This window comes from Quadrisphaera granulorum (genome assembly GCF_003149145.1).
In the GTDB taxonomy this organism is placed as follows: domain Bacteria; phylum Actinomycetota; class Actinomycetes; order Actinomycetales; family Quadrisphaeraceae; genus Quadrisphaera; species Quadrisphaera granulorum.
Map to the genome: position 1 here is coordinate 1 of NZ_QGDQ01000017.1, position 56622 is coordinate 56622.

Sequence of the window (56622 nt, forward strand, 5' to 3'; positions counted from 1 at the left end):
TCCAGGCCGGCTTCTTCGGCGTGGATGGCGTAGTCGGCTAGCTGGGCGGGGTCGAACTGCTCGGCGGAGGCCTTGTAGCCCAGCTTCAGCTCACGGCTCGGAGTGCTCATGCGCCCGTCTCCGCTTCGCCTAGGTCCGTCGGTTCCTGGCGCTGGGCAGGGCCCAGCAGACGGTCGAGCAGGCTGGTACTCGTGACCTCGCCCAGGGAGAGGAAGGTCTCGATGCGCTGCAGACCGTCGATCGGCCACAGGTCCTCCAGCAGCAGCTGCTGGAGGTGGGCGTGGTCGCGCAGGCGGAACCTGGCGATGAGGTCGTAGGTGCCGGTCACGGCGATGAGTTCGTCGAGCTCGGGGATGTCGTGCAGGTCGGTGAGAATCTGGGTGAGGTCTGCGCCCGGCGCGACGATCATGGGGATGTGCACCAGCACCGGGAAGCCGAGCGCTGCCCAGTCCACGGAGACGGTGTAGCCGCGGATGACTCCGGACCTCTCCAACCGCGCGATGCGCTCACCGACGGCTGGACCGGACATGTTGATCTCGCGGGCCAGCTGCCGCTGGGATGCCCGCGGGTCTGCAGCGAGCCTGCGCACCAGCTCGCGGTCGATGTCGTCGAGGGGGACGGGAGGCCCCTGCCGCTCGATGAACCCGGCCAGACCTGCCATCGAGCCCCGGCGGCCCGGAGGGGCTGCGTCGTGGCGACGCGAGCGACCACCCCGACGCGAGGGCGGTGGAGGCGTGCTCATCGACGTGCTCCTCGCAGGATGGCAGGCAGTGCGGACTCAGCCATGATCCTCGGGAATGCGGGCATCGAGACCTCTGGCTGGAGATGGCGAGCGATGTAGCCGGTGAAGAAGCCCCGCTCGAACGTCGGACGGCTTTGAGGCGTCGGCACTTTCAGTAGCAGGTGCGTGGCACCGGCGTCCGCCCAGGAGCGTACGAGCTCGCGGTCCTGCTCTAGGTTGCCGGTCACTTCGGCGACACCCACCGCCACCTGCGCCCTGGCGTCGACCTCCTCGATCCTCTCGGCGAGCACGGGGGCGTCGCTGCCATCGACCGCGCGGCTCGTCCACACCGGCAGGTCGACCTGGGCTGGGCAAGGGGTCACCGCGAGCGTCTTGGGGGCAGCCGGCCCGAGGGCTTCGGCCATGATCCCGCTCGGCACTGTCCAACGGGCGCCGGTGTGGCGTACAGGGCGCCCTGACCAGCACGCCCGTAGCAAACCGATGTCCTCCGCGGCGGCGGCGTCGTCGAGCTCACCAGGATCGACGAGGACGACCACCCGCCCCTTGGAGAGGTGGTCCAGCACGGCGACCTCCTCAGCGAGGGTGACGGGATGCTCGGTGCCCAGCAGGAGCCGGACCACGACGCGGCAGTCGCGAGTGCGGGAGGCCACCTCGGCGGCAGCGATGCACCCCGTATCAGCGGGATCAGGTCGCGCTGGCGGCTCGAGCAGCAGGGCGAAGAGACCGGCGTCAGCGGCCGCCTGCACGTCAGTAGGTTCGTGCAGGATCGCGCCGATTCTCATGGGGTCACCTCCGCGGCAGACGGCATCAGGGGCGACGACGAAGGGCTGTGTTCGAGGGGGGCCAGCTCCGGCATGACCTCTGCGGCGAAGCGTTGCAGCATCCTGTGCACCGCGTCCCTCGGGGCGCCTTCGACGATGACGCGGAGCACGACGTCGTCGACGCCTGACTCGTGTACCTCGCGCAGGCCGTCGAGGACTACTTCCGCGGGCCCCACGATCGAGGTGTCGACGGCCTGGGCGACGGCCTTGTCGAGGTTCGTGCGGAAGTCCATCGCCTCGGTGGAGCCCTGCTCCGCCACGCTCCAGCCCAGGCCCGCGTAGAGCACGTAGCTCGCCCGCTGCCAGTCCAATACCGCGAGGCGCTCCGACGGTGAGTCCGTCAGCCAGACGTTACGGAGTGCGGACACTCGTGGCCTGGCGCCTGATGGTGGAACGGGCCTTCCGGCATCCTCCCAGCCCTGGCGGTGGGCGGCAGCGAGGTCCGTGACCAGGCTCAGGGGGTTGGCTCCCGAGAGCAGCACGCCCTGACCTCGAGCAGCTGCACGTGCGACGCCCTTGGAGGTCGCGGAGCCGTTCCACACCGTCGCGCCGGCGGGCACCGCCCAGCGCTCCAACTCGACAAGCCCGTCGCGGTGGCGGGCGACGCGGTCCTGGCGCCGGATCCCCTTGCCGTCGAACTCGACGTCGCGGTAGCCGAGGCCCACGCCTACGTCGAGGCGTCCGCCAGAGCGCGCCGCCACATCAGCGGCGAGCCGGGCGACCCGAGCCGGCTCTTGCAGGGGGAGGAGCATCATCCCGGTGCCGACGCGCAGTCGCGTGGTGACGGCGAGCGCGGCCGCCGCCACCGGCAGCAGCGCCGGGCAGTAGCCGTCGTAAAAGAAATGGTGCTCGGAGAGCCACAGCCCGTCGTAGCCCCACGCCTCCAGTGAGGGGGCGTCCTCCAGGAGCTCCCGGTAGGGCACGGAGGGGTGCCGGGGGGTGCTCGCCGTGGACTGCAGGCAGTAGAGCCCGACACCGAACCTCATGAAGGCACCGTAGGATCTCCGTGTTTCATTTGTGAGTCATGTACAGCTGTTGACTTTACATTTGCGTAGTGCAGGCGGGGTTCTATGAGCACGTGCACGATTCAGAACAGTCTGGCGTGGCGATCGTCACCGGCGCCGCGAGTGGCCTTGGGCGTGCGGTGTGCCTGCGCCTCGCCGCTCGCGGTGACATGGTTGTCGCCGCCGATCGCGACGGCGTCGGACTTGCCGAGACTGTGCGGCTTGTTGAAATGCACGCAGGCTCGGCAGTGGCAGTCGAGCTTGACGTCACCGACGCTGCCGCCGTGCGTGCCGCCGTCACCGCGGCCGACACCTGCTCGGCGGCACGCCGGCTCACCACCGCCGTTGCCTGCGCCGGCGTGGCCCGCCGAACGGCCGCCCTTACCCTCGACGCTCGCGACGCTGACGCCGCGCTGGCCGACCTTGACCTGACGCTGGCCGTCAACGTGCGCGGCACGTTCCTGCTGCTCCAGGCAGCCGCAGCCGTCATGGCTCCACGCGGTGAGGGCAGCATCGTCACCGTGGCGTCCACATCTGCCTTCACCGCCTCCTCGACGCCGATGCTGGCTTACGACGCGTCCAAAGGTGCCGTGAAGATGCTCACCCAGGCCGCTGCGCGCGAGCTCGGACCTCACGGGGTGCGGGTGAATGGGGTCGCTCCCGGCACGATGGACACCCCTTTGATGCGAGCGCTCGGCGCCGACGATGCAGCACTCTCGAGGATGGTTCAGTCGCGCATCCCCCTCGGTCGACTGGGCGGGGTCTCGGAGGTGGCGGAGGTGGTGGCGTGGCTCAGCTCGCCCCAGGCCTCCTACGTCACCGGACAGCTGGTCGTCGCCGACGGGGGGTGGTTGGCGTGAGGGTGTCTCTGGTCACCGGCGCCGGAGCGGGCATCGGCGCCGCCGTCGCCCGCCGTCTGTCGGTGCGGGGCGATCGCATCATGTGCGCTGATCGCGACGGCAGTGCGGCCGCCGCCGTTGCCGAGGAGCTCGGCGGTCCAGGACGTGCGATCGCCGTCGCCGTCGACGTCGCCACCGAGGGGGCGGGCGAGGCCGCTGTCGGTGCGGCGCTGGCAGCCTTCGGCCGACTCGACGCGGTGGTCGCCTGCGCCGGTGTCGAGCGCACCGCGCCCGCGCACGAGATGCCCACCGGGACCGTGCGCGACGTCCTGGCCGTCAACGTGCTGGGTTCCTTCGATGTGGCCACTGCGGCGGCGCGGGCCATGCGCGCCCAGGAGGGTGGTGGCAGCGTCGTCCTCGTCGGTTCGGTCACCTCCTTCCGTGCGCTGCCGGGAGGAGCTGCCTATGCCACGTCCAAGGGCGCGGTCCTCATGCTCGCCAAAGCGCTCGCCGTGGACTGGGCCCCCGATGGCATCACGGTCAACGTCGTCGCTCCAGGTGTGACGGACACCGCGATGTCGGCGGCCTCGCTGGGCGATCCCGAGCGCAGGGAGGCGCTCCTCGCCAGGGTGCCCATGCGGCGTCCTGGGCGCCCTGAGGACATCGCTGCGGCGGTTGCCTTCCTGACCTCTCCAGAGGCCGGGTACATCACGGGCGCCTGTCTGCCAGTCGACGGCGGATGGTTGGCGGCGGGATGAGCCTGCGCATCGGTGCGAAGCTTCCGCACACCGGCAGCAGCGCCAACGGGGCAGCCGTCCGCTCCGCCGCCATAGCTCTGGAAGAGGCCGGTTTCGACTCGCTGTGGGTGAGTGACCATGTTGTCCTGCCGGAGCGGGTCGCCTCGACGTATCCATTCTCCAGCGATGGGGTGGCCCGCTGGTCGACCGACCTCGACTACCTGGAGGCGCTCCTCACCTTGACTGCTGCGGCGGCCGTGACCTCGCGCGTCGCACTGGGCACGGCTGTGCTCGTGCTTCCGCAGCGTCAGCCTGTGCTCCTTGCCAAGCAGGCGGCCACGCTGGATGCCCTGTCGGGAGGCAGGCTCGTGCTGGGTGTCGGTGCCGGCTGGCTGGCCGAGGAGTTCGCGGCGCTGGGCGCCTCCTTCGAGGACCGCGGCCCGCGGATGGCGGAGGTCATCGGGGTGTTGCGGTCTTGCTGGAGCGGCCGCCATGAAGGGCTTCTGGTTCTTCCTCGTCCCGTGGGTGGGGCTTGTGGGCTTCCCGTGCTGGTCGGTGGCCACTCGCCTGCCGCCCTGCGGCGCGCGGGTGTCATCGGCGACGGGTGGCTGGCGCAGCAGGCTGCGGCTGACCTGGATCCCGATGCCATCGCTCACGACGCGGCGAGGATGCGCAGTGCCGCGCAGGCTGCGGGGCGCGACGCCAGCTCCCTGCGCGTCGTACTGCGCGTCGCCGACTCCCTGGGGCGACTGGAGCAGGTGGCGGCCCACCTGTCCGATCTGGTGGCGGCGGGCGTCGACGAGGTCGTGGTCGACGTCAACCCCGCGGGCGATCCCGCGGGCGACTACGGGCTGCTGCGCTCTGCCTGACAAGGCCGACGTGCGCCCTGGGCAGCCTCAGTAGCCGTCGATAGCCCGGTCCGGCGCCGGAGCCCTGGTGAACGCGTCGAGTGCTGCCTCGGCTCCACCGGAGAGAAGGCCGGCATCCGTGGCCACCACCACGTCGGTGAAGCCGAGCTCGACCATCCGGCGAGCCCTGGCCGGCGTCCCCGCAAAGCCGCCGGCCCGGACGTCGGCCCTGCGGCAGGCGCGCACCACCGAGGGCAGAGGAGCGAGATCGTCCCCGTCGGTCAGCAGGTCGTCCACGCTGCGGTTCAGGGCCAGGCCGAGGTCGAAGGGCCCCAGGAAGACCATGTCCACGCCGGGTGCCGCCGCGATGTCGTCGACGCGCTCCAGCGCGGCGGCGGTCTCCACCATCACCGCACAGCGCACGGCGTCGTCGGCATCAGCGGGCATCGGGGCGGTTCGGCCGACCAGTGGCAGCATCGGCCCGAAGCTTCGCCGGCCCCGCGGCGGGTAGCGGCAGGCCGCTGCCGCTGCTGCGGCCTGCTCGGGAGTGTCGATCATGGGCACGATCACGCCAGCTGCGCCAGCGTCCAGGGCGCGGCCAATCGTGGCGGGCCGGTCATCCGGCACTCGCACCCACACCGGAACATCGCCGGTCGAGGCCGCCGCTAAAGCCGGCAGCACGTCGCTCACCGACGCCGCGGTCCAGGCGCCGTGCTGGGCGTCCAGGGTGACCCAGTCGGGTCGGACCGACACCAGTAACCGTGCGGTGGCCGCCGAGGCCAGGCTGCTCCACAGGCCGATGTTCGGGGAGGAGGGATGCAAAGCCATGCTTCGAAGATACTGCTCAATCGAAAGGCCACTTAGCGCTTCAGGCTTGCGTGTAGCCATCTTGTAACGCGTAGAACCTTCCAGGAAACAAGGCTCTCCTAGCGTCACCGACATGTCCGCACCAGCTCCGAGCGCGTCACCGCCCCGGATCGCCGCAGGCGCAGCCTCGGTGCCAGGGTCGGGGATCCGAGAGATCGTGATGCTCGCCTACGGACGCGAGGACGTGGTGCACCTCGAGATCGGGGAACCCGACTTCGCCACTCCACGTCATGTCGTGGCAGCTGGTGATCTGACGCTCGCCACGCACAACCGCTACACCCCGAGCGCGGGGATCCCCGCGCTGCGTACAGCCGTCGCGGGGCGCCTACATCAGCACTACGGGCTCAATGACGACCCCGACTCCGTCGTCATCAGCCAGGGGGCGGTCCAGGGGCTCGCCGCGGTGATGACGGTGCTGCTGGAGCCAGGCGACGAGGTCCTCGTCCCTGATCCCGCCTGGCCCAACTACGAGATGCAGGCTCTGCTGCTCGGCGCCCGCCCGGTGCGATACCCGCTGCGTCCCGAGCGCAGCTTCCGCCCGGACCCGCTTGAGGTGGCCTCGCTGGTCACGGACCGGACCAGGGTGCTCGTCATCAACTCCCCCTCCAACCCCACGGGAGCGGTCCTGGAGCCTGGCCTGGTACGTGCGCTGGTGGAGATCGCCGTCGAGCGCGACCTCGTGGTGATCGCTGACGAGGTCTACGACCAGATCATCTTCGATGGTGTGCACGCCAACGCGGCTGCGATGGCCCCGGAGTCGGTGGTCAGCGTCTTCAGCTTCTCCAAGACGTACGCGATGACCGGGTCCCGGGTCGGGTACCTCACTGGCCCGTCGTGGCTGGTCCCCACCGTCGCGCGGGTCCAGGAGCCACTCCTGTCGTCGATCTCCGCAGCCGCTCAGGCTTCGGCTCTCGCAGCGCTCGAAGGGCCGCAGGACGTCGTCGGACGCATGGTGAGCACCTATCGGGAGCGCCGCGATCTCGTCGTCGACCGTCTGCGCTCCGCGGGGCTGACCGTGGAGGCACCAGCCGGTGCCTTCTATCTCATGCTCCCCCTGGTCGCGGGTGCAGACTCTCGCCTCGCTGCTCTCGACCTGGTTCACCGAGGGGTGGCGCTGGCCCCGGGAACCGCCTTCGGAGACACGGCGCGGAGCCACCTGCGGCTCTCCCTCGCCTCCTCCGCCCAGCAGCTGTCCACAGGCCTGGACCGGTTCCTCGACTGGTACGAGGCCACCTCCGGAGGGAACCGGTGACCACCGTGACAGAGCCCGAGTCAGTTGCCGCACCATTTGCGGCCTCCGGGGTGGGGCGGCGAGTGCCCATCGTTTCCATCGAGGGTCTGCGCAAGTCGTTCGGCTCGGTCGAGGTGCTCTCGGGAATCGACCTGGATGTCCACCCCGGCGAGCACGTTGTTCTCCTGGGCCCGTCTGGGTCCGGCAAGTCGACGGTCCTGCGCAGCATCAACCTCCTCGAGCGCCCCAGCGCTGGGTCCCTGGTGGTGGACGGTCGCGAGCACGCGACGCCGCGATCCTCGGGGCTGTTCGCAGGAGCCCCCCGGGGCACCGCCTTGCAGCTGCGTCGCACCGTCGGCATGGTCTTCCAGCAGTTCAACCTCTTCGGGCACTTGAGCGCGCTGGACAACATCGTGCTGCCGCTGCGTTCGGTGCGCAGGATGAGCCGCCGCGACGCGGAGGAGCGCGCGGCCGTCGAGCTGCGTCGCGTCGGCCTGATCGCACGGGCAGGTCACTACCCCAACCAGCTGTCGGGAGGGCAGCAGCAGCGGGTCGCCATCGCCCGTGCCCTCGCACTGGACCCGCAAGTGATGCTCTTCGACGAGCCGACGTCAGCCCTCGACCCAGAGCTGGTGGGGGAGGTGCTCCGCACGATGCGCCTCGTCGCCGAGACCGGCATGACCATGATCGTCGTTACTCATGAGATCGGCTTCGCCCGAGAGGTCGGTGACCTCAACGTCTTCCTCGAGCACGGGAAGGTCGTCGAGACCGGTGGCCGAGAGTTCTACGACGAGTGTCGTAGTCAGCGCGCTCGCGACTTCCTCCAGGCGGTGAGGTGATGGACGGCCCCACCCTCGACTGGTCTCTCGTCTGGGACAGCAGGCAGCTTCTCCTGGACGGCTTGGTGGTGGCCGTCCAGGTCTCCGCTACTGCACTGGCGCTGTCCGTGGCTCTCGGTCTGGTGCTCGCACTACTACGAACTTCCAGCACACCGCTGAGCTGGATCGCCGCCGGCTACATCAACATCTTTCGAGGCGTTCCCGCGCTGGTGAGCGTGATTTGGGTCTACTTCGGTGTTTCGCTCGCGTTCGGTTTGACCTTCACCGTGTTCCAGGCCGGTGTGATCGCCTTGACGCTGCTCTACAGCGCGTTCCTGGCCGAGATCTTCCGCTCGGCCCTCAGCGCGGTGCCACCGGGGCTCAAGGAGGCCGGCCAGGCTCTTGGCCTGCATCCGAGCCGGGTCTTCTTCTCCGTGACGCTGCCCCAGGCGGGCAAGATCGCACTGCCGAACATCGGCAGCATGTTCATCGGCATGGTCAAGGACACCTCTACCTTCACCGTGATCGGCCTGCTCGAAGTCGTGCGCGTCACGCAGAACCTCGTGAGCACCACGTTCCAGCCGTTCGTCCTCTACACCGCGGCTGCCGCGATCTACGTGCTCGCAGCCTTCGTCATCGACTTCGGCTTCCGGCTCGTCGAGAACCTCATGACCAGCCCACCGCAGGGACGGTTGGCACGGGCTCTGAGGGCCCGAAAGCGGGCCCGCGTCGAGCGGCTCATCGCTGCCCACTCCCGCGAGCCTGACGAGCCGCTCACTCCCGCCGCTGTCTGACTCCTGCCGCCCCGCCCTCCCCCCACCCCTCTCCCGAAAGGCACTCCCGTGCGCACTCTGAGCTCCCGCATGCCCCGGCGGACTGCTGTCGTCGGCACAGCCCTTGCCCTTGTAGCAGCGCTCGCTGGTTGCGGCGGGTCCACGAACTCTGCATCGACGACTGATGACACCTCGAGCGCCTCGACCGCCACCGGCGATGACCTGGGGCTGATGACCCCAGGCACCCTCGTCGTCGGCATGAACCTCCAGTTCCCGCCGGAGATGTATCTCGACAGCAACAACCAGCCCGCCGGCTACGACGTCGACCTCCTCAACGACCTCGCGAAGCAGATGGGCGTCAAGCTGGAGATCAAGAACCTCGACTTCAACGGACTGATCCCCGGCCTGCAGAGCAAGCAGTTCGACATGGTGTCCGTCGGTCTCACAGCTACCGACGAGCGCAAGCAGGTCATCGACTTCTCCCGCGCCTACGTGCCCTACACCTCCGTCCTCGCGGTGAAGGACGGTGACACCTCGGTGACCAGCATCGATTCGGTCAACGCAGCGGGCACCGTCATCACCGCGCTGCAGGGCAGCTCGGGCGAGAAGCTGGCGCAGACGACCTTCCCGAAGGCCACCGTCACCGGGTTCCCCGACCAGAACGCCGCACTGCTGCAGGTCGCCACCGGGCGCGCCCAGGGCTCGGTCGTCGAGGACTACATCCTCGCCCAGTACTCCAAGGCCAACCCGGGACAGATCATGAAGGCCGACCTGCCCGAGCCGCTCGACATCGGCTACGGCTCCTGGGGTGTGCAGAAGGGCAAGACCGCGCTGGTCACCGCACTCAACTCCTACCTCTGCGAGGCCCAGAGCAGCGGGAAGCTCGCTGAGCTGTACGAGAAGAACTTCGAGGTGCCCGCAGCTGACTTCCCGCAGATGCCTGCGGGCTGCTGACCAACGTCAGCCCAACTCGGCAGCGCTCGTGCCGGCGGGACGGTCCCGCCGGCACGAGCGCTGCCGCGACCCTTCAGGCGAGCGCGGCAGCTGCGGGCCGTGCGGTGTACCGGGGGGGCCAACCTTGACCCCGGCATCGCAGCAAGGCCCGCGCATGGCTGACCCACGTCACCGACTTAGCCTCGTGCGGTGAGCACCGCCCTCCCTGGCCCGACTTCACCGCCGAGCGGCCACGCCGTCGAGGCCGCCCTGCGGGTCGCCGAGGCTGGCGGTCCGCTCGACCCGCGTGAGGCCGAGGCGCTGCTGGCAGCCCGTGGGCTCTGCGACGGCGACCCGCTCGACAGGTTGCTGCGCGTCGCCTCCGCGGTGCGCGACGCAGGCCTGGCCGCCGCTGGTCGCCCCGGCGTCGTGACGTACTCGCGCAAGGTGTTCGTGCCGATCACCACGCTGTGCCGCGACCGGTGCCACTACTGCACCTTCGTCGACACGCCGCTCCAGCTGGCCCGCGCCGGCCGTACGCCTTTCATGACCGAGGACGAGGTGCTCGCGCTGACCCGCGACGGCGCCGCACTGGAGTGCAAGGAGGCGCTCTTCACCCTCGGCGACCGGCCCGAGGCTCGCTGGCCGGAGGCCCGGCAGTGGCTCGAGGCGCACGGGTTCGCCTCGACGCTGGACTACGTGCGCCACCTCGCCGTCCTCGTGCGCGAGGAGACGGGGATGCTCCCGCACCTCAACCCGGGCGTGATGACCGCCGACGAGCTCGCCGACCTGCGCCCGGTCGCCGCGTCGATGGGGATGATGCTCGAGACCACCAGCCGCGAACTCTTCGAGCGCCGCGGCGCGGTTCACTTTGGCAGTCCCGACAAGGACCCGGCGGTCCGGCTCCAGGTTCTCGAGGACGCCGGCGTCGCCGTCGTCCCCTTCACCACCGGGGTGCTGCTGGGCATCGGCGAGACGCCCGCCGACCGCATCGAGTCACTGCTGGCCATCGCCGACGTCGCGCGGCGGCACGGCCACGTGCGCGAGGTGATCGTGCAGAACTTCCGCGCCAAGCCGCGCACCGCGATGCGCGGTGAGCCCGACCTCGCGCTGCAGGAGTACGCGGCCGCGCTCGCCGTCGCCAGGCTCCTGCTGGGACCGGACCTCCGTGTGCAGGCGCCGCCCAACCTGTCGGCCACCGACGACGACGGGGCGGAGCTGGCGCTGCTGCTGCGCGCCGGCGTCGACGACTGGGGCGGCGTCAGCCCGCTCACCCCCGACCACGTCAACCCCGAGCGGCCGTGGCCGCACTTGGCCGACCTCGCCCGCTGGTCGGCAAAGTCCGGGTTCGAGCTTCGCGAGCGCCTGGCGCTGCAGCCGGAGCACGCGCTCGACGCGCAGCGGTGGCTCGACCCGGCGGTCGCGCCTGCCGTTGCGGCGCTGGCCGGGCCGGACGGGCTCGCGGTTCAGGGACGCCGTCCGGTCGGTCTCGCGCCCCGCCGGCCCGCCGCCTGACGCAGGGCAGGGCGGGGCGGGGCAGGGTGGCGGAAGTCCATGATCACGGCGGTCTGGGTGCGGTGATCATGGGCAGTTGGCCACCGTCACGGTGAGGGTCAGCTGGCGGCGCCGTAGGCAGCGGGGTCGAAGCGCGCGTTGCGGGCCCGGAACTCCGCTGCCGACGCGGGCCACAGCAGCGCCAGCCGCCCGCTGCGCTCGTCGCGGTACCAGCTCGTGCAGCCGCCGTCGTCCCACACCGTGTCGGCGGCCAGGGCGTCGACCTCGCGCAGGTACGCCGCCTCTGCCGCCTCACCGACTTCCAGCGGCCGAGCACCCGGCCCGTGTCGCCGCAGGTGCTCCAGCGCCCCGAGCACGTGCTCGACCTGCGCCTCCAGCACGTCGATCGCCGAGGAGTGCCCCAGCACGGCGTGCGGGCCGCCGAGCAGGAAGAGGTTGGGGAAGCCCGGCACTGCCGTCGATGCGTACGCCGTCATCCCGCCGGCCCACCGTTGCGCCAGGGCCAGGCCGCTGCGGCCGTGCAGCCGTGCCGCGATCGGCGGCGTCGACGTCGTGAAGCCCGTGGCCAGCACGAGGGCGTCGAGCTCGTGCCGCGCTCCGGACCCCGCCACCGCGGTGCTCCCCTCCACACGAGCCAGCGCGCTCGGCTCCAGCGCTACGTCGGAGCGCAGCAGCGTGGGGTAGTAGTCGTCGGAGAGCAGCACGCGCTTGCAGCCCACCTCGTACGCCGGGGTCAGCGCGCGGCGCAGCGGCCCGTCCGGCACCTGCGCGGCCAGGTGCTCCCGCGCCCTGGCCCGCAGCGCCTCCAGCGCCGGCCGATGACGACGGCGCGCGGCGATGCCCGCGTCGAGCTCGGCCAGCAGGCCGGCTCGCAGAGCGGCGACGGCAGCGGGGTCCCGCTCCAGCGCTGACCGCTCGCCGGGCGCCACTTCGGCATCACCTCGCGGCACGATCCACGGCGCCGTCCTCTGGAACACCACCACCTGCTCCGCCACCCCGGCGAGCGCCGGCACCACCTGCACCGCCGACGCCCCGGTGCCCACCACACCGACACGCAGCCCGCGCAGGTCGAGCCGCGCGTCCCAGCGTCCCGTGTGCACCACCGGCCCGGAGAAGCCGTCCAGCCCCGCGACCTCGGGCGTGTGCGGCGCGCCGAACCGGCCCACCGCCGTGACCAGCACCCGCGCGCGCACCCGCAGGACCCCGTCGGGCGTCGCGGCCGTCACGTGCCAGCGGCCACCTGCGTCGACACCGCCGTCGTCGTCGGATTCCCAGGAGGCGTCGAGCACGTCGGTGCGGAGCCGCACGTGCGGCGCCAGGCCCTCCTCGCGGGTGCTGGTGCGCAGGTATTCCTGCACCTGGGCGCCGCGCGCGTAGCGGTGCGTCCACGCCGGCTGCGGGCGGAAGCTGTAGGCGTACAGCGGCGCGGGCACATCGCACGCGACGCCCGGGTAGGTGTTGTCGCGCCAGGTGCCGCCGACGTCGTCGCCGCGTTCGAGCACCACGAACGACTCGCGCCCGCGCCGCTTCAGCTGGATGGCCGTCGCCAGGCCCGCGACCCCGGCGCCGATGACGGCGACGTCGACCACCAGCTGCTCCCGAGGTGGCCGACTTCCCATGATCACGGAGGGGGGAGGGGGAGGCGCTGGTCGGGCGGGACGTCGGCGTAGGTGGTGGTCCGCTGACGGGGCGTGCGTCCCAGCTTCTCGGCGACGACGACGACGTCGGCCGCGGTCAGCTGCGTCCCCGCTTCCGCGCCCGCGTCGGGGGCGACCGTGCCGTCGAGGAGCAGCCCGCCGAGGTCGTCGGCGCCGCCGGTCAGCAGCTGCTCGACCAGTGGGGACGTGCCCCCGCCGAGCTTGGTCCACGCGACCTGCACGTGGTCGATGCTGCCGGTGACCCGGTCGCTGCCGCTGCCGAGGAGCAGCCGGGCGACGGCGTGCAGCGCGCGCGTCTCGCGCTCCGACGGGCCCGGCCGGCGGCGTGGCAGACCCGCGGGCAGCAGGTCGGGGAGGGGAGCGGTCAGCGCGGGCGTCCACGGCATGGCGATGAACTCGGTGAACCCGCCCGTGCGGCGCTGCACCTCCTGGAGGCGCCGCAGGTGCGCCACCTGCTGCGCGTGCGTCTCCAGGTGCCCGTAGACGAGGGTGGCCGTGGAGCGCAGGCCCACCTCGTGCGCGGTGGTGATGAGGTCGACCCACTGCTGCAACGTGAGGTCCGGGGCGCCCGGCGGTGCGAGGCGCGGGCGCAGCGCGTCGTCGAGGATCCGCGCGCCCGTGCCCGGCACCGAGCCCAGCCCGGCGTCGCGGGCAGCGGTCAGCCACTCCCGCGGCGTGCGGCCCGAGCGGGTCGCGGCGTCGAGCACCTCGGCGGGCCGGAACGCGTGCAGGTGCAGCTGCGGAGCCCGCTCGTGGAGGGCGCGCACGAGGTCGAGGTAGCCGTCGTCCTGGCCCTCGCCGGCCGCCGCCGACGGCGGCAGCGGGCCCTGCACGCACAGCTCCGTCGCGCCCAGGGCGACCGCTTCGTCGACGAGGGCGTCGCGCAGCTCCGCCTGGGGTGAACCCGGCGGGCCGGCCACCGCCGCCGTCGTGAGGTTGCGGTTGACGACGAACGTCAGGTCGCCGTCGGCGCCGCCCTTGTCAGGGGCGTCATGACCGCTGGCTGCCGCGAGGACGTTCGCGCGACGCGCATCGGCGAGGCCGCACAGCGCGTCGAGGTACGGCTCGTCGATCGCCAGGAGCTGGGCCCAGTCGTCGTCGCTCAGGGAGGACGCGTCGACGATGGCGAAGGCGAGCAGCTCCTCGGGAGAGCGCACCGCCCGCCGGGCGCGCACTCGGCCGGTGGGGTGCCGAGGGCTCACCAGATGCGCACCCGCTGCTCGCGCGGCGTGAACAGCCCGTCTCCCTCGACCACCCCGAACGCCTCGTGGAAGGCGTCGAGGTTGGTGACGACGGCGTTGCAGCGCAGGTCAGCGGGGGAGTGCGGGTCGATGGCGAGGCGCCGGCGGACCTCGGCCTCGCGGGTCTTGGTGCGCCACACCTGCGCCCACCCGATGAGCACCCGCTGGATGGCAGTGAACCCGTCGAGCTCGGGCCCCTCCTCCAGCCCCGCGTTCTCCAGGGCGATCCGGTACGCCTTGAGCGCGATGGTCAGGCCGCCGAGGTCGCCGATGTTCTCGCCGACGGTAAGCTCGCCGTTGACCTTCGCGTCGGGGGCTTCGCGCGGTGAGAGCGCCGCGTACTGCGCGATGAGGGCGCCCGCGCGCCGCTCGAACTCCTCGCGGTCGGACGGCTGCCACCAGTCGACGAGGTTGCCCGAGCCGTCGTACTTGGAGCCCTGGTCGTCGAAGCCGTGGCCGATCTCGTGGCCGATCACCGCGCCGATGCCGCCGTAGTTGGCGGCGTCGTCGGCGTCGGCGTCGAAGAACGGCGGCTGGAGGATCGCCGCGGGGAAGACGATCTCGTTCATCACCGGGTGGTAGTACGCGTTGACCGTCTGCGGCGTCATGAGCCACTCCGACCTGTCGATCGGCTGCCCGATCTTGGCGAGCTCAAAGGCCGTCTCCCACTCACCGGTGCGCCGCACGGTGCCGACGAGGTCCTCGCCGTCCACCGCCAGGGAGGAGTAGTCCTTCCAGCGGTCGGGATAGCCGATCTTCGGGGTGAACGCCGCCAGCTTGGCGAGCGCCTTCTCGCGGGTCTCCGGACCCATCCAGTCCAGCGTGGAGATGGAGCGGCGGTAGGCCTCCACGAGGTTGGCGACCAGCTCTACCATGCGCTCCTTGGACCGCGGCGGGAAGTGCCGCTCCACGTAGAGCTGGCCGATGGCCTCCCCGAGCGTCCCCTCGACGAAGGAGACCCCGCGGCGCCACCGCTCGCGCAGCTGCGGGGTGCCCGACAGGGTGCGGCCGGAGAAGTCGAACTGCTCTTCCACCAGCGCCTCGGACAGGTACGGCGCGAGCCCGCGCACCAGGCGCACCGCCAGCCAGGCGCGCCACTGCTCCAGCGGCCGCGACGCGAACAGCGCCGCCGCCCCGGTGACGAAGGACGGCTGCCGCACCACCACCTCGGCCAGCGCGTCCGCACTGACGCCGTCCAGGCGGCTCGTTGGCTTGCCGCCGCCCTCGCCGTCGTCGTCGGACAGGTCCAGCAGTGCCGACCGCCACGCCTCCCAGTCGAACCCGGGGGCGCTGGCCACCAGCGCCTCCCACGTCATGAGCGTGTACGTCTTGTGGGCGTCGCGGCGGGAGACCCTGTCCCAGCTGACGCCCGCCAGCGCGGTCTCCAGGTCGAGCACGGTGGCCCCCAGCGGCTCCAGGCCCGCGAGGGCGCACAGCCTGTCGAGGTGCTCGAGGTACTTCCCCCGCACCTCGGCGTGCTCGTCGAGGCGGTAGTACGCCTCGTCCGGCAGACCCAACCCGGCCTGCTCGGCGTAGACGACGTAGCGGGAGGAATCCTTCGCGTCGGGCGAGACGTAGGCGGCCACCAGCGCCGCGAGCCCCTCGCGCTGGTACGTGCCCAGCAGCGCGGCCAGCGCGGAGCGGTCCCGGACAGCGGCCACCTCCGCCAGCAGCGGCTCCAGCGGGGTGGCGCCCAGCGCCTCGACCCGCTCCACGTCCATGAACGCGCGGTAGGCCCGTCCCACCTGACCCAGCGCACCGCCCGAGGCCGGCCCGCTGACCTCGACGGGCGCGCTCGCGGCGGCCTCCTCGACGATGGCGCGCACCTGCTCCTCGGCGGCGTCGTAGAGGGCGCGGAAGGCGCCGTCGGACGACCTGTCCGCCGGGATCTCGTGCGCGACGAGCCAGCCGCCGTTGATGTGGCCGAACAGGTCGTCCTGGGGACGGACGGAGGTGTCGACGTGGGCGAGGTCGAGGCCCGAGCGTGTCGCGGGCTCTGCTGCCTGAGCTGCTGCCTGAGGTGCTGCGGAGGCTGCCGGGGACGTCGTCGCAGAGGTGGCCATGCCCCATCCTCCCCACTCCCACGACCGCGACGCAGGAGGCCCCGGCCAACGAGCAGGCAGGATGGCCACATGAGTACGGACAGCAGCACCACGGGCCCCACCGGCACCTCGAGCGCAGCGACGACGGCTTCTGCGTGGACGGCGGAGCGGGTCGCTCGCCTCGTCGACCACACCCTGCTCAAGCCGGAGGCCACCGCCGCTGACGTCACCGCGCTGCTCGCCGACGCGCGCCGCCTGGGCGTGTTGGCCGTATGCGTCTCGCCGTCGTTCCTGCCACTGGTCCAGACCGCCGGCGAAGGTTCGACGGACGGCCTCCTGGTGGCCACGGTCTGCGGCTTCCCCTCCGGCAAGCACACCAGCGCCGTCAAGGCCGCCGAGGCCGCGGCAGCGGTGGGGGCGGGCGCCGACGAGGTCGACATGGTCATCGACGTGGGCACCGCGCTGGCCGGTGACATCGACGCCGTCCGCTCGGACATCGCCGCCGTACGGGCCGCCGTCCCCGCGCCGCGGGTGCTCAAAGTGATCCTCGAGAGCGCGGCCCTCCCGGACGACGTCCTCGTCGCCGTGTGCCGGGCCTCCGAGGAGGCCGGCGCCGACTTCGTGAAGACCTCCACGGGCTTCCACCCCGCGGGCGGAGCGAGCGTGCACGCCATCGAGATCATGCACGCGGAAGTCGGCGGTCGCCTCGGCATCAAGGCCTCCGGCGGGATCAGGACGGCGGAGGCCGCCGTCGCCCTGCTCGACGCGGGCGCCACGCGTCTGGGGCTGTCGGGTACTGCCGCCGTGCTTGCTGGTCTGCAGGGGCTGGAGGGCCTTTCCGGCTCCTGACCGAGGTCAGAGCAGGGGCTCGCGGGTGTTCCCCTGCGCGCCGTCGTGGGCGTCGTCCTGGGCGCCGTCGTGGGGGGCGTTGCGGCGGCTGCGGCTGGCCCGCTTCATCTCGTACATCGCCGCGTCCGCGGCCGCGAGCAGCTCCTCGGTGCTCACCGGATGGTCGACGACGGCGACCCCGACGCTCGCCCCCACGGAGACCGAGGAGCCGTCCGGCAGCAGCACCGGCAGCGGCACCTCGCCGCGTACCCGCTCCGCCACCGCGTGCGCTTCGTCGTCGGCGGCGATGCCCTCCAGCACGATGACGAACTCGTCGCCCCCGGTACGGCCCACGCAGTCCGCGGGGCGCACGGAGGCCAGCAAGCGTTCGGCGACGACGACGAGCAGCGCGTCTCCGGCGGCGTGGCCGTGGACGTCGTTGACGGGCTTGAAGCCGTCGAGATCGAGGAAGAGCAGCGCTGAACGTCGGTGCGGGGAGGCGTCGGTGGCGGCGCGCCCCAGCGGGGCCGCCAGCCCGCGGCGCGAGAGCAGCCCCGTGAGCGGGTCGAGGAGAGCCAGGCCCTCGAGCTCGGCGACGTGGACCTGACGCTCGGCCTCCAGTGCCTCCGCCGCCCGGAGGGTCTGCCGGCTCAGCCGGGAGGCGATCCCGAGGGTCGGCAGGCAGAACAGCAGGGTGCCGGCCGCCACCACCGCGGTGGCTCCGGCGGGCAGCAGACCGTCGACGATGCCCAGCCACTGGGCTCCCATGCTCGCAGCGGAGACCCCCACGACGCTCGCCATGACCGCGAGGGTGCGACGTCGTGTGGGGCGGATCACCACCGCGTGGATCGCCACCATCGTGCAGGCCGTCGGGACGAGCGCGGTCAACCCCAGCGGGGCGAGCAGCGCGGCCAGGAGCGCGAGGTAGGTGACGTTGAGGGCGACGCCGCCGGTGGAGGTCGTGAGCCGCTCGAGCCGGCCGCGGAGCCACGGGGTTCCGGAGGCTGCGAGCACGAGCGCGACGGTCACCGCGGCCCCCAGGCGCGTCTGGACCCCCAGCCGCTCGGTGAGCGCGCCGAAGCAGACTGCGAGGGCGGGGGCGGTGAGCGCCGACGCGAGGGTGCGGAGCACCGTCCTGAAGCGGGACGTGCGGAGGGCTCTCGGCAACGGCACGCCTGCCTCCTTGCAGCGGAAACCGAGCATGCCGCTCGGGAATCTCGATGATCGACAGTAATCGATCCGGGCTGTAGGGCTGTAGGGCTGCAGCGGACGTATGTCAGCCAGGCCGCCGATCAGCCCGTGGGCAGCTGCACCGCCGCGTGCTGCGGGACCCCCGACGGCGCCCGCCCTCGCGCGAGCCGACTGGCGCGCTTCGCCACGTACATCGCCGCGTCGGCGGTGCACACCAGCTGGTCGACGTCGCAGGGGGTGGTGGCTGTCGCCACCCCGGTGCTGACCCCCACGGTCACCTCGGTGCCGTCGGCGAGCAGCACCGCCCGCGCCACCGCCTCGCGCACCCGCGCCGCGACCAGCTCCGCCTCGGATTCGTCGTGCAGCCGGAACAGGACGATGACGAACTCGTCGCCGCCGGTGCGCGCGATGGCGTCGTCGTCGCGCACGCACTGCTGGAGGCGGCGGGCCACCGCCTTGAGCAGCTCGTCGCCCGCGGCGTGACCGTGGACGTCGTTGACGGCCTTGAAGCCGTCGAGGTCGAGGTAGATGACTCCGGACGGGGTGTGTGGCGCGGCGGAGCCGGCGGCCCGTCGCAGCGGCTCCTCCAGACCCCGGCGGCCCAGCAGCCCGGTCAGGGCGTCCAAGCGGGCCGCCTTCTCGAGGGCGGCGTTGGCACGGACGGCGTCCCGGGCGACCCCCGCGGCGATCGGCGAGCTCACCACCAGCAGCGTCCCGGCGACAAGGGCCGCCGCCGGGACCGGCAGCACACCTCCCACCCACCCCAGGGCCTGGCACCCCAGCGCCGCGGCGCTGGCCACGACCTGGACCACGTGCACCTGGACGATGCGCGCTCGGGTCGGCTGCAGGAGTACGGAGTGGATCCCCGAGGAGGCAACCGCCGCCGGCACCAGGGCGCTCATCCCCAGGGCGGCGAGCATCGCGCCGAGCACGACGACGGCGAGCAGCATGCCTGCCAGCCCACCCACGCCCTCGGAGCGGTTCTCGTTCCACCGGCGCACCGGCGGCAGCGCCAGGAAGCCCATCACCGCGCCGAGCCCGACGGCAATGCCCCAGGAGACCTCGGCGCCGAGCCGGTCAGCGGACAAGGCCATCGCAGCGGCCATCGCTGCGGTGACCACGATCGGCGCCGTCATCGAGAAGGCGTAGACGAGCCGCTGCGGCACGAGCACGGCCACCTCCTGACGAGCCCTCGATGAGCTCCGCGAGCGCTGAGGCCCCACGCGTTGGGGGCTTCAGGTGGTGATCGACAGAAGTCGCCCGTCCTGGAGGTGACGTCCCCCGGACGGGGACGCGCCAGTCTCAGAGAGCCAGGAGCCCCCGGACCTCCTCAGCAAGGGCTGCTAGGCGTACTGCCGCGCGCTGACGGGCACCGTCGAGCGCGCCACGGCCCTCGACCGGCTCCACCACCTCGAGGTAGCACTTGAGCTTCGGCTCGGTACCGCTGGGGCGCACCACCACGCGACCGCCGCCGGCCAGCGTCCAGCGCAGGCCGTCGGTGGCGGGCACGCCCGTCGTGGCCACTGAGCCCACCGACAGGTCGTCCACCCGCTCGACGACGGCGCCGGCCAGCTCGGCGGGCGGCTCGGCACGCAGGCGCGCCATCGCGTCGGAGATCAGCGAGAGGTCCTCCACCCGCACCGAGACCTGGCCCGTCGCGTGGACGCCGTGGGCGACGGCGAGCTCGTCGAGCACGCTGAGCAGCGTGCTGCCCCGGGGGGCCAGGTCGGCCGCGAGCGCGGCAACCACCACCGCCGCGGAGACGCCGTCCTTGTCACGGACCAGGTCGGGTGCCACGCAGTACCCGATGGCCTCCTCGTAGCCGAACACCAGGCCCGGCGCCCGCGAGATCCACTTGAAGCCGGTGAGGGTCTCGGCGTGCCCGACGCCGTGCGCGGCGGCGATCCGGCCCAGGAGGCTGCTCGAGACCAGCGAGCACGCCAGCGTCGCACCCGGTGGCAGCACCCGGCGCGGACCCGCGAGCCCGCCGGAGGCCGCGTGCTCCCCGAGCACCGCGCCCAGCTCGTCACCGGTGAGGGCTCGCCACCCGCCGTGACGGCTCGGATCGGGGACGGCGACGGCGCAGCGGTCGGCGTCCGGGTCGACGGCGACGACGAGGTGCGCGTCCCGCCGGCGCGCGAGTGCGAGAGCCAGGTCGAGGACGCCCGGCTCCTCGGGGTTCGGGAAGGTCGTGGTCGGGAAGTCCGGGTCGGGGTCGGCCTGTTCGGGGACGATGGCGACGTCGGTGACGCCCGCCCGCCGCAGCGCCTCCATGACGACGGCGCCACCGACCCCGTGCACCGGCGTGAGCACCACGCGGAGCTGCGAGCGCCGTCCGTCGGCCGGCGGCGGGCCGGGCAGCGCCGAGACCGCGCGCAGGTAGGCGTCGAGGAGGTCGCCGCCGAGCACCGACCAGCCCCGCTCGGCACGGGGGACCTCGCGGGCCGGTGGCTGAGCGGCGATCTCCGCGGCGATCTGCGCGTCCGCGGGCGGCACGATCTGCGCGCCCCGCCCGGGTGCGTCAGCGCGCGTCTCCGCTCGGGAGCCGGTGGCGGGCGCGCATCGACCCCCGAGGTAGACCTTGTAGCCGTTGTCCTGCGGCGGGTTGTGGCTGGCGGTCACCATGACGCCCGCGTCAGCGTCGAGGTGGCGCACCGCGAACGCCAGGACGGGTGTCGGCAGGGGACGCGGCAGCAGCAGTGCTCGCACGCCCGCCGCCGTCATCACCGCGGCCGTGTCGCGCGCGAACTGGGCTGACCCGTGGCGGGCGTCGTACCCGATGACGCACAGCGGCGCGCCGGCCTCCGGGTCCGGCGGCGCCGCGTGGCGCCGCAGGTAGGAGGCCAGACCCGCCGCGGCGCGGACGACGACGGCGCGGTTCATGCGGTGGCTGCCCGGCCCGAGCGCCCCGCGCAGCCCTGCCGTGCCGAACTCGAGGTCGCCGTCGAGGGCGGAGATCACCTCGGCGGCAGCCTCCCGAGCTCCAGCGCTGTCGTTGGCGATGCCTTCGGCGCGGGCGAGCAGCGCCAGCAGGGCGGCGCGGTCGTCGTCGTCGACGTCTCCTTCGGCCCACGCGCGGGCGCGGGCGGCGGTGCGGGCGTCCAGCCGGACGCCGGAGGACGTGGCGCTCACGCGCGGGGCTCGGCGAGTACCCGGCGTACCACGGAGGCCAGCAGTGCCCCGATGCGCGGACCCGCGGCCCTGCCCGCGTCGATGACCTCCTGCGCGTCCAGCGGCGTCGGGCTGACGCCTGCCGCCAGGTTGGTGACCAGCGAGATCCCCAGCACCTCCAGACCGACCTGGCGCGCCGCGATGGCCTCCAGGGCCGTGGACATGCCGACCAGGTCGCCCCCGATGCGGCCCGCCATGCGCACCTCGGCGGGGGTCTCGTAGTGGGGGCCGGGGAACTGCACGTACACGCCCTCGGTGAGCTCCGGCTGCACCTGGCGCGCGATGCCGCGCAGCCGCGAGGAGTACAGGTCCGTGAGGTCGATGAACGTGGCGCCCTCGAGCGGCGACGTCGCCGTGAGGTTGATGTGGTCGCTGATGAGCACTGGCGTGCCGGGGCCGCGGTCGACGTCGATGCCGCCGCAACCGTTGGTCAGGACGACGCTCGCGCAGCCCGCCGCGGCCGCCGTCCGCACGGCGTGGACGACGGGACGCACCCCACGCCCCTCGTACAGGTGCGTCCGCGAGAGGAACACGAGCACGTGGCGCTCGGCGCCGGAGTCGTCCGTGACGCTCACCGAGCGCACTGTGCCGACGTGCCCGAGGGCTGCCGCCGGCGCGAACCCCGGCAGGTCGGTGACCGCGATCTCGGCGGTCGTCGCCCCCAGCAGGTCTGCGGTGACCTGCCAGCCGGAGCCGAGCACCAGCGCCGCGTCGTGGCGGGCGATGCCGGTGCGCTCGGCGATGGCCTGCGCGGCGTACGCGGCGATCTGGAAGGGATCGGTGCTGGGGTCGCCGAGGTCGTACGCCGGGTTGTTGGAGTGGTCCGGCGCGACGTTGTCGAAGGGGTCCATCACGCGGGGCACCGTACTGGGAGCCGCCTGCAGCGGCCTCCGGGGCGGGGCAGCCGACCCGATCAACCAGCCCGATCAGCCAGCCCGATCAGCCGACGGAGCGACAGGGGCGCGAGCGCAGCTCCGCGACGTAGTCGTCGGGGGCTCCCGCGGCTTCGGCAGCGTCGGCGAGCATGCCGAGGTAGAACGCGCTGGGCAGGCCGCCCTCGTAGTCGTCGAGGACGTACGTCCAGGCCAGCCGCTCGCCCTCGAGGGTGTCCACACGCACCTTGACCTTGGTGTAGAGGCCGATGTCGACGCCCTCCCACTGGTCGAGCTGCTCGGCGTCGGCGTCGGTGAGGTCGTACAGGGCCACGAACACCTGGTGCTCGACGCCGCTGTCCGGATCCTCCGACGGGGGTACCTCCACGATGGTGGCCAGCGCGCCGTCCCAGCCGCGCTCCTCACCACCGAACGTCAGGCGCCAGCCGCGTAGCCAGCCCGTCTGCTCCAGGGGTGAGTGCGGCGCCCGCACGGACATCCGCTCGGGGTGAAGGTTGCTCGCGTACGCCGCGTACAGCGCCATGACCGGTGAGGGTAGCGACCAGCTCCTCGCCCGCGCCGTCACCCGCGCCCCGACCCGCGCAAGACCACCTCCTCACATGCCTCCACACGCCTCCTCGGACGCGCGATCGAGCAGGAGCTCGCGGATCACCGGCAGTAGCGGCTCGACGTCGTGCCGTACTCCAAGCGGAAGCCGGAGGACGGCCCCCGCAAACGCCGTGCACCACCAGGCTCGGCCGTCCAGCAGGGGGTCAGTCTCGTCCCTCGTCAGGTCCGGCCCGCAGCCGCGTCTGGCGATCTCCACCGCGAGCGTCGCCCCGTACGACCGCCGTCGCCCCGGGGAAATCCTCAGGTCCGGCGAAGCGACGGTGCGGGCCCACAGGTCCGGGTCCGCGACGCGCCTGACACCGTCGACCAGCACGCGTTCCACCTGGATCGGCATGATGAAGGGGTCGGCGGCGAACCCGCGGCGCGACCAGGGCTGGATCTGCCGGGGACCGTCCAGCGCCACGAGCAGCGGCTGCTCGGCCAGACCTCCCGGGTCATTGAAGTCTTGCCCCCACGGCACGGGCAGGCCTGCTGCTGCCACGGCGTGCAGACCGGTGACGCAGGTGCCGGGCGGGCACACCAGCAGGCCGGCTTGCGCCCGGAGCTTGGCGTTCCAGCCGAGGGCTACCGGCACCCGCACCCCGGTGAACGGCGCCCACAGGTCGTTACTGCGCAGACGTTTGCGTGACACGCCCAAGGCCACTGCCTCCGCAGGCCGGAAGGGGCGGCTCGCGAGGTCGGTGGGGAGCGGGGTCGGGGGGTGCACCGGACCAGGCTGACGCGATCGCGTGGCCCTGCGCTGGAGCCAGGTCGCCGCCTGTGGACGATGGGCCGCAGTCCGCCGCCGGAAGCGGCATTGGTGAGGAAGCCGCGAGTGCTGAGCGGCCACCTCTGGGCGGACGCCGTGCGCGGAGCTGTGAAGCGTTGGCCCCTTGGGAGTGATCGGGTGGTCACGCTGAAGGGGCCAACCGAACACAGCTCCGCGCAGGGCCCCGGTCCCCCGGGCCGGTCACTCAACGGCCCGTGTGGGGCGACCTCAGCGCGAGCGCTCGAAACCCGCGCGCGGCGGGCGGGGAGGGGCCGGCCGGGCGACTGGTTCGGTGCGGGCAGCTGTGAAGTGTTGGCCCCTTGGGAGTGATCGTGTGGTCACGCTGAAGGGGCCAACCGAACACAGCTCCGCGCAGGGCCCCGGTCCCCCGGGCCGGTCACTCAACGGCCCGTGTGGGGCGACCTCAGCGCGAGCGCTCGAAACCCGCGCGCGGCGGGCGGGGAGGGGCCGGCCGGGCGACTGGTTCGGTGCGGGCAGCTGTGAAGTGTTGGCCCCTTGGGAGTGATCGTGTGGTCACGCTGAAGGGGCCAACCGAACACAGCTCCTGGCACTGACCCCGGTGCCCCTCGACGCCGCTCAACGGTGAATCGACGGCGAAGGAACTCGCCACTTCCCGCCCCGGAGGAACGTGCCCGCAGCGGCAGCGGAGTGGCCGGGCGCCAGGCCGATATCGAGGGGCTGTCAGGATGGGGGGCGTGCCTGGTCGAGCGCCGCGCGTCGTCGTCATCGGTGGAGGTCCCGGAGGGTACGAGGCGGCCCTGGTCGCCTCGCAGCTGGGAGCCGAGACCACCGTCGTGGAGCGCGCCGGGATGGGCGGCGCGACCGTCCTCACCGACGTGGTCCCCTCCAAGGCACTGATCTCCGTGGCCGAGGTCATGAACCTCGCCGCCGAGGCCGAGGAGCTCGGTCTGCGCTTCCCCGGGAGCGACGGCAACCCGGACACCAAGGAGCCCATCAGCGTCGACCTGGGCCGCGTCAACGCCCGGGTGCGCAAGCTCGCCGAGGCGCAGTCCGCCGACATCGGGCGCCGCCTCGCCTCCGAGGGCGTGCGCGTGCTGCGGGGCACCGGCCGGCTCGACGGCACCGAGCGGGTGGCCGTGGAGCTGGAGGACGGCGGCAGCGAGATCATCGACGCCGACATCACGCTCGTCTCCACCGGCTCCTCGCCGCGCGAGCTCGACGCCGCCAAGCCCGACGGCAAACGCATCCTCACGTGGAAGCAGCTGTACCAGCTCGACAGCATCCCCGAGCGGCTCGTCGTCGTCGGGTCCGGCGTGACCGGCGCGGAGTTCGCCAACGCGTACGACGCGCTCGGCTCCGACGTCGTCCTCGTCTCCAGCCGCGACCGCGTGCTGCCGGGGCAGGACGCCGACGCCGCCGAGGTCATCGAGGAGGTCTTCCGCCGCCGCGGCATGGAACTCATGGGGCGCTCGCGGGCGATGGCCGCGCGGTGCGAGGGCGACGGCGTCGTCGTCACCCTCGAGGACGGCCGGGAGGTGCGCGGCACGCACTGCCTCATGGCGGTCGGCTCCGTGCCCAACACGGCCGGCATCGGCCTGGAAGAAGCGGGCGTGCAGCTCTCGGAGAGCGGGCACATCGAGGTCGACAGGGTCTCGCGGACCTCCGCGCGCGGCGTCTACGCCGCGGGTGACTGCACCGGCGTGCTGCCGCTGGCGTCCGTGGCCGCGATGCAGGGCCGCACCGCCATGTGGCACGCCCTCGGCGACGCGGTGAGCCCGCTGAGGCTGCGGAAGGTGTCCGCAAACATCTTCACCGCGCCGGAGATCGCCACCGTCGGGTGGACCCAGCAGCAGGTCGAGTCCGGCGAGGTCGACGCCGAGGTGCTCATGCTGCCGCTGGCCGGCAATGCGCGCGCCAAGATGCTGGGCATCCGTGACGGCTTCGTGAAGCTGTTCGCCTCCACCGGATCCGGGCGTGTTCTCGGCGGAGTGGTGTGCGCACCGCGCGCGTCCGAGCTGATCTTCCCGGTGGCGCTCGCCGTGGAGCACGGGCTCACGGTCGACCAGGTGGCGCACGCGTTCACGGTGTACCCGTCGCTGTCGGGGTCCGTCGCCGAGGCCGCGCGCCGCCTGCACGTCACCTCCTGACGCCGCAGTCGGCGGCGGCCAGGTTGCCGGCCGCCGCCGGCCGCCCGCGCGCCAGGCGATTGCCCGCGCGTCAGGCGATTGCCCGCGCGTCAGGCGGCGGGCGGGCTTGCGATGGTGCAGATGACGGCGCCCGTGGTGAGCGTGGCGCCGACGTCGGCCTTGAGCCCGGTGATCACGCCGTCCTTATGGGCGGTCAGCGGCTGCTCCATCTTCATGGCCTCGAGGACGACGACGAGGTCCCCCGCGACCACGGCCTGGCCCTCTTCGACGGCCACCTTGACCAGCGTGCCCTGCATCGGCGCGACGAGGGCATCGCCGCCGGCGGCCTTCGCGGCGGCCGCGGCGTTGCGAGGCCGCTTCTGCTGCCGCCGCGCCGACTGCACGGCACCGCCGACCTGCGCTCCGGCCTCCATGACCCACCCGGGCAGCGTCACCTCGAGGCGCTTGCCGGCGACCTCCACCACCACGGTGGACCGCTCGGCATCGTCGGGGTGCGGGGCGTCGAGGGCGGGTCCGGACCAGGGGGCGGTGGACCCGGTCCACGCGGTCTCGATCCAGCGGGTGTGTACCCGGAACCGCTCGAGCTGGCCGACGGCCTCGGAGGCTGACGGCGCGATGGCCGGGTCGACGGCGGTGAAGGCCGGGTCGTCGACGACGAGGCGGTGGAACGGCAGCACGGTCGGCATGCCTTCGATGGTCATCTCGGCCAGGGCCCGGCGGGCGCGCTGCAGCGCCTGCTCGCGTGTGGCTCCGGTGACGATGAGCTTGGCCAGGAGCGAGTCGAACGCACCGGAGATGACGTCGCCGGAGCGCACGCCGGCGTCCACGCGAACCCCGGGCCCGGACGGCGCGTCGAAGCGCGTGACCGTGCCGGGAGCGGGCAGGAAACCGCGGCCCGGGTCTTCACCGTTGATGCGGAACTCGATGCTGTGGCCGCGCGCGGGAGGGTCGGTGTAGCCGAGGGGCTCGCCGGTGGCGAGGCGGAACTGCTCGCGCACCAGATCGATGCCGGTGACCTCCTCGGTCACCGGGTGCTCCACCTGTAGGCGCGTGTTGACCTCGAGGAAGGAGACCGTGCCGTCCTTCGCGACGAGGAACTCGCACGTGCCTGCGCCGACGTACCCGGCTTCACGGAGGATCGCCTTCGACGCGTCGCGCAGCGACCGCTCCTGCGCCTCGGTGAGGAACGGCGCCGGGGCCTCCTCGACGAGCTTCTGGTGGCGGCGCTGCAGCGAGCAGTCGCGGGTGGAGACGACGACGACGTCGCCGTGCTCGTCCGCCAGGCACTGCGTCTCGACGTGGCGGGGCTCGTCGAGGTACCGCTCCACGAAGCACTCGCCGCGACCGAAGGCGGCGACGGCCTCGCGGACGGCGGACTCGTAGAGCTCGCCGACCTCTTCGCGCGTGCGGGCGACCTTGAGGCCGCGCCCGCCACCGCCGTAGGCGGCCTTGATGGCCACGGGCAGGCCGTGGGCGTCGACGAAGGAGAGCACCTCGTCGACGCCGTCGACAGGTCCCGGGGTGCCCGCGACGAGGGGGGCGCCGACGCGCTCGGCGATCTCCCGGGCGGAGACCTTGTCTCCGAGGGATTCGATGGCCGCTGGCGGCGGGCCGATCCAGATCAGGCCGGCGTCGACGACGGCCCGCGCGAAGCCGGAGTCTTCCGAGAGGAACCCGTACCCGGGGTGGACGGCGTCGGCACCGGAGCGCGCGGCGACCTCGAGCAGCAGGTCGGCGCGCAGGTACGACTCCGCCGACGTGGTGCCGCCCAGGGCGTGCGCCTCGTCGGCGAGCTCGACGTGCTGTGCGTGCCGGTCGGGCTCGGCGTACACCGCCACGGACGCGATGCCGGCGTCCTTGCAGGCGCGGATGACGCGCACCGCGATCTCACCGCGGTTGGCGATGAGCACCTTGGTGATCCGGCGTTCCTGGTCGCGACCTGATGTACGCCGACCGCCGCTGCGACGCTCGGTGACCACGCGCGCCTCGCCTCCGCCCTGCTCCGCGGCGCCCCTCATGGGCGCCCGGCCGAGCAGCCTAACCGCCGGGTCACAGGGCGTAGCACCACCGGCCGCGCCCCACACCGTCTAGACCACGCTCGATTCGCCGGGTAGCGGCCGCTGGCGCACAGTGCAGGAGGGAGCTGAGCCGCGGGGGAGCCTGAACCGCCCGATCAGCCTCATCAGTACAGCGCGATGACCCGCACCACGAGGAGGTGGCCGGTGGGAACACTGTCGTTCCTGGACCGCGAGCGCACGGTGGCCCCGCCGGGCTACAGCCGGTGGCTCATCCCGCCCGCAGCGCTGGCGGTGCACCTGTCGATCGGGCAGGTGTACGCGTTCAGCGTCTTCAAGCAGCCGCTGCAGGACCACTTCGGCACGCAGGGCACGCCGATCGCCGTGATCTTCTCGATCGCCATCGTCATGCTCGGCCTGTCGGCGGCGTTCGGCGGCACGTGGGTGGAGCGCAACGGGCCCCGCAGAACCATGGTTGCGGCGGCTCTGTGCTTCAGCGGTGGCCTGTTCATCGGAGCTGCGGGCGTGGCCGCCGACCAGCTGTGGTTGGTGTACCTCGGCTACGGCGTCATCGGCGGCATCGGGTTGGGGCTGGGGTACATCTCGCCGGTCTCCACGCTCATCAAGTGGTTCCCCGACCGGCCGGGCCTGGCCACCGGCTTGGCGATCATGGGCTTCGGTGGTGGTGCCCTCATCGCGAGCCCGCTGTCCGACCGCCTCCTCAACACCTACGGCGTGGACCCGGCCAGTGCGATCGCCCCGGCCTTCCTCACCCTCGGCGCGCTCTACCTGGTGCTCATGCTGCTCGGGGCCTTCGTGGTGAAGGTGCCCGCCAAGGACTGGCGTCCCGACGGCTGGACGCCGTCAGAGCACTCCAGCGGGCTGCGGTCGGCCGGCGACGTCACCGCTCGCAACGCGATCCGCACGCCGCAGTTCTGGCTTCTGTGGGTGGTGCTGTTCACCAACGTCACCGCCGGCATCGGCATCCTCGAGACGGCCTCGCCGATGGTGCGGACGTTCTTCCCCGACATCTCGGTTGCCGCGGCCGCCGGGTACGTCGGTGTGCTGTCGCTGTGCAACATGGCCGGCCGCTTCGTGTGGAGCTCGACGTCCGACGTCATCGGCCGCAAGCGCATCTACATGCTCTACCTGGGCGTCGGTGCGGTCCTGTACCTCGGCGCGGTGCTGCTGGGCACCACGTCCGTCGTCGTCTTCGTCTTGCTCACCGGGATCATCCTCAGCTTCTACGGCGGCGGCTTCGCCACGATCCCCGCCTACCTCAAGGACCTCTTCGGGGGCCTGCAGGTCGGCGCCATCCACGGGCGGCTGCTCACTGCCTGGTCGGCCGCGGGCGGGGCCGGTCCCCTGATCGTCAACAGCCTCGTCGACGCCGCGGGCGGGGAGTCCGGCGGAGCGGGGGCCTACCGGCTGCCGCTGTCGGTGATGGTGGGCGTGCTGGTGGTCGGTTTCATCGCCAATGCGCTGGTGCGCCCGGTCGACCCGACGTTCCACGAGCCGAGCGATCGTGCGCGCTCCGACGACAGCGCCGCCGCGACGACGGTGCCACGCGAGAGGGTGAGGAGCCGGTGAGCAGCAGGGGAGCGTCTCAGGGGTCGAGCAGGACGACGACGGCCACCGCGGGCGGGCAGGGTTCGGCCAAGGCTGCCGCCGTCCTCCTGTGGGTGCTCGTGAGCGGTGGACTGCTCTACGGGGTGGTGCAGACCGTCGTGAAGGCCAGTCAGCTCCTCGGCGGCTGAGTTTCGTGATCATGGGCGTGGTGCACGCGGCCGCCGCCGGTGTGGATCAGCGTGGTGGGGCGACCGGCGGGTAGGGGACCGGAGTGACCGTCACCCCTGAGCTCATCGACCCGACCACCCGCTACCCCCAGCCCGAGTTCGACCAGGGCGCCCAGCCCGGCCCCGGCCAGGCCTGGGGCATGGATCCGACCCCCGACCACGGCGAGGAGAGCTACCGCGGCAGCGGCAAGCTCACCGGCCGCCGCGCGCTGGTGACCGGCGGAGACAGTGGCATCGGCCGCGCCGCGGCCATCGCCTTCGCCCGTGAGGGCGCCGACGTCGCCATCTCCTACCTGCCCGAGGAGCAGCAGGACGCCGACGCCGTGATCGCGCTGATCGAGAAGGAGGGCGTCAAGGCCCTCGCGCTGCCCGGCGACATCACCGACGAGGCCTTCGCCACGTCGCTGGTGACGAAGACGGTGGAGGCGTTCGGCGGCATCGACGTGCTGGTGAACAACGCCGGCAAGCAGCAGGCTCGCGAGTCGATCCTCGACATCTCCTCGGAGCAGTTCGACGAGACGTTCAAGACCAACGTCTACGCGATGTTCTGGATCACCAAGGAGGCCGTGAAGCACCTGCCGGCCGGCTCCTCGATCATCAACACCACGTCCGTGCAGGCGTACCAGCCCTCACCGACCCTGGTCGACTACGCCAGCACCAAGGCCACCATCAACGCCTTCACCAAGGCGCTGGCGGCGCAGCTGGCCGAGAAGGGGATCCGCGTCAACGCGGTGGCCCCGGGACCGGTGTGGACGCCGCTGCAGCCGGCGGGCGGCCAGCCGGAGTCGGCGCTGCCGACGTTCGGAGGCCAGACGCCCCTGGGGCGGCCGGGCCAGCCCGCGGAGTACGGCGCCGCCTACGTCTACCTGGCGTCCAACGACTCCAGCTACACGACGGGCTCCACGCTCTCCATCACCGGCGGCATGCCCACCCCCTGACCGCCCCTCCGTCCGTGATCATGGGCGTCCGCCACCTTCTGAGGTGGCCAGCGCCCATGATCACGGTGGGTCGTCAGGACGACGACGGCGTGAGCGCCCGGAACGCGGGGATCAGCTCGGACGCCGCGAACTCCAGGAAGCCGTCCGGGTCCGGCCCGGCGTTCTGCGCGACGAGGTGGTCGTAGCCGGCGTCGACGAACTGCTGTCCGTTCGCCACGTGCTTGGCCAGGTCGGGGCCGCACGCGAACTGCCCGGCGACGTCGGCCTTGGTGACGAACGCCGAGGCAGCGTCGAAGTTGACCGGGTTGGGCAGCTCGGCCATGACCTTCCAGCCCGTCAGCGCCCAGCGGCTCTTCTCCAGGACGGCGTCAACGGCCTCGCCCTCGGTGTTCGCCCAGGCCAGCGGCACCTCCCCGTACACGGGGCCTGAGCCGCCGCGGCCCTTCCAGTCGCTGATGAAGGAGGCGTCGGGCTCGGTGCCGAACAGCCCGTCGCCGAGGTCGGCGGCGAGCTTCGCCGACGCCGGGCCCGAGCCGGCCACGGCGATGACCGGCAGCTGCTCGGGCAGGTCGAAGACGCGGGCGTCCTCCAGCTGCAGGTGCTTGCCGGAGTAGCTCCGGTACCCGCCCTGCCACAGCAGGCGGATGATCTCCAGGGCCTCGCGGAACCGCTCGTGGCGCTCGTGCACGCCGCGGAAGGCGGGCTCGCCGATGACGTGCTCGTTGAGCCGCTCACCGGCGCCGACGCCCAGGGTGAAGCGCCCGTCGGAGAGGATCTGCAGCGTGGCCGCGGCCTGCGCGACGATCGCCGGGTGGTACCGGTACGACGGGCACGTCACGCCCGTGACCAGCCCGATCCGCTCCGTCTTCGCGGCGATCGAGCCCAGCATCGCGAACGTGAACCCCGAGTGCCCCTGGCTCTCCAGCCACGGGTGGTAGTGGTCGCTCATCTCGACGAAGTCGAAGCCCGCCCGCTCGGCGGCCACCGCCTGCCGGACGACCTCCTTCGGGTCGAACGACTCGGTCGCGAGCTTGTACCCGACCTTCAGCCCGGCGCTTAAAGGTGCTGAGGACGGGGACGACGACGTGGGCGTGCTCTCTGCCATGCCTGCCCCGTACCCACCCGCCCTCCCCGCAACCGAGCGTCTGGTTGCGGTCCGAGCGGGGTCCGGAACCGCAACCGGGCGCTCGGCTGCGGTGTCGGGGCGTCAGGCGCGGGGTGCCCAGAGGTCGGTCCAGCGGACGTCGATCTCCGCCAGCAGCTCGCGCAGCAGGGGCAGCCCGATGCCGACGACGGTGTGCGGGTCTCCCTCCACGCCACGGACGAACGCGCCGCCGAGGCCGTCGAGGGTGAACGCGCCCGCCACCGCCAGCGGCTCGCCGGTGGCCACGTACGCCTCCAGCTCGGCGTCGGTGACGTCAGCGAAGTGCACGGTGGTCGAGGCGACGGCGCCGAGCGTGGCGCCCGTGAGCGGGCCGTCGTCGTCCTCGCGGGCGTCGACCAGCCAGTGGCCGGTGTGGAGCACGCCGGAGCGTCCACGCATCGATTTCCACCGCTCGAGCGCCTGCGCGGCGTCGGCGGGCTTGCCGAACGCCTCGCCGTCGAGCTCCAGCACGGAGTCGCACCCGACGACGAGCACGCCGCCGTCCGGGGCGTCGTCGACCTCGTCCCAGCGGGCGGCGACGTCCTCGGCCTTGGCCTTGGCCAGCACGAGCGCGACGTCCTGCGCGTCGGTGACGCCGTAGTGCTCCACGACGGCCGGTTCGTCCACGCCGGAGACGAGCACCAGCGGCTCGACGCCGGCGGAGCGCAGCGTGGCGGCGCGGGCGGGGGAGGCGGAGGCGAGCAGCAGACGCACGGAGGCAGCGGCGGGCACAGCAGCGGTCACGGGCGGCGACGCTAGCCGACGGGCCGGGCAGGGCACCGCACGAGCTGTCCCGCCCAGCATGCAGAAGTCCGCCCGGAGCCCTCGTGAGGCGGGTCTGGAGGAGTTCCGCATGCCCGGTGGGACAGCCTGACCCGGAGATGTGACGACCGACGTGCAGAAGTCCGTCCGGACCCCGCCGGAGCGGGCTCGGGCGGACTTCTGCACGTTCGGCGTCACGCGCCGGGGGTGGCGGAAGTCCATGATCACGGCGGGGGTGGGGTCAGGCGGACAGGGCCTGGCGGAGCACGTCGAGCGGCACCGAGCCGACGTCGAGCGCGCGGCGGTGCCACGCCGCCAGGTCGAACGGCTCCCCGGCAGCGGCCGCGCGCTGCTGTGCCTCCGTGCGCAGCTGCAGCCACACCCGCTCGCCGAGCTTGTACGCAGGAGCCTGCCCGGGCCAGCCCAGGTAGCGCAGGTGCTCGAAGCGCAGGAACTCCTCCGCCTGGAAGGTGTGGGCGCGCAGGAACGTCCAGACCTTGTCGGCGTCCCACCGTCCGCCGCCCAGCTCCGCCGGAGCCTCGAGCCCCAGGTGCAGGCCGATGTCGACGACGACGCGCGTGGCGCGGAACAGCGACCCGTCGAGCATGCCGAGGTGGTCGGCCGGGTCGTCGAGCCAGCCCAGGTCGGACATGAGGCGCTCTGCGTAGAGCGCCCAGCCCTCGGCGTGGCCGGAGGTGAAGCACATCGTGCGGCGCCACCGGTTGAGGATCGCCGAGCGGTACAACGTCTGCCCGATCTGCAGGTGGTGGCCCGGCACGCCCTCGTGGAAGACGGTGGTGCGTTCGCGCCAGGTACTGAACCGCTCCACGCCCGGCGGCACCGACCACCACATGCGGCCCGGGCGGGAGAAGTCCTCCGACGGCGGCGTGTAGTAGATGACACCCGACGAGCTGGGCGCGATGCGGCACTCCAGGCGCCGCACCGGTTCGGGGATGTCGAAGTGGCTCCCGGCGAGCGCCTCCACAGCGCTGTCGGAGAGCTGCTGCATCCAGGCCCGGAGGGCGTCCTTGCCGACCACCTGGCGCGACGGGTCGGCTTCCAGCAGGGCGATGGCCTCGCGGGTGCTCGCTCCGGGGGAGATGCGCCGCGCGGTGGCGCTCATCTCCGCTTCCAGCCGCGCGACCTCCTCCAGGCCCCATACGTACGCCTCGTCGAGGTCGAGCGTGGCCCCCACGTGGTGGCGGCTGAGCAGCGCGTACTCCTCGCGGCCCGCGGCGTCGTTTTCGCGTGCCACGGGGAGTACCTGCTCGCGCAGATGACGGGCCAGCTCGGCGTAGGCGTCGCGGGCCGCAGCGACGCCGGTGGCGAGGTCGGCGGCGAGCGCCGCTGACGGCTCCCCGCCGTCGGGCCGGGCGCGGGACGCCAGCATCGCGAACGGACCGTCGTCCGTGACGAAGCCGTCGATCTGCCCCAGGCACGCCTCGACCTGCCGCCGCGCCGGCGGCCGACCCGCGGCGATCGCCGCGTCGAGCGACGCGCGGTACTGCGCCAGCACGTCGCCGGTGCGGCCGAGGCGCGAGGCGATGGCGGCCCACTGGTCGGCCGTGTCGGTGGGCATGAGGTCGAAGACCTCCTGCGTGCCCTGGATCGGGGAGGCGAGAACGTTGAGTTCCCCGACGTCGAGGCCGGCGTCGTGGATCGCAACCTGCAGGCCGAGCCGGTCGCGCAGCGCGGCCACCGTGGTCTCGTCGGTGGCGTCGAGCTGGGTCGCGGGATCGGCCACGAGCGATTCGAGAGCAGCCAGCGTCTGCCGGGTGTGCTCCGCACGGGCGCTGATGCCCTCGGGGGAGATGTCGGTGGGCTCGTCCGTCGCTCCCGGCAGGCCGAGCTGGATCCGCAGGTCAGGGTCGAGCGTGACGCACTCTTCGAGGTACCTGTCCGCGAAGGCGTCGACAGTCGACGGCGAGCGGCGGGGCTCGTCCGGATGGGAGGTGGTGTGCGCGGTGATACTCGAGGTCACCGTCCCACGCTAGGCGCCGGGGCGCCCGCGCGGCGGGGTTGCCTGCGCAGGTGTACACCGGAACGGTGGACCTTCCCCGCGCGTCCCGTCCCCTGGCGACCCTCGCCGTCGGCTGCCTGCTGCTCACCGGGTGCGGCGGTGCGGCGCAGCCCGAGGCGCCGCCGTCGACCAGCACACCTTCCTCGACGACGACGACGTCGGGCGCGGCGAGCACTTCGCCGGCTGCGCCGTCGCCGTCGTCGTCCTCCTCCGGCACGTCAGGGGCGGGCTGCGCCCCGACGGGGCAGGAGGTGCCGGCCGGCGCGGCGGTGAAACAGACCGCTGACCTCGACCACGACGGCCGCCCCGACGAGCTGTGGCTCGCCGACTCGACCCCCAGCTCGTCCGGCGGAGCCCTGGAGCGGCGGCTGGGGGTGCGGACGGCGTCCGGTGGGGTCTTCTCGGTGACCTACACGACCGGATCGCCGATCCCGACGACGGCGATCGGGCAGTCGCTCGATCCCTCGACGAGCATCGTGCTGCTCAGTGACGGCAGGCAGGTGCCGCTGTACGCCGTCCTGACGGGGAGCGGGGTCGGGGCGTGCCGGCTGGTGCCGTCGCTGAACGCGCAGGGCCAGCAGTACACCTTCGACCTGGGGTTCACCGGGTACGGCAGCGGCGTGGCGTGCGTGCCGGTCTCGCAGGGCAGCTCCGACCCCGACGCAGAGCTCGCGCTCTACGGACTGCTCGTGACGGGCGGCCAGGCCGAGGGCGACCTACCGGGCATCACCCGCACCCGCATCGAGCTGACAGACGGCGGCCGGCAGGCGCGCAACGGCCCCACCGACGCCCCCGCGGAGCTGCAGGGCATCAACCCCGAGGGGGCCCAGGTCGCCGCGGCGCGGCAGGTGCGCTGCGGCGACCAGGGTCCCGACACCGCCGTCACCGAGCCCACCCCGTGAAGGGCTCGATCAGGCAGGAGGGGCGGCGTCGAGGTCCATGTACCGCCGCATGAACCTGTCGAACTGCGGGACGGTGAAGCGCGCGAATCCGTACCGCGGCGTGTAAAGGAGCCCCTTGCTGACGAGACGAGCTCGAAGCGGTGCCACCTGCTCTGACGTCCTGCCGAGGACTTCGGCCACGTCCGCGGCCTTCTGCGGACTTGGGCCGAGCTCGGCCATTGCACGCATATAGCGGAGTTCCTCGGGCGTTGAGCGCTGCACCCTGGTCTTGAAGAAGCTCTCGTCAAGATCCGCCTCGACGAAGGTCTGCGCCTCCGTAGCATCAGCGTGGGTGATGGAGCGGCCTTGGGCGAGGTCCCACACAGCGCGGCCGTACTCCTGGATGAAGTAGGGGTAGCCCTCGGTGTAAGCGACAATGTGCTCGACTGCCCGGTCTTCGTACGCCACGCCTTCAGCGTGAGCTGGCTGAACCAGCGCGTCCACAGCCGCTTCGACCGGGAGCTCACCGATCGTCGGGAACCGGAACAACCGTTCGGCGTAGGACTTGGCGTCTCCGGCCAGGCCTGGTAGCTGAGGCAGCCCCGCCCCAGCGAACGTGATGGGGAGCTGCCGCTGAACGGTGCGGTGGACGGCGCCGATCAGCGCCTCCAGTTCGGGCTTGCCGAGAAACTGGACCTCGTCGAAGAGGAACACCACGCCTCGGTCTTGTGCTTTCGCCGCCCGTCCCACTGCCTCGAAGAGGTCAGCCAGATCCTCGTTAAGGTCGCCGGTGTCGGCTGTCCCCGGCTCTGCGGCGATGTCGAGACCGCCGGTCAGGGAGCCATCCGGTTGAACGGTGAGGGAGAACGATTTCACCACTGCCGCCGCGGCCGCGACGCGATCCGACCACCGAGCCCGCGGAGAGGTCTTGAGGAGAGCCCGCCGCGCGAGGTTCGCCATCTGGGGTCCGAACCGGGTCGTCTTGGACACCTCGGTCTCCACGGCGACCCAGTTCTCGTCGTCGGCGATGCGCTGGAACTCGCCGAGAAGCACCGTCTTGCCGACACCACGCAGGCCTGTGATGACGAGGGACTTCTCGGTGTACCCGCGCTGCAGGCGCCGTAGGAGAGTGCGGAAGTCATCCACCTCAGACGCTCGGCCCGCGAGGTGGCGCGGTGGAGCGCCTGCGTTGGGGGTGTAGGGGTTGCGGGCGCGGTCCACGGTCAAATCTTGACAGGCTTAGCCAAGTTTATCAATTTCGGATAATCTTGGCTAAGCCTGTCAAGGTGTCAGTCGGTGGAGGTGCCGCCTTTGAGGGCGGCCAGGCGTAGCTCGACCTCGGTGACGTCGCCGTCGGCCTCCAGCGCCTCGAACTGCGCGTCCAGGCTGGAGGCGGCGAGCTCTTCCTGGCCGCGCACGCGCGCCTCCTCGCGGCGCACCTTCTCCTCGAAGCGGGAGACCTCGCTGGTGGGGTCGAGCAGGTCGACGGCCTTGACGGCGTCGTGCACCTGTGACTGCGCGGCGGCCATGCGGGAGCGAGCGACCAGCTCGTCGCGCTTGGACTTCAGCTCCTCGAGCTTGCGGCGCATGCCCTCCAGCCCGGTCTTGAGCTTCTCGACCACCTCGGTCCGCGAGGCGATCTGCGGCTCGAAGCCCTTGGCGTGGTTCTCGGCGTCGATCTGGCGCTGCAGGGCGACTCGCGCCAGCTGGTCGAACCTGTCAGCCTCGGTGGCGTTGCCCTCGGCGCGCAGGGAGTCGGCCTTGCGGCTGGCAGCGGCCGCCTTGCCGCCCCACTCCTTGGCGGTGGCCACGGCCTCGGCGTGGTCGTCTTCCATGAGGCGCAGGTCACCGATGGTCTGCGCGACGGACTGCTCGGCCTCCCGGATGGCGGCCGTGTAGTCACGGACCATCTGGTCGAGCATCTTCTGCGGATCTTCGGCCTGGTCGAGCAGGGCGTTGATGTTCGCCCGGACCAGCTGGCCGACCCGTCCTAGCAGCGACTGCTGCGCCATGTGATCTCCCACCTCGACCCAGGCCGACCGCGTCTGCGGTGGGCCGCGCAAACCAGCATGGCCGACCGGCTCCGGGCGTCACCAGGCAGGTGTGGTCGAGGGCTGGCGGCCTCCCTCCGCGAGCGTCCCAGCCGTCGAGGCGCTTCACCCCTTCAGTCGATCTTGTCTCCCTCCGAAGAGACAGGTATGCCACGTCCTTCAGGGGTGGAGCGGACGCTGGGACCCGACGAGCTCATCGTGAGCAAGACGGACCTCCAGGGGCGCATCACCTACGCCAACGAGTCGTTCCTGCGCATCGGCGCCTTCACGGAGGCCCAGGTCATCGGGCAGCCCCACAACCTCATCCGTCACCCCGAGATGCCCCGCGCGGTCTTCAAGCTGCTGTGGGACACCGTGCAGGCGAAGCAGGAGCTCTTCGCGTACGTCGTGAACCTCGCGGCCGACGGCGCCCACTACTGGGTGCTCGCGCACGTCACGCCGTCCTTCGACGCGTCCGGCGCCGTCGTCGGCTACCACTCCAACCGCCGCAGCCCGCACCCGCAGGCACTCGCAGCGATCAAGCCGGTGTACGCCCAGGTGCTCGCCGAAGAGGCCAAGCACTCCACCGGCAAGGCAGCCACCGCTGCCGGCGCCGCGCTCATGGCGCAGCTCGTGGCGCGGTCCCACGGCTCCTACGACGAGTTCGTCTGGTCCCTCGAGCCGCAGCTGGCGGGTGCCCGGTGAGCGGCTTCCGTCGGCGCGGGGCCGCTGTCGCCACCCCGGCCAGTGAGCTGGAGGTGTACCGCGCGCTGCTCGCGGAGGTGCGCCGCACCTGCAAGGCCGTCGCCTCGGGCGACCTGGAGGCTCGCGTCCGCTCGGTGGAGGGGCTCGAGGCCGCCGCTGACGCTGAGGACCTGACCGCGCTCCGCAACGAGGTCAACGCCGCCTTCGACGTGGCCGACGCCTTCGTCCGTGAGTCCAGCGCTTCGCTGACCGCCGCCGCCGAGGGGCGCTTCCACCGCCGCTTCCTGTTGCGCGGCATGCCGGGCTCCTTCCGCACGGCGGCCATCACCATCAACTCCGGTGGTGACGCCGTCCGCCGCGCCGCCGAGAACGTCGAGCACGCCGGCATTGCCCGGCTTGCGCTCGCCGACGAGTTCGAGGCCTCCGCGGTCTCGACCACCCGCGAGGTGGGCGAGGCCACGCAGGTGCTCAGCCGGGCCGCTGCCCAGGCGACGACGTCGGCGCAGCACGCAGCCGACGAGGCCGACGCGGCCCGCCGCACCATGGAGGCGCTCTCGGCGTCGTCGGACAAGATCCGCGAGGTGGTGGCGGTCATCGACTCCATCGCATCTCAGACCCGTCTGCTGGCGCTCAACGCGACCATCGAAGCCGCCCGCGCCGGGGAGGCCGGCAAGGGCTTCTCCGTGGTCGCCTCGGAGGTCAAGGATCTCGCCGACCAGACCGGCCGCGCCACCGAGCAGGTCACGCAGCAGGTCGAGGCGGTGCAGCAGGCCAGCGGCTCGGCCGTGGCCGTCATCACCCGGGTGGTCGAGACGATCGCGCAGATGAGCGGTGTCATCGCCGAGATGGCGACGTCGGTGGACGGCGGCGACAGCGCCGCTCTCGGCCACGTGCGCGGCCTGGCCGACACCGCCCGCCTGCTCGAGTCTCAGGTGGTGGAGCTGCTGGGCGGCATGCGCCGCTGACCCCTCCCGGTCCGGACCAGGTGGCCGGCTGTCCATGATCACGACGATCATGGACAGCCGGCCACCTGCGTCTGCGGGGTCAGAAGTTGCCGCCGCCGCCAAAGCTGCCGCTGTCGCTGCCCCCGCCGAACGAGCCGCCGCCGCCAAAGCCTCCGCCGTCGCTTCCGCCACCCCAGCTGCCGCTTCCTCCGAAGCCGCCGCTGCGCCCGTCGCCCCCGCCGGAGAGGATCCCCCCGAGGATCCCGCCGATGACGGCGCCCTCGAACGAGCCGCCACTGCCGTACCGCGTGCCGTACCGGTTGCTGGACGGGGCGCCACCGCCCCAGCCCGACCAGGAGCCCAGGTCGTCGTCGGCCTCCCGCTGCGCCCGCTCGGCCATCGAGTCCGCCTGCTGGGCCGCAGCCAGCGCCCGCACCGGGTCGGTCCCGGCGAGCTGCTCGGCGGTAGCCAGCTGCTCCTCGGCGCCGGCCAGCAGCGCCCGGGCGGACCCACCGACAGCGCCGCGCCGGGTGCGGAGCAGTGCGCGCGCCGCCGTGACCTCGGCCCGCGCGGCAGGCAGCGCCTGCTCCAGCTGCGCCCGGGCCCGCGCGGTGCGCTGCCCCTCCTCGCGGGCGCCGGCCAGCGCCGCGTCGAGGGCGGCGTCGGCCTCGTGCACGCGCCGCAGCGCGGTCTGCGGATCGCGGGAGCCGTCCGTGCGTGCCGCCGTCGTCGCCTGTTCCCCACGACCCACCGCGCCGGCCAGGTCGCTGGACGACGCGCCGCCGCCCGCCGCGAGGACAGCGCGCGCCTCGGCCAGGTCGGCGTCCAGCTCCGCCAGCGCACGCGGCAGCGCGTCGACGGACTGCTGCAGGTCGCGGGCGAGGGCGTCCACGGCGTCGAGCAGCTCGGCGGTCTGCCGGAGCGCGTCGCGCACGGCCTGCACCGCCACGGCCGCCTCACCGTCGGCGCCGGAGGCCTGGCGGTCGCGGGCGGTGGCCAGACGCTGCGCCGCCAGGTCGAGCAGGCGGGTTGCCTGCTCGTCGTCGTCGGCGACGCTGCTCACCGCGGCCGCCGCGTAGCGCGCCTCCAGGTCTTGCAGCTGGCGGGTCGCGTCGGGGAGCCGCGCGGCCAGCCGCGCCCGATCAGCCTCGAGGGCGGGTAGTAACTCGGGCAGGCGGCGCTGCAGGTCGCGCAGCGCCTCGAAGGCCTCGGCCTGCTCGTCGAGGGCGGCGTCGGCGGCCTCCGCGTGCTGCAGCTGCTGCTCCAGGAGGGCGCGGCGGGTGTCGTCGTCGAGGGGTCTGCTGTGGCCGGTCGCGTCGGTGCTCCCCGCGGGGTCGGCGAGGCGGCGCTGGATGGCGAAGGCCTGCGCCAGCTCCGCGCGGGCCCGCTCGACGGCGGCGACGAACGGGGCGGTCGCCTCGTCGCCGAACTCGGCGCGGGCGAAGCCCAGCTCGGCAGCGGAGCCGTCGAGGGCGTCGTCGGCGGCGACCACGGCGGCGGAGGCCTGCCGCTCGAGCTCCGGCAGGGGGATCGGCGGGGGCTGCGGTGCGCCGCCGGGACCGCCTGCGAAGCCTGCGCGCCGGCGCTTGCGCGCGGCGCTGGAGATCAGGCCCAGCACCAGCAGGCCGACACCCAGCACGAGGACGACGCCGACGATGACGAGCCCCGTGGGGAAGCCCGAGCCGCTCGAGCCGCCGTCGCCGGACGTTCCGGAGCCGTCGCTGCCGCCCGAGGTGTTGCTGCCCCCCGAGCTATCGGCAGCGCGGCCGAGCCCGTTGACCGCCGCGGTGACCGCGCCGTTCCAGTCGTTGTCGGCCAGCCGCGGCTTGACGTCGTTGTTCATGACAGCGTCGACCTGGGACTCGCTCAGCCGCCCGCCGGTGAACCCTTCGTACCCGAACGACCGCTCCTGCACCGCCACCGCGAGCAGCACGTCGCTGCCGCTCAGCCCGCTCGCCTGCGCGGTCCGCCGGGCCCAGTCGGGGCCGCTCTCACCGTCGAAGCTGTCGACGAAGACGACATACAGGTCGATGCCCGCGGCGTCGCGCAACGTCTCCAGCTGCTGCTGGGTGGCGGCCTCGTCGAGCACACCGGCGGAGTCGGTGATGGCGCTGTCCAGGCGCTGCGGCGGCACGGCGAGCGCCGGCCCGCCCGTCCAGAGCACGGCGAGCAGAGCGAGGACGACGGCGGTCAGACCGCGCGCGCGGGCAGTGCGGAGCACCCGCCGATCCTCCCGTGGCGCGCGCTGCGCCGTCCACGGGGCTCCGTCCACGGGGCTCCGTCCACGGGGCTCCGTTGGCGGGGCTCAGCGACGCCAGGCGGCGGCGCGCCACGCGCCGGGACCGGGGGCTGGGGGCACGCGCAGCAGCGTGGCCTTGTCGGACCACAGGTCCGGGCCGGGGTCGGGCTCGCCGCTGGAGCCCCGCACGGAGGCCGCCGCCGCGAGCGCCGCGACGAGCGCGACGACTTCCTCTTCGGTCGGGCCTCCCGCGACGACCCTGACGACGTCGTCCTCCGACGGCCCGGCCGCCCCCGAGGACCCCGCCCCCGAGACGCTCACAGCGGGATGTTCCCGTGCTTCTTGGCGGGCAGCTGCTCGCGCTTGGTGCGCAGCGCCCGCAGTGCCCGCACCACGTGCGCGCGGGTGGTCGACGGCTCGATGACGTCGTCGACGTAGCCCCGCTCGGCCGCGATGTAGGGGTTGGCGAGGCGCTCCTCGTACTCCTGCACCAGCCCGGCGCGCACGGCGGCGACGTCGTGCCCCTGCTCCGCGGCCGCCGACAGCGTGCGCCGGTGGACGATCTCGACGGCGCCCTGCGCGCCCATCACGGCGATCTGCGCCGTCGGCCAGGCGAGGTTGACGTCGGCGCCGAGGTGCTTGGAGCCCATGACGATGTACGCGCCGCCGAACGCCTTGCGCGTGATCACCGTGATCTTCGGGACGGTGGCCTCGGCGTAGGCGTACAGCAGCTTGGCGCCGCGGCGGATGATGCCGTTCCACTCCTGCTCGGTGCCCGGCAGGAAGCCGGGGGTGTCCACCAGCGTGATCACCGGGATGCCGAACGCGTCGCACAGCCGCACGAACCGCGCGGCCTTCTCGGAGGCGTCGATGTCGAGGGTTCCCGCCAGCCGCGCGGGCTGGTTGGCGACGACGCCGACCGAGTGCCCCTCCACACGCCCGAACCCGACCACCACGTTGGGGGCGAACAGGTCCTGCACCTCGAGCAGCTCGCCGTCGTCGAGGATGTGCGCGATCACCTCGTGCACGTCGTAGGGGACGTTGGCGGAGTCGGGCACGAGCGCGTCGAGCTCGAGGTCGGCGTCGGTGACGACCAGCGGGTCGGTGTCGTCCAGGGGTGCGAGCACCGGCGCCTCGGACAGGTTGTTGCTGGGCAGGTGCGCCAGCCAGTCCTTGACCCAGGTGATGGCGTCGTCCTCCGACGGCGCCATGTGGTGCGCCACCCCGGAGACGGCGTTGTGCGTGTGCGCGCCGCCGAGCTCCTCCATGGCGACGTCCTCACCGGTCACCGTCCGGATGACGTCGGGGCCGGTGACGAACATGTGCGAGGTCGCCTCGACCATGACGACGGCGTCGGTGATCGCGGGGGAGTAGACGGCGCCTCCGGCGCACGGCCCCATGATCAGGGAGACCTGGGGGACGACGCCGGAGCCGCGCACGTTGCGCAGGAAGATGTCGCCGTACCCGGCGAGGGAGGAGACGCCCTCCTGGATGCGGGCGCCCCCGGAGTCGTTGATGCCGATGACGGGGCAGCCCACGCGCAGCGCGTGGTCCATCACCTTGACGATCTTCGAGGCGTGCACCTCCCCGAGGGACCCGCCGGAGACGGTGAAGTCCTGGGAGTAGACGACGACGGGGCGCCCGTCCACCGTGCCGTGACCAACGACGACGCCGTCCGTCGGCGGCCGCTCGGTGCGCCCGGCGCTCGGATCCCCCCAGAGTGCGCGCGAGTGCGCGCCCACCTCCACGAAGCTGTCCTCGTCGAGCAGCGCCTCCAGGCGCTCGCGGGCGGTGCGCTTGCCCTTGGCGTGCTGGCGCTCGACGGCGCGCGCGGACCCGGGCGACAGCGTCGCCTCGCGGCGGGCGCGGGCGTCGGCCAGCTTGCCCGCGGTGGTCCGCAGGTCGGGTCGAGCGGAGGTGGTGAGGCCGCCGTCGGTCCCGCCGGTCCCGTCAATCACAGTCACCCCGCGAGGGTAGCCACGTCGCGCCGTCGTCCCTCAGCCGTCGTAGCGAAGAGGAGGCAGCGCAGCCACCTCGACAGGGAGGACGAACACGGCACCCGAGCCCGGGTGGGCGGCGAGGTCGACACCCTGCGTCGATGTGGTCACGTAGAGCACCGATCCACCGCGCGTCCCTGCCTCACCTTCACCCGTGCCGCCGAGGGTGCAGGCCGTGACGGCCGGGACGCCGATGTCCACGCGCTCGCTCAAGGCCCCGCTCGCGTCGAACCTCAGGACGACGCCAGCGCCGTAGACGGCCACCCACACGCCGCCCTCGGCGTCGACGACCAGCCCGTCCGGCACGCCGGTCGCCCCGTCAGCGCCGTCAGCGGCGTCTCCCAGCGCATCGGACAACCGCACCCACGGCTCCCGGTCGAGCACCTCGCCCGTCTCCGGCGCCACGTGCAGCAGCGCGATCTCGCCCGACGGCGAGTCGACGTGGTAAGCCCGCTGCCCGTCCGGGCTCCACCCCAGGCCGTTGGGGATGGTCAGGCCCCCCAGGGCGACGCGGGCGCTGCCGTCACCATCGAGCCGCCACAGCGCCCCGACCGGCTGCCCGCCCTTCGCGCTGCCGCCGTACGCCATCGAGCCGCAGAAGAACCGGCCCTGCGGGTCGCAGCCGCCCTCGTTGAACCGCAGGTCGGGGTCGTCCCACAGCGGCGGGAGCATCTGCGGCTCCTCGCGTCCCGCCAGCAGCTCCTCGATGCTCGACACGACGGCGAACTGCCGCCGCGCCGCCAGCACCCAGCCGCCCTCGCGGCGGGGCCGCACGCAGGCCAGGACGTCGTCGATGTGGCGCGTGCGCACGTCACCCTGGGGGCTGACCGCGAGGAGGTCCCCCTGCTCGAGGTCGACGGCGAGCAGGCGGCCGCCGTCGTCGTCCCAGACCGGGCCCTCCCCGTGCTCGGCGATGGGCTCGGTCAGCTGCTCGGCGGTGGGCACGCCCCGACGCTAGACGGTGGATGCCGCGCGACGAGCCCGGCGGCGCGGCCCGCCCTCTCCCTGGCTCTGGTGCGCGCGAGGATGGCGCGGGTGAGCACCCCGCAGGGACGCTGGAGCGACCTCGACCGACCTCCCCTCGCCGCCCCGTCCTTGCGCGCCGCGTTGCTGGCGCCCGCGGGTCCGCTGGCGCGGCTGGAGGTGCTCGAGGAGGTCGGCTCGACCAATGCCGAGCTGGTCGCGCGAGCCGCCGCCGACCCCGCCGGGTGGCCCGCCCCGGCGGTCATCACCGCCGACTCCCAGACCCGCGGGCGGGGCCGCCTCGGCCGCGGATGGGACGCGCCGCCGCGTTCAGGGGTCGCCGTCTCGCTGCTGCTACGGCCTCGGATCTCGCCGGAGGCGTGGGGCTGGCTGCCGCTCGCGGCGGGCGTGGCCGTCACGGGCATGGTCCGTGACCTCGCCGGCCTGCCGGCCACGGTGAAGTGGCCCAACGACGTGCTCGTCGAGGGCCGCAAGCTCTGCGGGATCCTCGTCGAGGTGGTGCCCGGCAGCTCAGCCGGCGGCCAGGCAGGTCCGGCGGGTGTCGTCGTCGGGGTGGGTGTCAACACCACGTCGACCCGCGAAGAGCTCGACGCCGGCGATCTCACCGGTGCGACGTCGCTGCGCCTGGAGGGCGCGGCCACCACCGACCGCGACGTGCTGGTCCGCGCGCTCGTGCGGGCGCTGCTCGCCGAGGTCGAGCGGTTCGAGGCCGCCGACGGCGACGCCGCGGGCAGCGGGCTCGCCGCCCGAGCTGCCGAGGCCTGCTCGACGCTCGGGCGCCGCGTCACCGTGCACCTGCCCGGTGGCGAGCAGCTGCACGGCATCGCGGAGGGGCTCGACGGCCACGGCCGCCTCCTCGTGCGCCCCGACACCGCGTCCGAGGGGAACGGCGACGACGACGGCGGCGACGGCGACGGCGACGGCGACCGTGACAGCGGAGCCTCGGCGGTCGCGGTCAGCGCCGGCGACGTCGTCCACGTCCGCTGACCGGCTGTCTGACTGGCGCTTGCCCAGCGTCGGCGCACCGGGTCATGACCGGGTCAATACCCTGGCCGGCGTGAAGACCGCCCCCGCTGCGAACCCCGGTGCGAAGCGCGTGCTGCTCGTCGAGGACGACTCGGCCATCTCCGAGCCGCTGGCTCGGGCACTGGTGCGCGAGGGGTACGACGTCGACGTCCAGCACGACGGCGCCGGCGCCATCGGCGCAGCCGGCCGCAGCCTCGACCTGGTGGTGCTCGACCTGGGCCTGCCCGACATGGACGGGCTCGACGTCGCGCGGCGTCTGCGCGCCGACGGTCTCGCCGTGCCGATCCTCGTGCTCACCGCTCGCGCGGACGAGGTCGACCTCGTGGTGGGGCTCGACGCGGGCGCCGACGACTACGTGGCCAAGCCGTTCCGCCTGGCCGAGCTGCTCGCCCGTGTCCGGGCGCTGCTGCGCCGCGGTGACGCCGCCGGCGTGCAGCTCACCGCGCGCGGGGTGCGGCTGGACCCCTCCTCGCGCAGGGCGTGGCGCACCACGAAGCCGGGCGACGTCGACGACGCCGGCAACCCCCTCGAGCCGGGCAAGGAGGTGCAGCTCGTGCTCGCCGCGAAGGAGTACGAGCTGCTCCGCGTGCTCATGCGCGAGGCGGGCACCGTCGTCCCCAGGAACGCGATCATGGAGGAGGTGTGGGGCTCGGAATGGTTCGGCTCCACCAAGACCCTCGACATGCACGTGTCCTGGCTGCGGCGCAAGCTCGGCGACGACGTCGCCGACCCGCAGTTCATCACCACCGTGCGGGGCGTCGGGTTCCGCTTCGAACGCGACTGAGACGCGGCTGATCCGTGCACCGCAGGGTGCAGGCGGCCACGATGGCCGCCGTCGTCCTCGCCGTCCTCCTGCTGGGCCTGCCGCTCGCGGTGGCCGGGCTGGTGCTGCAGACCGAGCAGGCGCGCAGCAGCGTGCAGATCCGGGCCGACACCGTCTTCGCCGCCGTGAGTGCCCGGCTGGCCTCCGGCGGCGACGTCGACGAGCGGCTGCTGGAGCAGCAGACCCAGCGTGACGGTCCCTGGCCGGCCAGCGTCGTCGTGCACCTGGCCGACGGCACGACCGTGACGGCGGGGCCCGATGGGGCCCGCTCCCCGGTGGTCGGCAGGGCAGGACCGGCCGACGGCATCGCGGTGACGGTCACCGCTTCCCGCGGCAGCCTGTGGGCTGCCGACGCGCAGCTGGTGGTGCTCGTCGGCGGTCTGGCGGCGGGCGCCGTCGCCGCGGGATCCGCCGTCGGGCTCGTGCAGGGACGCCGCCTCGTGCGTCCCCTCGAAGACCTCGCCGAGCGCGCCGAACGGCTCGGCTCCGGGCAGGTGCCCACCTCACCACCGCCCAGCGGCGTGGAGGAGGTCGACTCCGTGGCCCAGGCCCTCGTGCGCAGCGCCCAGCAGCTGCAGGCGCGCCTGGCAGTGGAGCGGCAGTTCGCGTCGGACGCCAGCCACCAGCTGCGCACCCCGCTGACCGCGCTGTCGATGCGCCTGGAGGAAGTGCTCGCCACCACCGACCAGCCCGCCGTCGCCGCCGAGGCGCAGGTCGCGCTAGAGCAGGTGGAGCGGCTCGCCGGCGTCGTCGACGACCTTCTCGCCCGCGCCCGACGCCAGGCCGAGGCCCCCCGCGAACCCCTCGTCATCGCCGCCGTGCTCGAGCAGCAGCGCGACGAGTGGCGACCGGCCTACGAGCGCGCCCGCCGCGACCTCCTGGTCGAGCTGCCCTCGCCGCGAGCGCGGGTGCTCGCCGGGGCCGGGCCGCTCGCGCAGGCGCTCGCGGTGCTGCTGGAGAACAGCCTCGCCCACGGCGGCGGCACGACGCGCGTGCGCGTACGGGTCAGCAGTGACTTCGGCGGTGACTGGGTCGTGGTCGAGGTCAGCGACGAGGGGCCGGGCGTGCCGGAGGGCGTCAGCGGGCGCATCTTCGAGCGGTCGGTCAGCGGCGCAGGGAGCACCGGGCTGGGGTTGCCGCTGGCGCGAGACCTCGTGGCGGCCGAGGGTGGCCGGCTGGAGCTGCTCAGCCAGCGCCCGGCGACCTTCGCCATCTTCCTCCGCGAAGCCCCTTGACCGCCGTGATCATCGGGCTTCCCAATCACTTTCCCGCGGTGATCATGGACTTCCGGAGCACTTTCGCGGAGCGCGGGCGACGGAACACCCACAGCCGGTAGGCCACGTACCGGAACGCCGTACCCAGCGCGATGCCCACGAGGTTGGCGACGTTGTCGGGCAGCGGCCCGCGCAGCCCCAGCACGTAGTGGCTCGTGGCGAGCACCGCCAGGCCGATGAGCAGCGCGACAGCGTTCATCGCCACGAACAGGCCCAGCTCCCGCAGCGCGGCGGGACGGTTGCGGTGACGGAACGTCCACCACCGGTTGCCGGCCCACGCGACCACCGTGGCCACCGACGCCGAGACCACCTTGGCGGTCAGGGGCTGGTCGGCCAGGATGCCGCTGCCGCCGAAGCGCAGCAGGTTGAACAGGCCGACGTCGACGACGAATGCGATGCCGCCGACCACCCCGAAGGCGCCGAGCTCGCGGCTGTGCTTGTGCCACAGCCGGGCACCGAGGCCGCGCGAGCGCGCCAGCAAGTCCACGCCTCCACGGTAGGCGCCACCGCAGGGTGCCCGCGCCGAGAGGCGGACGCCGGGCGCCACCCTCTAGCCTCTGGGGCCGTGACCGCCACGCCCGTTGAGTCGCCCGTTGACCAGGCCCTGGACGCCAGCGACGCCCGCCAGGCCCGTGACGCCCGAGCAGGCACCGCCGGCGCGACGGAGACCACGTTTCCCGTCGTCGCCGTCGTCGGCGCCGGCCAGCTCGCCCGGATGACGGTGCCGCCCGCGGTGGGCCTCGGGGCGCGGCTGCGGGTGCTCGCCACCGATCCGGAGGAGTCGGCGGCGCAGGTGGTGCCCGACGTGCAGCTCGGCAGCCCGGACGACCTCGCCACCCTACGGCGCCTCGCCGAGGGCGCCGCCGCCCTCACCCTCGACCACGAGCAGGTGCCCACCGAGCACCTGCGCGCGCTGGAGGCCGAGGGGGTCGCGGTGCGTCCCGGCCCCGACGCCCTCGAGCACGCCCAGGACAAGCTGCTGCTGCGCCGCCGCCTCGACGCGATGGGCGTGCCCGGTCCGGCGTGGGCCGAGATCCGCTCCACTGACGACCTGCGCGCCTTCGGCGAGCGCGCCGGCTGGCCGCTGGTGCTCAAGACCCCGCGCGGCGGGTACGACGGCAAGGGCGTGCTCGTCGTGGGGTCGGTCGACGACGCCGCCGCCTGGCTCGAGCGCGCCGCCGGCGAGCCGCTGCTCGCCGAGGAGGCCGTGAAGTTCACCCGCGAGCTGGCCGTCATGGTGGCGCGCTCGCCCTCCGGGCAGGCCGCCGCGTGGCCCGTGGTGGAGACCGTGCAGGTCGGTGGGGTGTGCCGGGAGGTCATTGCGCCCGCCCCTGACCTTGACGACGACCTCGCCGCGGAGGCGACGGCGCTGGCGCTGCGCCTGGCCGGGGAGCTCGGCGTCACCGGCGTGATGGCGGTGGAGGGCTTCGAGGTGCCCACCGGCGGTGGCAGCTCGCGGTTTCTCGTCAACGAGCTGGCGATGCGCCCGCACAACAGCGGCCACTGGAGCATCGAGGGCTCCGTGACGTCGCAGTTCGAGCAGCACCTGCGGGCCGTGCTCGACCTGCCGCTCGGCTCCACGGCGCCGCGCGCCCGCTGGACGGTCATGGTCAACGCCCTCGGCGGCGACTACCCCGACCTCTTCCACTCCCACCTGCACGTCATGGCGCGCGACCCTGCGGTGAAGGTGCACCTGTACGGGAAGTCCGTGCGACCCGGCCGCAAAATCGGGCATGTGACGGCCTGGGGCGACGACCTCGCCGACGTCCGCGCCCGCGCCGCCCACGCTGCGGACTACATCACCGGCACCGTCGACGGCTGACGCGTGTGCACAACGCCCATGATCACCGTGATCATGGGCGATATGCACGCGCCAGTGCTGGGCTGCAGGTGACCGCGGACAGTCGAGCCGAGTGGTGACAGGGTGCTTGCGTGGAGATGACGCCACCCGGCCGGCCTGCAGCATCGGCGCCTGACCTGCGGATCGAGGGGTGCACCGCGCTGGTCCACGGCGTCGGCGGTGATGAGGGGCCGGATGGCATCGGATTCGTCGAGGGCGTCGACATCGACGTCGTCGACGGGGTCATCTCGCGTGTCGGACCCGCCGCCGAGCGCCACGAGCGCCTGACCGGCCAGCCCAGCGACACGCTGGCGCCGCGCGAGATGCTCGACGGGCGCGGGTTGCTCGCCGTCCCCGGGCTGGTCAACTGCCACACGCACGCGGCCATGGTGCTGTTCCGGGGATCGGCGGAAGACGTCGACGTCCACACGTGGTTCAACGAGCGCATCTGGCCGATGGAGTCGAACCTCACCGAGCGCGACGTGGAGCTGGGTGCCCTGCTCGCCTGCGCGGAGATGCTCCTCGGGGGGACGACGACGTTCGCCGATCACTACTTCCACATGGATGCTGTCGCTCGCGCCGTCGAGGTCAGCGGCATCCGCGCGGACCTCGGCTGGGCCTGCTTCTCTTCCGACGGCGCTGCGGGCCGCGAGCGCGGGCTCGACTTCGCCCTCCGTCAGCGCGACGCCGCGGGCGGCCGGATCACCACCAGCCTGGCGCCGCACGCGCCGTACACGGTGACGGAGCCGGACCTCGCCGCCATTGCCCAGATGGCCCGCGAGCACGGCCTTCCGGTGCACCTGCACGCCGCCGAGACGCTGGAGCAGACGCACGCGAGCCTCGAACGGATCGGCGCCACCCCGGTGCAGGTGCTGGAACGCACCGGGCTGCTCGACGTCGAGGTGCTCATCGCGCACGGCACCGGCATCGTCGAGGCTGACCTGCCGCTCTTGGGGCGGGCCGCTGAACGGGGCCTGGCTGGGGTGGCCTCGAGCCCGCGCTTCTACCTCAAGGCTGCCCACTCCACGACGCCGATCCGCGCTCTGGCCAGCGCTGGCGTACCCGTGGGGCTGGCCACCGACGGTGCCGCGAGCAACGGCGACCTCGACCTGTGGGCCAGTCTGGAGGTCACCTCCCTGGTGCAGAAGTCGCTCGGCGGCGAGGCTGATCCGACCTGGATGACGAGCCGCCAGGTGCTGCACCACGCGACCACCCAGAGCGCGCAGGCGCTGCACCTGGCGGCCGCCTCGGCCGACGGGGCGCGCAGCGATGTGGCCGTGGGGCGGTTGGCCACCGGATACCGCGCGGACGTCGCGCTGCTGGACCTGTCGGCTCCGCACCTGCAGCCCGTGCACGACCTCGCCGCGACCCTCGTCCACGCCGCCCGCCCCGGCGACGTCCGGCACGTGATCGTGGACGGGCGAGTGGTGGTGCGAGACCGGCGCCTGATCAGCATCGACGTTCCCGCCGTGCTGGCTGAGCTGCGGCCCCGGCTCGCGGAGCTGACGCGGCGTGACGGCGGACGCATCCAGACCTACGAGCCCTGACCTGCGTCCCGGCGGCAGCAACCAGCAAGCGCGGTCTCCGTCGTCGTCCCCCTCGCCCCCACACACCCCAACGCACTTTCCGCGGCAAGTGCGCCATGGACGGGGGCCACAGCGCACTTGCCGCGGAAAGTGCGGGAAAGGGAGAGCGGGTCAGGCGACGCGGGCCAGGCCCTTCGAGCTGCGGGCGATGCTCACGTGCACCCGACCGCGGACGTCGGAGCGCGACAGCACGGTGGCCAGGTCACGGCTGACCTCGACCACGGCAGCGTCCAGCTCGACCAGGTCGACCTCGGGGTCGGCCACGACGTTCATCTCGGCGATGAGCTGCCCGCGCTCGGAGACCATCCGCCCGCTCGCCGAGCGCACACCAGGCACCTCGGCGATCACCTGGGCGGCTACCGCGACGGCGGCGTCCCCGTCCAGCGCGAGCGCACCGGCGGCGGAGGAGCCGGGCAGCCGCAGCGCGTCCGCCCCGCGGTGGGGGATGTGCGCGAGCAGCCACCACAGCCCCAGCAGCCCGAGGACGACGGCGCCCGCGGCGGTCGCGTACGCCCACCAGGGCTGGCCCGCGGCGTCCGTGACCGGGCCGGTGGAGATCTGCTGCGGCACGCTCGATGCCGGGAGGCCGACGTCGTCGAGCAGGTTCAGTGCCCAGGCGCCGGTCGCGGCGCCCCCGACGACGAGGACCAGCCCCAGCACGAAGACGACCAGGCGGTCGAATCCGGCGACCGTGCGGCTCATCGGGTTCCCTCCTTGGCTGTGGTCTTGGTGGTGGTGCTGACGCGGGGTGCGCTGACGAGCGCGGACAGGGCCCGCGCGACGTCGCCCTGCACGGCGTCGGCCGTGGCGGAGTCACCGGTGGTGACGACCTCGACGCTGACCTTGCGGCGGGTGGCGGTGACGGAGGCGTCGAGCACCCCGTCGACCTGGCGGGCGGCGCCGGCGGCCAGCCGGGCGACGTCGCGGGTGGTGAGGTGCGCGCCGAGGTCACCGCGCAGCACGAGAGCCTTGCGCGTGCGACGCGAGAAGGCGGTGAGCAGCAGCACCAGACCGAGCAGGACGGCGACGACGGCGGGCACGGCCAGCGCCGTCGAGGGCGCCAGCCCGTTCAGGCCGGAGATCGCCGATCCCAGCCAGGTGTTCTGGCCGCCGCCGAGGCGGGTCCAGGCGTCCTGACCGAGGACGACGGCGACGCCGATCAGCAGCACGGCGAGCAGCGGGCCGAGCCAGCCGATCCGGCCGGCGCCCGTGGGCAGCGGTGCGGGGCGCAGCGGCCCCTCCGCCCGGCTTGCCACCTGGGTGGGGCTGGGCTGCGACGTGGTGGGTGTGGTCGTCGTGGTGGTCACTGGACCCTCCTCAGGCCCGCAGTGCGCTGGGCGCGCACGACGCTGGAGACGGTGACGGTGACGGCGTCAGTGGTGACGGCGGCGTACTCGGCCAGGCGCGCCGCCACGTGCTCGCGCACCGCTGCGGCCACCTGGGCCGCCGAGTGCGGCCAGATGAGCGCGATCTCGACGGTGATGCGGGCCCGCTGGCCGGCCACCTGGGCTGCTGCGCGCGGCAGGGTGCGCCCGACGGCGCCCTGGAGCTGCTCGCCGATCTGCGATCCGAGGCCCGCGGCCTTCGACGCGGCGCGGCCCTGGGTGGGGGTCGCCACGCCGGGCACCTCCATGGCGGCGGCGCGGGCGATGGCGACGACCACACGCTCGGCCACCTGCAGGTGACCACGCTGGCCGGCCTCGGCGAGCTGGGTCGCCGCGGTGTCGGTGACCGGCCCGGCCGTCGGTTCGGATGGCGTCGTGGCTGGTCGGTCGGGTGTCTGGGTGAGGGTGCTCATGGTTCCTCCGCTCGCCTGGTTCCTCCGCTCAACGAGGGTCAGCCGCGTCCGCGGCGCCCGAGGGCGGACAGGACGTCGACGCGGCCCTCGACTTGGGCGCCGATGAGCCAGCCGATCGCGCCGAGCACGACGGCGAACACGAAGCCGGCGAAGCCTCCGTAGACACCGGCGATGGCGAGCAGGATTCCGGCCAGGGCGGCGGCCCAGGAAGCGGGGATGGTGCTGTTCACGGGTTTCCTCCGAGTCGGTCTGGGGTGACCGCGGCGGTGCGGTCAGGGTGGAGAACGGGCGGATCTGAGCGGTGCTGTCAGCGGTCCGTGCCGCGCTCCGCGCCGAGACCCGCCTCGCGGCTCACGGGCGGGGCGCGGGAGCCGCGAGGTCCTCGACGTGGACGTGGACCGGCTGCGGGGCAACGGCGGGACCGAGGGCCTCCACCGCGCGGTGCACGGCCTCGGCCGTGGCGCGGATATCGGCGGTGGTCTCGAGCACGAGGTGGACCGAGGTGCCGCCCTCGCGCAGGGCCACCCCCGCCACCCGGCGACCGGGCAGGAAGGTGGCGACTCCCCCCAGGGGACCGCTGTGGAGGGCGGCCACCCCGGGGACGGCCAGCACCGCGCCGGCGACGACGTCGACGGGTTCCAGGACGCGCCCCTCGAGGACGCTCCCTTGAGCGACGCCGTGGTCCTCCGCAGGGCTGGTCGGGCTCATCAGCAGCTCACTGGACGCGGGCGGGCTTGGTGGGGACGTCGGTCTCGTCGTCGTCCTCGGAGGGGATGTGGACGTCGTTGACGTCGATGTTGACCTCGGTGACCTCCAGGCCGGTCATGCGCTCCACGGAGCTGATGACGTTGCGGCGGACGCCGGCGGCGAGGTCGGCGATGGCGACGCCGTATTCGGCGATGAGGTCGATGTCGATGGCGGCCTGCTTTTCGCCGACCTCGACGGAGACGCCCTGGGAGTGGTTGGTGGTGGCGCCGGGGATGCGCTCGCGCAGGGCGCCGATGGCGCGGGCAGTGCCGCCGCCGAGGGCGAAGACGCCGTTGACCTCGCGGGTGGCGATGCCGGCGATCTTGGAGACGACGGTGTCGGCGATGGTGGTGGAGCCCTGGGTGCTGGCCAGGGAGCCCGTCAGCGCGCCCGACTTGGCGGAGGTCGCGACGGCGGTGCTGGGGTTCACGGTGGTCTGGGACATGGGTCCGTCCTCCTCGCTGCGGCCTGGTGGGCCGCTCCTCGATGTGATCTGTCGGATCTGTGCGCCGGCTCCGGGGGAGTGCCCGAAGTGCGCGACACAGGGTGAGAGTCAGGTGGTGCCGGATCGTCACGCTCGACTTTGTGTGACCTGAGTCACAGATCGCGGCGACCTCCGGATGAGCGTGCCCCAGTCGTTCGCATCGCGCACGACGAGTTCCGGTTGCCGCCTCCCGGGGGCGGTGATCTCCTGCCGGAGACGGTCCGCGCGGCGGACCACGGCCCCGAGGAGCTCGCGATTACCGCCGACGACGACGACCGCCCACCTGCGGGCAGCGAGGCGCACGGGGGGCACGGATCGTCATCTGTCGACGACGACGTCCTCGCCCGCCGCGCCCGCGTCGGCGACCGCGAGGCCTTCGCCCAGCTCGTCGACCGCCACGGCCCCGCCCTGCACCGCTACGCGTCGCGAATGCTCGACGACCCCAGCGAGACCGCCGACTGCCTGCAGGACGCCTTCGCCGACGCCTGGCGTGGCCTGCCCGGGTGGGAGGGGCGCGCCCAGGTGCGGACGTGGCTGTTCACGCTCGTCACCCACGCCGTCCGCCGCCACCAGAGCCGGCACCTGCGCAAGACGCCGAAACCCGTGGACGACGAGCAGCTACGCACGCGCGTGGGCGCCAGCACGAGCAGCGACCCGGCGCGCATCGTGGAGATGGAGGACTTCGTGCGCGCACTGGACGCCGCACTCGGCACACTGCCCGAGGGGCAGCGGTCGGCCTGGCTGCTGCGCGAGGTCGAGGGCCTCTCGTACGCGGAGATCGCGGAGATCAGCGCCGCAACCCCAGACGTCGTGCGCGGGCGCCTGTCGCGGGCCCGCGCGTCCCTCGAAGTGGCAATGGAGGACTGGCGATGACGGGCGAGGAGCGGCCTACCGAGCCCGTGGCCGGAGCGGACGGTGCTCCAGCGGCTCAGCCAGCTCCGGCGGCTGAGCCAGCTCCGGCTGCTCAGCCAGGTCCGGCGGCTGCCGGGCTGGGTGCTGAGCGCCTGGCCGCCGCGACAGCGGCCATGCGGCAGCACACCGACCGCGGCTGGGAGCAGGTCCGCGGCGACGTCATCGCCGCGGCGATGAGGGCTTTCCGCCCCTCCGCGCCGGTGCGCGGCGAGCACGGCCACGGGTCGTTCACCGTGGCGTCGGAGGTGGTGGTGGCCGCGGTGCGCCGCGCGCTGGACCCGCTTCCCGATGCCTCGGCCGACGCCGTCCGCCTCTCCACCGACGACGACGACCGGCTCGAGCGCATCGTCGTCGCCGTCGTCGCCGCCTACGGATCGCCGCTGCTCGCCGTGGCCGACGAAGTGCGCGCCCGCACCGCGGCCGTCCTGGAGCGGCTGCTGGGGCCGGAGGCGCTTCGTGCCCCTGACGGGTCCGGCGTCGAATCCGTGGTGGAGGTCGACGTGCACATCGGCGGGGTGGAGGTCGACCCGCGCCGCCTGTGATCCCCGCCTCGTTCACCCGGTGGGCGGGGTGCTGGCAGGGTGTCGCGCGTGAGCACGCCTGGGAGCACCGCTGAGCAGCCGCTGGTCGGCGTCGTCATGGGATCCGACTCCGACTGGCCGGTGATGAGCGCCGCCGCGGAGGCACTCGCCGAGTTCGGCGTGCCCCACGAGGTCGACGTCGTCTCCGCCCACCGCATGCCCGCCGAGATGATCGCCTACGGACAGGAGGCCGCCGGACGCGGACTGCGCGTGATCATTGCCGGAGCGGGCGGTGCCGCGCACCTGCCGGGCATGCTCGCTTCCGTCACGCCGCTGCCGGTCATCGGCGTGCCGGTGCCGCTGAAGCACCTCGACGGCATGGACTCGCTGCTGTCCATCGTGCAGATGCCCGCGGGCGTGCCCGTGGCCACCGTGAGCATCGGCGGCGCGCGCAACGCGGGGCTCCTCGCCGTCAGGGTGCTCGCGGCGGGGGAGGGGGCGCTCGCTGAGCGGCTCCGCGCTGCCATGACGGCGTTCCAGGGAGAGCTGCGCGACGTCGCCCACGCCAAGGGCGCCCGCCTGCGGGAGCAGCGCACCTCCTGACCGCGTCACAGCGTCACAGCGTCACAGCGTGACCGTGGACCGGCCGACGGACGGGCGTTCCGTGCAGGGGCCTCCCAGTCGAGATCGAGGTGATCTCCAGCTGGTGTACCGACGCTGCGACCATGTCCTCGAGCGGCCTGGCGCCCATTTCCCGCACCCAGCCCCGCTCCGGCGCTGACCGATGACCCTGTCGTATTCGCCGTCGACGCCGCCGCCGGCCGAGTTGCCCGCCCCCGTGCCTGACCGCACGTCCCGCAGAGAGTTCTGGCGGGGGCGCGAGCAGGACCCGGCGTGGGCCCGGCCGGCCCTCGTCGTCCTCCTCGTGGGCACCGCGGTGCTGTACCTCTGGAACCTCAGCGCCTCAGGCTGGGGCAACGCGTTCTACGCGGCGGCAGCGCAGGCCGGGTCGGTGAGCTGGGAGGCGTTCCTCTTCGGCTCCTCGGACGCCGGGAACTCCATCACTGTCGACAAGCCCCCGGCCTCGATCTGGCTCATGGCGCTCTCGGTGCGCCTGTTCGGGCTGTCGAGCTGGTCCGTGCTCGTCCCGCAGGCGCTCATGGGCGTCGGCACCGTGTGGCTGCTCCACCACAGCGTTCGACGTGTGCTGGGCGCACCTGCCGCGCTCCTGGCGGGCCTCGCCCTGGCGGTGACGCCGGTGGCTGCTCTGATGTTCCGGTTCAACAACCCCGACGCCCTGCTCGTGCTGCTCATGACCGGTGGGGCCGTCGCGGTGCTGCGGGCCATGGAGGCGTCGCGGACGTCGACGCAGACGCGCTGGCTGCTGCTGGCAGGGGTGCTGGTGGGCCTGGGCTTCCTCACCAAGCAGTTGCAGGTGCTCCTCGTGGTGCCGGCGTTCGGCCTGACCTACCTGCTCTTCGGGCGACCCGCGCTGGGCCGGCGCGTGGCGCAGCTGGT

54 protein-coding genes and 2 pseudogenes (1 of these 56 only partly in view) are annotated in these 56622 nt (G+C 73.0%); 25 read left to right on the plus strand and 31 right to left on the minus strand.

Annotation, left to right across the window (positions count from 1 at the left end; genetic code table 11):
• The 4 genes and pseudogenes from BXY45_RS24730 to BXY45_RS13485 all read right to left on the minus strand — a co-directional run.
• Positions 1-110 (minus strand): annotated as a pseudogene (locus BXY45_RS24730) (F420-dependent glucose-6-phosphate dehydrogenase); the annotation flags it as partial.
• Positions 107-742: an Lrp/AsnC family transcriptional regulator gene (locus BXY45_RS13475; protein ID WP_109775035.1), complete on the minus strand. Its 636-nt coding sequence runs from the start codon at positions 740-742 to the stop codon at positions 107-109. The pseudogene BXY45_RS24730 and the gene BXY45_RS13475, both read right to left, overlap by 4 nt.
• Positions 739-1524: an LLM class flavin-dependent oxidoreductase gene (locus BXY45_RS13480; protein WP_109775036.1), complete on the minus strand. Its 786-nt coding sequence runs from the start codon at positions 1522-1524 to the stop codon at positions 739-741. Before BXY45_RS13480 ends, BXY45_RS13475 begins: the two co-directional genes overlap by 4 nt.
• On the minus strand, positions 1521-2549 hold the full coding sequence (locus BXY45_RS13485; RefSeq protein ID WP_109775037.1) for an LLM class flavin-dependent oxidoreductase: 1029 nt from the start codon (positions 2547-2549) through the stop codon (positions 1521-1523). Before BXY45_RS13485 ends, BXY45_RS13480 begins: the two co-directional genes overlap by 4 nt.
• A 158-nt stretch (positions 2550-2707) precedes the next feature.
• Here BXY45_RS13485 and BXY45_RS13490 point away from each other — a divergent pair, with 158 nt between their 5' ends.
• From BXY45_RS13490 to BXY45_RS13500, 3 genes are read left to right on the plus strand one after another with little or no spacing between them, the layout of a single operon-like run.
• On the plus strand, positions 2708-3427 hold the full coding sequence (locus BXY45_RS13490) for an SDR family NAD(P)-dependent oxidoreductase (RefSeq protein ID WP_245961823.1): 720 nt from the start codon (positions 2708-2710) through the stop codon (positions 3425-3427).
• Positions 3424-4164 (plus strand): SDR family NAD(P)-dependent oxidoreductase, encoded by a 741-nt coding sequence (locus tag BXY45_RS13495; protein ID WP_170131502.1) that lies wholly within the window; start codon positions 3424-3426, stop codon positions 4162-4164. Before BXY45_RS13490 ends, BXY45_RS13495 begins: the two co-directional genes overlap by 4 nt.
• Positions 4161-5012, plus strand: coding sequence for a TIGR03619 family F420-dependent LLM class oxidoreductase (locus tag BXY45_RS13500; protein WP_170131503.1), 852 nt, complete (start codon positions 4161-4163; stop codon positions 5010-5012). The genes BXY45_RS13495 and BXY45_RS13500 overlap by 4 nt, the downstream gene beginning before the upstream one ends.
• Before the next feature lie 27 nt (positions 5013-5039).
• Here BXY45_RS13500 and BXY45_RS13505 read toward each other — a convergent pair whose 3' ends face one another.
• The gene (locus tag BXY45_RS13505) at positions 5040-5819 is read right to left on the minus strand and encodes an HpcH/HpaI aldolase family protein (protein ID WP_109775041.1); all 780 of its coding nucleotides are present in this window, start codon (positions 5817-5819) and stop codon (positions 5040-5042) included.
• A gap of 112 nt (positions 5820-5931) precedes the next feature.
• On the opposite strand from BXY45_RS13505, the gene BXY45_RS13510 reads away from it, so the two are divergent.
• The 5 genes and pseudogenes from BXY45_RS13510 to cofG form a co-directional block, all read left to right on the plus strand.
• On the plus strand, positions 5932-7110 hold the full coding sequence (locus tag BXY45_RS13510; RefSeq protein ID WP_109775042.1) for a pyridoxal phosphate-dependent aminotransferase: 1179 nt from the start codon (positions 5932-5934) through the stop codon (positions 7108-7110).
• A gap of 68 nt (positions 7111-7178) precedes the next feature.
• Positions 7179-7928 carry an ATP-binding cassette domain-containing protein gene (locus tag BXY45_RS13515; protein WP_109775102.1) on the plus strand — a complete coding sequence of 250 codons (750 nt, stop codon included), beginning with the start codon at positions 7179-7181 and terminating at the stop codon, positions 7926-7928.
• Positions 7928-8701, plus strand: coding sequence for an amino acid ABC transporter permease (locus tag BXY45_RS13520; protein WP_109775043.1), 774 nt, complete (start codon positions 7928-7930; stop codon positions 8699-8701). The genes BXY45_RS13515 and BXY45_RS13520 overlap by 1 nt, the downstream gene beginning before the upstream one ends.
• A gap of 210 nt (positions 8702-8911) precedes the next feature.
• Positions 8912-9634, plus strand: coding sequence for a substrate-binding periplasmic protein (locus tag BXY45_RS13525; RefSeq protein ID WP_170131504.1), 723 nt, complete (start codon positions 8912-8914; stop codon positions 9632-9634).
• Between the two features lie 189 nt (positions 9635-9823).
• Positions 9824-11119 (plus strand): annotated as a pseudogene (gene cofG / locus BXY45_RS13530) (7,8-didemethyl-8-hydroxy-5-deazariboflavin synthase CofG); the annotation flags it as partial.
• A gap of 107 nt (positions 11120-11226) precedes the next feature.
• On the opposite strand, the gene BXY45_RS13535 reads toward cofG, so the two are convergent.
• The 3 genes from BXY45_RS13535 to BXY45_RS13545 are packed head-to-tail and all read right to left on the minus strand — an operon-like array spanning position 11227 to position 16090.
• On the minus strand, positions 11227-12717 hold the full coding sequence (locus BXY45_RS13535; protein WP_245961806.1) for a flavin-containing monooxygenase: 1491 nt from the start codon (positions 12715-12717) through the stop codon (positions 11227-11229).
• Positions 12718-12749: 32 nt separating this feature from the next.
• A complete protein-coding gene (locus BXY45_RS13540; RefSeq protein WP_211319556.1) occupies positions 12750-13988 on the minus strand; it encodes an FO synthase in 1239 nt (412 codons plus the stop codon).
• The gene (locus tag BXY45_RS13545) at positions 13985-16090 is read right to left on the minus strand and encodes a M13 family metallopeptidase (protein ID WP_109775046.1); all 2106 of its coding nucleotides are present in this window, start codon (positions 16088-16090) and stop codon (positions 13985-13987) included. Before BXY45_RS13545 ends, BXY45_RS13540 begins: the two co-directional genes overlap by 4 nt.
• 69 nt (positions 16091-16159) lie before the next feature.
• On the opposite strand from BXY45_RS13545, the gene deoC reads away from it, so the two are divergent.
• On the plus strand, positions 16160-16918 hold the full coding sequence (gene deoC / locus BXY45_RS13550) for a deoxyribose-phosphate aldolase (protein ID WP_109775047.1): 759 nt from the start codon (positions 16160-16162) through the stop codon (positions 16916-16918).
• Between the two features lie 6 nt (positions 16919-16924).
• On the opposite strand, the gene BXY45_RS24560 is transcribed toward deoC, so the two are convergent.
• The 6 genes from BXY45_RS24560 to BXY45_RS13580 form a co-directional block, all read right to left on the minus strand.
• A complete protein-coding gene (locus BXY45_RS24560; protein WP_281270594.1) occupies positions 16925-18070 on the minus strand; it encodes a GGDEF domain-containing protein in 1146 nt (381 codons plus the stop codon).
• A gap of 119 nt (positions 18071-18189) precedes the next feature.
• Positions 18190-19260, minus strand: coding sequence for a GGDEF domain-containing protein (locus tag BXY45_RS13560; RefSeq protein WP_146211198.1), 1071 nt, complete (start codon positions 19258-19260; stop codon positions 18190-18192).
• Between the two features lie 130 nt (positions 19261-19390).
• Positions 19391-21220 (minus strand): phospho-sugar mutase, encoded by a 1830-nt coding sequence (locus tag BXY45_RS13565; protein WP_245961807.1) that lies wholly within the window; start codon positions 21218-21220, stop codon positions 19391-19393.
• Positions 21217-22110, minus strand: coding sequence for a purine-nucleoside phosphorylase (locus BXY45_RS13570; protein ID WP_109775049.1), 894 nt, complete (start codon positions 22108-22110; stop codon positions 21217-21219). Before BXY45_RS13570 ends, BXY45_RS13565 begins: the two co-directional genes overlap by 4 nt.
• A gap of 88 nt (positions 22111-22198) precedes the next feature.
• Positions 22199-22675 carry a gamma-glutamylcyclotransferase family protein gene (locus BXY45_RS13575; protein ID WP_109775050.1) on the minus strand — a complete coding sequence of 159 codons (477 nt, stop codon included), beginning with the start codon at positions 22673-22675 and terminating at the stop codon, positions 22199-22201.
• Between the two features lie 72 nt (positions 22676-22747).
• On the minus strand, positions 22748-23467 hold the full coding sequence (locus BXY45_RS13580) for a hypothetical protein (protein WP_109775051.1): 720 nt from the start codon (positions 23465-23467) through the stop codon (positions 22748-22750).
• Between the two features lie 749 nt (positions 23468-24216).
• On the opposite strand from BXY45_RS13580, the gene BXY45_RS13585 reads away from it, so the two are divergent.
• On the plus strand, positions 24217-25638 hold the full coding sequence (locus BXY45_RS13585) for an NAD(P)H-quinone dehydrogenase (RefSeq protein ID WP_109775052.1): 1422 nt from the start codon (positions 24217-24219) through the stop codon (positions 25636-25638).
• 89 nt (positions 25639-25727) lie between these two features.
• On the opposite strand, the gene BXY45_RS13590 is transcribed toward BXY45_RS13585, so the two are convergent.
• Positions 25728-27557: an ATP-binding protein gene (locus BXY45_RS13590; protein WP_109775107.1), complete on the minus strand. Its 1830-nt coding sequence runs from the start codon at positions 27555-27557 to the stop codon at positions 25728-25730.
• Between the two features lie 276 nt (positions 27558-27833).
• Between BXY45_RS13590 and BXY45_RS13595 the strand changes: the two genes are divergently transcribed.
• The 3 genes from BXY45_RS13595 to BXY45_RS13600 all read left to right on the plus strand — a co-directional run bounded on the left by BXY45_RS13595 (position 27834) and on the right by BXY45_RS13600 (position 30387).
• Positions 27834-29243, plus strand: a complete 1410-nt coding sequence (locus tag BXY45_RS13595) for an L-lactate MFS transporter (RefSeq protein ID WP_109775053.1) — start codon at positions 27834-27836, stop codon at positions 29241-29243.
• Complete coding sequence (locus tag BXY45_RS23325; protein ID WP_170131505.1) at positions 29240-29410, plus strand: MFS transporter small subunit; 171 nt, start codon at positions 29240-29242, stop codon at positions 29408-29410. The genes BXY45_RS13595 and BXY45_RS23325 overlap by 4 nt, the downstream gene beginning before the upstream one ends.
• Positions 29411-29493: 83 nt before the next feature.
• A complete protein-coding gene (locus BXY45_RS13600; RefSeq protein WP_245961810.1) occupies positions 29494-30387 on the plus strand; it encodes a glucose 1-dehydrogenase in 894 nt (297 codons plus the stop codon).
• A 73-nt stretch (positions 30388-30460) separates the two neighbouring features.
• On the opposite strand, the gene BXY45_RS13605 is transcribed toward BXY45_RS13600, so the two are convergent.
• The 3 genes from BXY45_RS13605 to BXY45_RS13615 all read right to left on the minus strand — a co-directional run bounded on the left by BXY45_RS13605 (position 30461) and on the right by BXY45_RS13615 (position 34274).
• On the minus strand, positions 30461-31435 hold the full coding sequence (locus BXY45_RS13605) for a TIGR03557 family F420-dependent LLM class oxidoreductase (RefSeq protein ID WP_109775109.1): 975 nt from the start codon (positions 31433-31435) through the stop codon (positions 30461-30463).
• A gap of 159 nt (positions 31436-31594) precedes the next feature.
• Positions 31595-32275, minus strand: a complete 681-nt coding sequence (locus BXY45_RS13610; RefSeq protein WP_245961811.1) for a Maf family protein — start codon at positions 32273-32275, stop codon at positions 31595-31597.
• A 259-nt stretch (positions 32276-32534) separates the two neighbouring features.
• On the minus strand, positions 32535-34274 hold the full coding sequence (locus BXY45_RS13615) for a DUF885 domain-containing protein (protein WP_245961812.1): 1740 nt from the start codon (positions 34272-34274) through the stop codon (positions 32535-32537).
• 65 nt (positions 34275-34339) lie between these two features.
• Between BXY45_RS13615 and BXY45_RS13625 the strand changes: the two genes are divergently transcribed.
• Entirely contained in the window at positions 34340-35215 is an 876-nt protein-coding gene (locus BXY45_RS13625) for a hypothetical protein (protein ID WP_146211199.1), read from the plus strand.
• A 9-nt stretch (positions 35216-35224) separates the two neighbouring features.
• On the opposite strand, the gene BXY45_RS13630 is transcribed toward BXY45_RS13625, so the two are convergent.
• Together BXY45_RS13630 and BXY45_RS13635 are read right to left on the minus strand one after the other, a co-directional pair.
• A complete protein-coding gene (locus tag BXY45_RS13630) occupies positions 35225-36415 on the minus strand; it encodes an ATP-binding protein (RefSeq protein ID WP_109775057.1) in 1191 nt (396 codons plus the stop codon).
• A 68-nt stretch (positions 36416-36483) separates the two neighbouring features.
• Positions 36484-37206, minus strand: coding sequence for a PspA/IM30 family protein (locus BXY45_RS13635; RefSeq protein WP_109775058.1), 723 nt, complete (start codon positions 37204-37206; stop codon positions 36484-36486).
• Positions 37207-37392: 186 nt separating this feature from the next.
• Between BXY45_RS13635 and BXY45_RS13640 the strand changes: the two genes are divergently transcribed.
• Both BXY45_RS13640 and BXY45_RS13645 read left to right on the plus strand, forming a co-directional pair.
• Positions 37393-37929 (plus strand): PAS domain-containing protein, encoded by a 537-nt coding sequence (locus BXY45_RS13640; RefSeq protein WP_109775059.1) that lies wholly within the window; start codon positions 37393-37395, stop codon positions 37927-37929.
• Positions 37926-38894, plus strand: coding sequence for a methyl-accepting chemotaxis protein (locus BXY45_RS13645; protein WP_109775060.1), 969 nt, complete (start codon positions 37926-37928; stop codon positions 38892-38894). Before BXY45_RS13640 ends, BXY45_RS13645 begins: the two co-directional genes overlap by 4 nt.
• 79 nt (positions 38895-38973) lie before the next feature.
• Here the strand turns inward: BXY45_RS13645 and BXY45_RS13650 are convergent, their stop codons facing one another.
• The 4 genes from BXY45_RS13650 to BXY45_RS13665 form a co-directional block, all read right to left on the minus strand.
• Positions 38974-41094 (minus strand): TPM domain-containing protein, encoded by a 2121-nt coding sequence (locus BXY45_RS13650; RefSeq protein WP_170131506.1) that lies wholly within the window; start codon positions 41092-41094, stop codon positions 38974-38976.
• Between the two features lie 84 nt (positions 41095-41178).
• Positions 41179-41433, minus strand: coding sequence for an acyl-CoA carboxylase epsilon subunit (locus BXY45_RS13655; protein ID WP_109775062.1), 255 nt, complete (start codon positions 41431-41433; stop codon positions 41179-41181).
• Positions 41430-43076: an acyl-CoA carboxylase subunit beta gene (locus BXY45_RS13660; RefSeq protein ID WP_245961814.1), complete on the minus strand. Its 1647-nt coding sequence runs from the start codon at positions 43074-43076 to the stop codon at positions 41430-41432. Before BXY45_RS13660 ends, BXY45_RS13655 begins: the two co-directional genes overlap by 4 nt.
• 33 nt (positions 43077-43109) lie before the next feature.
• Entirely contained in the window at positions 43110-44054 is a 945-nt protein-coding gene (locus tag BXY45_RS13665) for an SMP-30/gluconolactonase/LRE family protein (protein ID WP_109775063.1), read from the minus strand.
• Positions 44055-44135: 81 nt separating this feature from the next.
• Between BXY45_RS13665 and BXY45_RS13670 the strand changes: the two genes are divergently transcribed.
• From BXY45_RS13670 to BXY45_RS13680, 3 genes are all read left to right on the plus strand, one after another.
• The gene (locus BXY45_RS13670) at positions 44136-45080 is read left to right on the plus strand and encodes a biotin--[acetyl-CoA-carboxylase] ligase (RefSeq protein WP_109775112.1); all 945 of its coding nucleotides are present in this window, start codon (positions 44136-44138) and stop codon (positions 45078-45080) included.
• Between the two features lie 70 nt (positions 45081-45150).
• Positions 45151-45903, plus strand: a complete 753-nt coding sequence (locus tag BXY45_RS13675) for a response regulator transcription factor (RefSeq protein ID WP_211319561.1) — start codon at positions 45151-45153, stop codon at positions 45901-45903.
• Between the two features lie 14 nt (positions 45904-45917).
• A complete protein-coding gene (locus BXY45_RS13680; RefSeq protein WP_146211200.1) occupies positions 45918-47177 on the plus strand; it encodes a HAMP domain-containing sensor histidine kinase in 1260 nt (419 codons plus the stop codon).
• A gap of 25 nt (positions 47178-47202) precedes the next feature.
• On the opposite strand, the gene BXY45_RS13685 is transcribed toward BXY45_RS13680, so the two are convergent.
• A complete protein-coding gene (locus tag BXY45_RS13685) occupies positions 47203-47703 on the minus strand; it encodes a GtrA family protein (protein ID WP_211319562.1) in 501 nt (166 codons plus the stop codon).
• A 78-nt stretch (positions 47704-47781) separates the two neighbouring features.
• Between BXY45_RS13685 and BXY45_RS13690 the strand changes: the two genes are divergently transcribed.
• Together BXY45_RS13690 and BXY45_RS13695 are read left to right on the plus strand one after the other, a co-directional pair.
• A complete protein-coding gene (locus tag BXY45_RS13690) occupies positions 47782-49038 on the plus strand; it encodes a 5-(carboxyamino)imidazole ribonucleotide synthase (protein WP_245961815.1) in 1257 nt (418 codons plus the stop codon).
• Positions 49039-49154: 116 nt separating this feature from the next.
• The gene (locus BXY45_RS13695) at positions 49155-50603 is read left to right on the plus strand and encodes an amidohydrolase (RefSeq protein ID WP_109775065.1); all 1449 of its coding nucleotides are present in this window, start codon (positions 49155-49157) and stop codon (positions 50601-50603) included.
• 150 nt (positions 50604-50753) lie between these two features.
• Here BXY45_RS13695 and BXY45_RS13700 read toward each other — a convergent pair whose 3' ends face one another.
• The 6 genes from BXY45_RS13700 to BXY45_RS13725 all read right to left on the minus strand — a co-directional run bounded on the left by BXY45_RS13700 (position 50754) and on the right by BXY45_RS13725 (position 53632).
• The gene (locus tag BXY45_RS13700) at positions 50754-51344 is read right to left on the minus strand and encodes a hypothetical protein (protein ID WP_109775066.1); all 591 of its coding nucleotides are present in this window, start codon (positions 51342-51344) and stop codon (positions 50754-50756) included.
• The gene (locus tag BXY45_RS13705) at positions 51341-51949 is read right to left on the minus strand and encodes a DUF6286 domain-containing protein (RefSeq protein ID WP_109775067.1); all 609 of its coding nucleotides are present in this window, start codon (positions 51947-51949) and stop codon (positions 51341-51343) included. Before BXY45_RS13705 ends, BXY45_RS13700 begins: the two co-directional genes overlap by 4 nt.
• Positions 51946-52440 carry an Asp23/Gls24 family envelope stress response protein gene (locus BXY45_RS13710; RefSeq protein ID WP_109775068.1) on the minus strand — a complete coding sequence of 165 codons (495 nt, stop codon included), beginning with the start codon at positions 52438-52440 and terminating at the stop codon, positions 51946-51948. The genes BXY45_RS13705 and BXY45_RS13710 overlap by 4 nt, the downstream gene beginning before the upstream one ends.
• A 38-nt stretch (positions 52441-52478) precedes the next feature.
• A complete protein-coding gene (locus BXY45_RS13715; protein WP_245961816.1) occupies positions 52479-52670 on the minus strand; it encodes a DUF2273 domain-containing protein in 192 nt (63 codons plus the stop codon).
• 121 nt (positions 52671-52791) lie between these two features.
• Entirely contained in the window at positions 52792-53148 is a 357-nt protein-coding gene (locus BXY45_RS13720) for a hypothetical protein (RefSeq protein WP_211319564.1), read from the minus strand.
• Positions 53149-53155: 7 nt separating this feature from the next.
• Positions 53156-53632, minus strand: coding sequence for an Asp23/Gls24 family envelope stress response protein (locus BXY45_RS13725; protein ID WP_109775069.1), 477 nt, complete (start codon positions 53630-53632; stop codon positions 53156-53158).
• Positions 53633-53851: 219 nt separating this feature from the next.
• Between BXY45_RS13725 and BXY45_RS13730 the strand changes: the two genes are divergently transcribed.
• From BXY45_RS13730 to BXY45_RS13745, 4 genes are all read left to right on the plus strand, one after another.
• Positions 53852-54544: an RNA polymerase sigma factor gene (locus BXY45_RS13730; RefSeq protein WP_245961817.1), complete on the plus strand. Its 693-nt coding sequence runs from the start codon at positions 53852-53854 to the stop codon at positions 54542-54544.
• Positions 54541-55125, plus strand: a complete 585-nt coding sequence (locus BXY45_RS13735) for an Asp23/Gls24 family envelope stress response protein (protein WP_109775070.1) — start codon at positions 54541-54543, stop codon at positions 55123-55125. Before BXY45_RS13730 ends, BXY45_RS13735 begins: the two co-directional genes overlap by 4 nt.
• A gap of 96 nt (positions 55126-55221) precedes the next feature.
• On the plus strand, positions 55222-55707 hold the full coding sequence (gene purE, locus BXY45_RS13740; protein ID WP_109775119.1) for a 5-(carboxyamino)imidazole ribonucleotide mutase: 486 nt from the start codon (positions 55222-55224) through the stop codon (positions 55705-55707).
• 235 nt (positions 55708-55942) lie between these two features.
• On the plus strand, positions 55943-56622 hold the start of the coding sequence (locus BXY45_RS13745; protein ID WP_211319565.1) for an ArnT family glycosyltransferase. It continues 1474 nt past the right edge of the window; only the first 680 of its 2154 coding nucleotides appear in the window; it begins with the start codon at positions 55943-55945; the stop codon falls past the right edge of the window.

Coding starts and splice junctions, on each gene's coding strand:
- BXY45_RS13475 (WP_109775035.1), bottom strand. CDS start 742: ATGAGCACGCCTCCACCGCCCTCGCGTCGGGGTGGTCGCTCGCGTCGC.
- purE (WP_109775119.1), top strand. CDS start 55,222: ATGGGATCCGACTCCGACTGGCCGGTGATGAGCGCCGCCGCGGAGGCA.
- BXY45_RS13480 (WP_109775036.1), bottom strand. CDS start 1,524: ATGAGAATCGGCGCGATCCTGCACGAACCTACTGACGTGCAGGCGGCC.
- BXY45_RS13575 (WP_109775050.1), bottom strand. CDS start 22,675: ATGGCGCTGTACGCGGCGTACGCGAGCAACCTTCACCCCGAGCGGATG.
- BXY45_RS13505 (WP_109775041.1), bottom strand. CDS start 5,819: ATGGCTTTGCATCCCTCCTCCCCGAACATCGGCCTGTGGAGCAGCCTG.
- BXY45_RS13595 (WP_109775053.1), top strand. CDS start 27,834: ATGACCCGCACCACGAGGAGGTGGCCGGTGGGAACACTGTCGTTCCTG.
- BXY45_RS13570 (WP_109775049.1), bottom strand. CDS start 22,110: ATGGACCCCTTCGACAACGTCGCGCCGGACCACTCCAACAACCCGGCG.
- BXY45_RS13710 (WP_109775068.1), bottom strand. CDS start 52,440: ATGAGCACCCTCACCCAGACACCCGACCGACCAGCCACGACGCCATCC.
- BXY45_RS13500 (WP_170131503.1), top strand. CDS start 4,161: ATGAGCCTGCGCATCGGTGCGAAGCTTCCGCACACCGGCAGCAGCGCC.
- BXY45_RS13545 (WP_109775046.1), bottom strand. CDS start 16,090: ATGGCCACCTCTGCGACGACGTCCCCGGCAGCCTCCGCAGCACCTCAG.
- BXY45_RS13670 (WP_109775112.1), top strand. CDS start 44,136: ATGGCGCGGGTGAGCACCCCGCAGGGACGCTGGAGCGACCTCGACCGA.
- BXY45_RS13720 (WP_211319564.1), bottom strand. CDS start 53,148: ATGAGCCCGACCAGCCCTGCGGAGGACCACGGCGTCGCTCAAGGGAGC.
- BXY45_RS13635 (WP_109775058.1), bottom strand. CDS start 37,206: ATGGCGCAGCAGTCGCTGCTAGGACGGGTCGGCCAGCTGGTCCGGGCG.
- BXY45_RS13510 (WP_109775042.1), top strand. CDS start 5,932: ATGTCCGCACCAGCTCCGAGCGCGTCACCGCCCCGGATCGCCGCAGGC.
- BXY45_RS13520 (WP_109775043.1), top strand. CDS start 7,928: ATGGACGGCCCCACCCTCGACTGGTCTCTCGTCTGGGACAGCAGGCAG.
- BXY45_RS13725 (WP_109775069.1), bottom strand. CDS start 53,632: ATGTCCCAGACCACCGTGAACCCCAGCACCGCCGTCGCGACCTCCGCC.
- BXY45_RS13640 (WP_109775059.1), top strand. CDS start 37,393: ATGCCACGTCCTTCAGGGGTGGAGCGGACGCTGGGACCCGACGAGCTC.
- BXY45_RS13485 (WP_109775037.1), bottom strand. CDS start 2,549: ATGAGGTTCGGTGTCGGGCTCTACTGCCTGCAGTCCACGGCGAGCACC.
- BXY45_RS13525 (WP_170131504.1), top strand. CDS start 8,912: ATGACCCCAGGCACCCTCGTCGTCGGCATGAACCTCCAGTTCCCGCCG.
- BXY45_RS13735 (WP_109775070.1), top strand. CDS start 54,541: ATGACGGGCGAGGAGCGGCCTACCGAGCCCGTGGCCGGAGCGGACGGT.
- BXY45_RS13700 (WP_109775066.1), bottom strand. CDS start 51,344: ATGAGCCGCACGGTCGCCGGATTCGACCGCCTGGTCGTCTTCGTGCTG.
- BXY45_RS13695 (WP_109775065.1), top strand. CDS start 49,155: ATGACGCCACCCGGCCGGCCTGCAGCATCGGCGCCTGACCTGCGGATC.
- BXY45_RS13585 (WP_109775052.1), top strand. CDS start 24,217: ATGGGGGGCGTGCCTGGTCGAGCGCCGCGCGTCGTCGTCATCGGTGGA.
- deoC (WP_109775047.1), top strand. CDS start 16,160: ATGAGTACGGACAGCAGCACCACGGGCCCCACCGGCACCTCGAGCGCA.